This is a genomic window from Pseudomonas sp. B16120 (assembly GCF_044218845.1).
In the GTDB taxonomy this organism is placed as follows: domain Bacteria; phylum Pseudomonadota; class Gammaproteobacteria; order Pseudomonadales; family Pseudomonadaceae; genus Aquipseudomonas; species Aquipseudomonas paracarnis.
The window spans coordinates 1,597,100-1,653,598 of record NZ_CP162588.1; the positions used below are offsets into that span (position 1 = coordinate 1,597,100).

At 59.7% G+C, this 56,499-nt stretch carries 52 protein-coding genes and 3 pseudogenes (2 of these 55 only partly in view); 31 read left to right on the plus strand and 24 right to left on the minus strand.

Features of this window, described 5'->3' with window-relative positions:
- From AB4P90_RS07575 to AB4P90_RS07595, 5 genes are all read right to left on the minus strand, one after another.
- Positions 1–337, minus strand: partial view of an ABC transporter ATP-binding protein gene (locus AB4P90_RS07575; protein ID WP_003193540.1) — the beginning only. The gene continues 365 nt to the left of window position 1, outside the view; the window shows 337 of its 702 coding nt (coding positions 1–337); the start codon lies at positions 335–337; its stop codon lies off the left edge, out of view.
- Position 338: 1 nt separating this feature from the next.
- A complete protein-coding gene (livG, locus tag AB4P90_RS07580; RefSeq protein WP_003193538.1) occupies positions 339–1,106 on the minus strand; it encodes a high-affinity branched-chain amino acid ABC transporter ATP-binding protein LivG in 768 nt (255 codons plus the stop codon).
- Entirely contained in the window at positions 1,103–2,356 is a 1,254-nt protein-coding gene (locus AB4P90_RS07585; protein WP_014717278.1) for a high-affinity branched-chain amino acid ABC transporter permease LivM, read from the minus strand. Before AB4P90_RS07585 ends, livG begins: the two co-directional genes overlap by 4 nt.
- Entirely contained in the window at positions 2,353–3,276 is a 924-nt protein-coding gene (gene livH / locus AB4P90_RS07590; RefSeq protein WP_003193535.1) for a high-affinity branched-chain amino acid ABC transporter permease LivH, read from the minus strand. Before livH ends, AB4P90_RS07585 begins: the two co-directional genes overlap by 4 nt.
- 227 nt (positions 3,277–3,503) lie before the next feature.
- A complete protein-coding gene (locus AB4P90_RS07595; protein ID WP_073453860.1) occupies positions 3,504–4,631 on the minus strand; it encodes a branched-chain amino acid ABC transporter substrate-binding protein in 1,128 nt (375 codons plus the stop codon).
- A 341-nt stretch (positions 4,632–4,972) separates the two neighbouring features.
- Between AB4P90_RS07595 and AB4P90_RS07600 the strand changes: the two genes are divergently transcribed.
- Positions 4,973–5,275, plus strand: a complete 303-nt coding sequence (locus tag AB4P90_RS07600; protein WP_014717281.1) for a DUF2288 domain-containing protein — start codon at positions 4,973–4,975, stop codon at positions 5,273–5,275.
- A 228-nt stretch (positions 5,276–5,503) separates the two neighbouring features.
- Here AB4P90_RS07600 and AB4P90_RS07605 read toward each other — a convergent pair whose 3' ends face one another.
- Both AB4P90_RS07605 and AB4P90_RS07610 read right to left on the minus strand, forming a co-directional pair.
- Positions 5,504–7,765 carry a putative bifunctional diguanylate cyclase/phosphodiesterase gene (locus tag AB4P90_RS07605; RefSeq protein WP_395605776.1) on the minus strand — a complete coding sequence of 754 codons (2,262 nt, stop codon included), beginning with the start codon at positions 7,763–7,765 and terminating at the stop codon, positions 5,504–5,506.
- Positions 7,766–7,904: 139 nt separating this feature from the next.
- Positions 7,905–8,273, minus strand: coding sequence for a YkgJ family cysteine cluster protein (locus AB4P90_RS07610; protein ID WP_014717283.1), 369 nt, complete (start codon positions 8,271–8,273; stop codon positions 7,905–7,907).
- A 253-nt stretch (positions 8,274–8,526) separates the two neighbouring features.
- Between AB4P90_RS07610 and AB4P90_RS07615 the strand changes: the two genes are divergently transcribed.
- Entirely contained in the window at positions 8,527–9,873 is a 1,347-nt protein-coding gene (locus AB4P90_RS07615) for an MFS transporter (protein WP_038449346.1), read from the plus strand.
- Positions 9,874–10,039: 166 nt separating this feature from the next.
- On the opposite strand, the gene rapA is transcribed toward AB4P90_RS07615, so the two are convergent.
- The gene (gene rapA, locus AB4P90_RS07620; protein ID WP_073453862.1) at positions 10,040–12,886 is read right to left on the minus strand and encodes an RNA polymerase-associated protein RapA; all 2,847 of its coding nucleotides are present in this window, start codon (positions 12,884–12,886) and stop codon (positions 10,040–10,042) included.
- A 219-nt stretch (positions 12,887–13,105) separates the two neighbouring features.
- On the opposite strand from rapA, the gene AB4P90_RS07625 reads away from it, so the two are divergent.
- Positions 13,106–13,447 carry a hypothetical protein gene (locus AB4P90_RS07625; RefSeq protein ID WP_014717286.1) on the plus strand — a complete coding sequence of 114 codons (342 nt, stop codon included), beginning with the start codon at positions 13,106–13,108 and terminating at the stop codon, positions 13,445–13,447.
- Here the strand turns inward: AB4P90_RS07625 and AB4P90_RS07630 are convergent.
- The 3 genes from AB4P90_RS07630 to AB4P90_RS07640 all read right to left on the minus strand — a co-directional run bounded on the left by AB4P90_RS07630 (position 13,444) and on the right by AB4P90_RS07640 (position 16,056).
- A complete protein-coding gene (locus AB4P90_RS07630) occupies positions 13,444–14,625 on the minus strand; it encodes an aminotransferase class V-fold PLP-dependent enzyme (protein WP_200599211.1) in 1,182 nt (393 codons plus the stop codon). The two genes, AB4P90_RS07625 and AB4P90_RS07630, sit on opposite strands and share 4 nt — an antisense overlap.
- Positions 14,622–15,092, minus strand: a complete 471-nt coding sequence (locus tag AB4P90_RS07635) for a RidA family protein (protein ID WP_038449351.1) — start codon at positions 15,090–15,092, stop codon at positions 14,622–14,624. The genes AB4P90_RS07630 and AB4P90_RS07635 overlap by 4 nt, the downstream gene beginning before the upstream one ends.
- A 91-nt stretch (positions 15,093–15,183) precedes the next feature.
- Positions 15,184–16,056, minus strand: a complete 873-nt coding sequence (locus AB4P90_RS07640; protein WP_058410208.1) for a LysR substrate-binding domain-containing protein — start codon at positions 16,054–16,056, stop codon at positions 15,184–15,186.
- A 133-nt stretch (positions 16,057–16,189) separates the two neighbouring features.
- Here AB4P90_RS07640 and AB4P90_RS07645 point away from each other — a divergent pair, with 133 nt between their 5' ends.
- Together AB4P90_RS07645 and ccoM are read left to right on the plus strand one after the other, a co-directional pair.
- Complete coding sequence (locus AB4P90_RS07645; RefSeq protein ID WP_005785860.1) at positions 16,190–16,351, plus strand: hypothetical protein; 162 nt, start codon at positions 16,190–16,192, stop codon at positions 16,349–16,351.
- A gap of 143 nt (positions 16,352–16,494) precedes the next feature.
- Positions 16,495–16,611, plus strand: coding sequence for a cytochrome c oxidase subunit CcoM (gene ccoM, locus AB4P90_RS07650; RefSeq protein ID WP_019817835.1), 117 nt, complete (start codon positions 16,495–16,497; stop codon positions 16,609–16,611).
- A 208-nt stretch (positions 16,612–16,819) separates the two neighbouring features.
- On the opposite strand, the gene AB4P90_RS07655 is transcribed toward ccoM, so the two are convergent.
- Positions 16,820–18,295, minus strand: coding sequence for an inorganic phosphate transporter (locus tag AB4P90_RS07655; RefSeq protein WP_003189291.1), 1,476 nt, complete (start codon positions 18,293–18,295; stop codon positions 16,820–16,822).
- Positions 18,296–18,627: 332 nt separating this feature from the next.
- Positions 18,628–18,828, minus strand: a complete 201-nt coding sequence (locus AB4P90_RS07660; protein WP_003189295.1) for a hypothetical protein — start codon at positions 18,826–18,828, stop codon at positions 18,628–18,630.
- A 541-nt stretch (positions 18,829–19,369) separates the two neighbouring features.
- Between AB4P90_RS07660 and pcaR the strand changes: the two genes are divergently transcribed.
- The 11 genes from pcaR (at position 19,370) to pcaC (ending at position 30,175) form a co-directional block, all read left to right on the plus strand.
- Positions 19,370–20,212 carry a pca regulon transcriptional regulator PcaR gene (pcaR, locus tag AB4P90_RS07665; RefSeq protein WP_014717290.1) on the plus strand — a complete coding sequence of 281 codons (843 nt, stop codon included), beginning with the start codon at positions 19,370–19,372 and terminating at the stop codon, positions 20,210–20,212.
- 145 nt (positions 20,213–20,357) lie between these two features.
- On the plus strand, positions 20,358–21,698 hold the full coding sequence (locus AB4P90_RS07670; protein ID WP_032903228.1) for an MFS transporter: 1,341 nt from the start codon (positions 20,358–20,360) through the stop codon (positions 21,696–21,698).
- Between the two features lie 248 nt (positions 21,699–21,946).
- Positions 21,947–22,804, plus strand: a complete 858-nt coding sequence (locus AB4P90_RS07675; RefSeq protein ID WP_014717292.1) for a CoA transferase subunit A — start codon at positions 21,947–21,949, stop codon at positions 22,802–22,804.
- On the plus strand, positions 22,804–23,583 hold the full coding sequence (locus tag AB4P90_RS07680; protein WP_003189301.1) for a CoA-transferase subunit beta: 780 nt from the start codon (positions 22,804–22,806) through the stop codon (positions 23,581–23,583). Before AB4P90_RS07675 ends, AB4P90_RS07680 begins: the two co-directional genes overlap by 1 nt.
- Entirely contained in the window at positions 23,580–24,782 is a 1,203-nt protein-coding gene (gene pcaF, locus AB4P90_RS07685) for a 3-oxoadipyl-CoA thiolase (protein WP_175563003.1), read from the plus strand. The genes AB4P90_RS07680 and pcaF overlap by 4 nt, the downstream gene beginning before the upstream one ends.
- A 21-nt stretch (positions 24,783–24,803) precedes the next feature.
- Positions 24,804–25,508, plus strand: a complete 705-nt coding sequence (gene pcaH / locus AB4P90_RS07690) for a protocatechuate 3,4-dioxygenase subunit beta (protein ID WP_019817832.1) — start codon at positions 24,804–24,806, stop codon at positions 25,506–25,508.
- 1 nt (position 25,509) lies between these two features.
- Positions 25,510–26,076 carry a protocatechuate 3,4-dioxygenase subunit alpha gene (gene pcaG, locus AB4P90_RS07695; protein ID WP_014717295.1) on the plus strand — a complete coding sequence of 189 codons (567 nt, stop codon included), beginning with the start codon at positions 25,510–25,512 and terminating at the stop codon, positions 26,074–26,076.
- Between the two features lie 217 nt (positions 26,077–26,293).
- On the plus strand, positions 26,294–27,589 hold the full coding sequence (locus AB4P90_RS07700) for an MFS family transporter (protein WP_014717296.1): 1,296 nt from the start codon (positions 26,294–26,296) through the stop codon (positions 27,587–27,589).
- A gap of 10 nt (positions 27,590–27,599) precedes the next feature.
- On the plus strand, positions 27,600–28,964 hold the full coding sequence (locus AB4P90_RS07705) for a 3-carboxy-cis,cis-muconate cycloisomerase (RefSeq protein WP_395605777.1): 1,365 nt from the start codon (positions 27,600–27,602) through the stop codon (positions 28,962–28,964).
- A 10-nt stretch (positions 28,965–28,974) separates the two neighbouring features.
- Positions 28,975–29,766: a 3-oxoadipate enol-lactonase gene (pcaD, locus tag AB4P90_RS07710; protein ID WP_103452347.1), complete on the plus strand. Its 792-nt coding sequence runs from the start codon at positions 28,975–28,977 to the stop codon at positions 29,764–29,766.
- A gap of 10 nt (positions 29,767–29,776) precedes the next feature.
- Positions 29,777–30,175, plus strand: a complete 399-nt coding sequence (pcaC, locus tag AB4P90_RS07715; protein WP_003189316.1) for a 4-carboxymuconolactone decarboxylase — start codon at positions 29,777–29,779, stop codon at positions 30,173–30,175.
- Positions 30,176–30,303: 128 nt separating this feature from the next.
- Here the strand turns inward: pcaC and AB4P90_RS07720 are convergent, their stop codons facing one another.
- From AB4P90_RS07720 to AB4P90_RS07740, 5 genes are all read right to left on the minus strand, one after another.
- Positions 30,304–31,203, minus strand: coding sequence for a polysaccharide deacetylase family protein (locus AB4P90_RS07720; RefSeq protein WP_395605778.1), 900 nt, complete (start codon positions 31,201–31,203; stop codon positions 30,304–30,306).
- A gap of 82 nt (positions 31,204–31,285) precedes the next feature.
- Entirely contained in the window at positions 31,286–32,536 is a 1,251-nt protein-coding gene (locus tag AB4P90_RS07725) for an OprD family porin (protein WP_019817827.1), read from the minus strand.
- Positions 32,537–32,716: 180 nt separating this feature from the next.
- Entirely contained in the window at positions 32,717–34,174 is a 1,458-nt protein-coding gene (adeC, locus tag AB4P90_RS07730) for an AdeC/AdeK/OprM family multidrug efflux complex outer membrane factor (RefSeq protein ID WP_003189337.1), read from the minus strand.
- Entirely contained in the window at positions 34,171–37,332 is a 3,162-nt protein-coding gene (locus AB4P90_RS07735; RefSeq protein ID WP_014717302.1) for an efflux RND transporter permease subunit, read from the minus strand. Before AB4P90_RS07735 ends, adeC begins: the two co-directional genes overlap by 4 nt.
- Before the next feature lie 3 nt (positions 37,333–37,335).
- Positions 37,336–38,484 carry an efflux RND transporter periplasmic adaptor subunit gene (locus tag AB4P90_RS07740; protein WP_014717303.1) on the minus strand — a complete coding sequence of 383 codons (1,149 nt, stop codon included), beginning with the start codon at positions 38,482–38,484 and terminating at the stop codon, positions 37,336–37,338.
- A gap of 265 nt (positions 38,485–38,749) precedes the next feature.
- On the opposite strand from AB4P90_RS07740, the gene AB4P90_RS07745 reads away from it, so the two are divergent.
- The 8 genes and pseudogenes from AB4P90_RS07745 to AB4P90_RS07780 all read left to right on the plus strand — a co-directional run.
- Complete coding sequence (locus AB4P90_RS07745; RefSeq protein WP_020300997.1) at positions 38,750–39,382, plus strand: TetR family transcriptional regulator; 633 nt, start codon at positions 38,750–38,752, stop codon at positions 39,380–39,382.
- Between the two features lie 424 nt (positions 39,383–39,806).
- A pseudogene (locus AB4P90_RS07750) lies at positions 39,807–41,155 on the plus strand (phenylacetate--CoA ligase family protein).
- 13 nt (positions 41,156–41,168) lie between these two features.
- On the plus strand, positions 41,169–41,723 hold the full coding sequence (locus AB4P90_RS07755; RefSeq protein ID WP_395605779.1) for an acetyltransferase: 555 nt from the start codon (positions 41,169–41,171) through the stop codon (positions 41,721–41,723).
- Positions 41,716–42,402 carry an iron-containing redox enzyme family protein gene (locus AB4P90_RS07760; protein WP_014717307.1) on the plus strand — a complete coding sequence of 229 codons (687 nt, stop codon included), beginning with the start codon at positions 41,716–41,718 and terminating at the stop codon, positions 42,400–42,402. Before AB4P90_RS07755 ends, AB4P90_RS07760 begins: the two co-directional genes overlap by 8 nt.
- 4 nt (positions 42,403–42,406) lie before the next feature.
- Entirely contained in the window at positions 42,407–43,018 is a 612-nt protein-coding gene (locus tag AB4P90_RS07765; RefSeq protein WP_339232845.1) for a flavodoxin family protein, read from the plus strand.
- Positions 43,019–43,025: 7 nt separating this feature from the next.
- Complete coding sequence (locus AB4P90_RS07770; protein ID WP_014717309.1) at positions 43,026–43,910, plus strand: DMT family transporter; 885 nt, start codon at positions 43,026–43,028, stop codon at positions 43,908–43,910.
- Positions 43,911–43,972: 62 nt separating this feature from the next.
- On the plus strand, positions 43,973–44,839 hold the full coding sequence (locus tag AB4P90_RS07775; RefSeq protein WP_175570648.1) for an alpha/beta fold hydrolase: 867 nt from the start codon (positions 43,973–43,975) through the stop codon (positions 44,837–44,839).
- Between the two features lie 520 nt (positions 44,840–45,359).
- A pseudogene (locus tag AB4P90_RS07780) lies at positions 45,360–45,551 on the plus strand (anthranilate synthase component I family protein); the annotation flags it as partial.
- Here AB4P90_RS07780 and AB4P90_RS07785 read toward each other — a convergent pair.
- On the minus strand, positions 45,552–46,514 hold the full coding sequence (locus tag AB4P90_RS07785) for an IS30-like element ISPpu17 family transposase (RefSeq protein ID WP_004577240.1): 963 nt from the start codon (positions 46,512–46,514) through the stop codon (positions 45,552–45,554).
- Between the two features lie 97 nt (positions 46,515–46,611).
- Between AB4P90_RS07785 and AB4P90_RS07790 the strand changes: the two are divergent.
- The 3 genes and pseudogenes from AB4P90_RS07790 to AB4P90_RS07800 form a co-directional block, all read left to right on the plus strand.
- A pseudogene (locus AB4P90_RS07790) lies at positions 46,612–47,904 on the plus strand (anthranilate synthase component I family protein); the annotation flags it as partial.
- A complete protein-coding gene (locus tag AB4P90_RS07795; protein ID WP_014717312.1) occupies positions 47,901–48,494 on the plus strand; it encodes an aminodeoxychorismate/anthranilate synthase component II in 594 nt (197 codons plus the stop codon). The pseudogene AB4P90_RS07790 and the gene AB4P90_RS07795, both read left to right, overlap by 4 nt.
- Positions 48,495–48,581: 87 nt before the next feature.
- Positions 48,582–49,349 (plus strand): autoinducer binding domain-containing protein, encoded by a 768-nt coding sequence (locus AB4P90_RS07800; RefSeq protein ID WP_019817822.1) that lies wholly within the window; start codon positions 48,582–48,584, stop codon positions 49,347–49,349.
- A 105-nt stretch (positions 49,350–49,454) separates the two neighbouring features.
- Here the strand turns inward: AB4P90_RS07800 and AB4P90_RS07805 are convergent, their stop codons facing one another.
- The 3 genes from AB4P90_RS07805 to AB4P90_RS07815 are packed head-to-tail and all read right to left on the minus strand — an operon-like array spanning position 49,455 to position 52,034.
- Positions 49,455–50,510, minus strand: a complete 1,056-nt coding sequence (locus tag AB4P90_RS07805; protein WP_014717314.1) for an alkene reductase — start codon at positions 50,508–50,510, stop codon at positions 49,455–49,457.
- A 28-nt stretch (positions 50,511–50,538) separates the two neighbouring features.
- The gene (locus AB4P90_RS07810; RefSeq protein ID WP_014717315.1) at positions 50,539–51,705 is read right to left on the minus strand and encodes an MFS transporter; all 1,167 of its coding nucleotides are present in this window, start codon (positions 51,703–51,705) and stop codon (positions 50,539–50,541) included.
- A 17-nt stretch (positions 51,706–51,722) separates the two neighbouring features.
- Positions 51,723–52,034 (minus strand): ArsR/SmtB family transcription factor, encoded by a 312-nt coding sequence (locus AB4P90_RS07815; RefSeq protein WP_395605780.1) that lies wholly within the window; start codon positions 52,032–52,034, stop codon positions 51,723–51,725.
- A gap of 155 nt (positions 52,035–52,189) precedes the next feature.
- On the opposite strand from AB4P90_RS07815, the gene AB4P90_RS07820 reads away from it, so the two are divergent.
- Positions 52,190–52,768: an ACP phosphodiesterase gene (locus tag AB4P90_RS07820; protein ID WP_014717316.1), complete on the plus strand. Its 579-nt coding sequence runs from the start codon at positions 52,190–52,192 to the stop codon at positions 52,766–52,768.
- Positions 52,769–52,826: 58 nt separating this feature from the next.
- Here AB4P90_RS07820 and AB4P90_RS07825 read toward each other — a convergent pair whose 3' ends face one another.
- Together AB4P90_RS07825 and olsB are read right to left on the minus strand one after the other, a co-directional pair.
- Complete coding sequence (locus AB4P90_RS07825; RefSeq protein WP_014717317.1) at positions 52,827–53,618, minus strand: 1-acyl-sn-glycerol-3-phosphate acyltransferase; 792 nt, start codon at positions 53,616–53,618, stop codon at positions 52,827–52,829.
- A complete protein-coding gene (gene olsB / locus AB4P90_RS07830) occupies positions 53,618–54,373 on the minus strand; it encodes an L-ornithine N(alpha)-acyltransferase (RefSeq protein WP_019817819.1) in 756 nt (251 codons plus the stop codon). The genes AB4P90_RS07825 and olsB overlap by 1 nt, the downstream gene beginning before the upstream one ends.
- Positions 54,374–54,557: 184 nt before the next feature.
- Between olsB and AB4P90_RS07835 the strand changes: the two genes are divergently transcribed.
- From AB4P90_RS07835 to AB4P90_RS07845, 3 genes are all read left to right on the plus strand, one after another.
- Positions 54,558–55,631, plus strand: a complete 1,074-nt coding sequence (locus AB4P90_RS07835; RefSeq protein ID WP_395605781.1) for a serine hydrolase domain-containing protein — start codon at positions 54,558–54,560, stop codon at positions 55,629–55,631.
- Complete coding sequence (locus tag AB4P90_RS07840) at positions 55,628–55,942, plus strand: hypothetical protein (RefSeq protein ID WP_014717319.1); 315 nt, start codon at positions 55,628–55,630, stop codon at positions 55,940–55,942. Before AB4P90_RS07835 ends, AB4P90_RS07840 begins: the two co-directional genes overlap by 4 nt.
- Positions 55,943–56,200: 258 nt before the next feature.
- Positions 56,201–56,499: the 5' portion of a M20 aminoacylase family protein gene (locus AB4P90_RS07845; RefSeq protein ID WP_020301004.1), read on the plus strand. Its footprint extends 877 nt past the window's final position; the window shows 299 of its 1,176 coding nt (coding positions 1–299); its start codon is at positions 56,201–56,203; the stop codon falls past the right edge of the window.

Genomic DNA, 56,499 nt, shown 5'->3' on the forward strand with positions numbered 1-56,499 from the left:
TCTGCTCCTGGTAATCGCCCTTGTCGGTAAAGAACCCACCCATGGCCAGGTTCTCTTCCACGGTCAGGCGCGAAAACACCCGACGGCCCTCCGGCACCACCGCAATGCTCTTGCGCATGATCTCGGCGGAGTGCTTGCCCACCAGTTCTTCACCCATGTAGCGGATGCTGCCACTGTAGGCTTGCGGCGAACCGCACAAGGTCATCAGCAAGGTCGATTTGCCAGCCCCGTTGGCGCCGATCAGGGTCACGATCTCACCCTGGCGTACTTCGACGTTGACGCTGTGCAGGGCCTGGATCTTGCCGTAGAAAGTGGAAACGTTTTCGAATTGCAGCATTTTACGCTTCCCCCAAGTAGGCTTTGATCACTTCAGGATTGTCGCGGATCTGCTCCGGCGTCCCATTGGCCAGCGGCGTGCCCTGGTTGATCACCACGATGTGGTCGGAGATGCTCATGACCAGTTTCATGTCGTGTTCGATCAACAGCACCGTGGCATTGTTTTCCTCACGCAGCACACTGATCAGCGCCTTGAGGTCTTCGGTTTCCTTGGGGTTCAGGCCCGCGGCAGGTTCGTCGAGCATCAGGATGCGCGGGCGGGTCATCATGCAGCGGGCGATTTCCAGGCGACGTTGCTGGCCGTAGGCGAGGGTGCCTGCCGGGCGGTTGGCGAACTCGGTCAGGTTGACCTTGTCCAGCCAGTACGCCGCGTATTCCATGGCCTCGCGCTCGCTCTTGCGGAACGCCGGGGTCTTGAACAGACCTGCGAAGAAGTTGGTGTTCAAGTGACGGTGCTGGGCGATCAACAGGTTCTCAACCGCCGTCATGTCCTTGAACAACCGCACGTTCTGGAAGGTGCGCACCACGCCTTTTCGGGCGATTTCGTGGCCGGCCAGGCCCTGTATGGGTTGGCCGTCCAGCAGGATGCTGCCACCGCTCGGCTTGTAGAAACCGGTGAGGCAGTTGAACACCGTGGTCTTGCCGGCGCCGTTGGGGCCGATCAGCGCTACCACTTGTTTCTCTTTGACGGTCAGGGCCACGCCATTGACCGCCAGCAAACCGCCGAAGCGCATGCTCAGGTTTTCGACTTTCAGGATCTCGCGGCTCATTTGCGCAGCTCCATGTGTGGACGTTGCATGGGCAGCAGGCCTTGAGGGCGCCAGATCATCATCAGCACCATCATGGCGCCGAACATCAACATGCGGTATTCGCTGAACTCACGCATCATTTCCGGCAGCAGGATCATCACGATGGCCGCCAGGATCACGCCCAGTTGCGAGCCCATGCCACCCAATACCACGATGGCGAGAATGATCGCCGACTCGATAAAGGTGAACGATTCCGGCGTCACCAGGCCTTGGCGAGCGGCAAAGAAGCTGCCGGCAAAGCCTGCGAACGCAGCGCCCAGGGTGAACGCGGATAGCTTGATGATGGTCGGGTTCAGGCCCAGGGCGCGGCAGGCGATTTCATCTTCGCGCAACGCTTCCCAGGCGCGCCCGATGGGCATGCGCAGCAGGCGGTTGATCACGAACAGAGCCGCCAATGCCAGCAACAGCGCGACCAGGTACAGGAACACCACTTTGCTCACCGGGTTGTAGGCAATCCCGAAGTACTCGTGGAAGGTCTGCATGCCTTCGGCGGCGGTGCGGTCGAACGACAGCCCGAAGAACGTCGGTTTGGGAATGCTGCTGATACCGTTGGGGCCACCGGTGATATCGGTGAGGTTACGCAAGAACAGGCGAATGATTTCCCCGAAGCCCAGGGTCACGATGGCCAGGTAGTCACCGCGCAGGCGCAGCACCGGGAAGCCCAGCAGGAAGCCGAACGTAGCCGCTGCCATACCGGCCAGTGGCAGGCAGATCCAGAAGCTCCAGCCCAGGTAGTGCGAGAGCAGCGCGTAGGTGTAGGCACCCACGGCGTAGAAGCCCACATAACCCAGGTCGAGCAGGCCGGCCAGGCCCACTACGATGTTCAGGCCCAGGCCCAGCAACACATAGATCAGGATCAGGGTGGCAATGTCGACCGCGCCGCGCGAGCCGAAGAACGGCCAGATCAGCGCCGCGATGATCAACCCGATGATGATGTAGCGCTGGGTGCGCGGCAGGGTCAGAAATTGGCTGACCTTGGGCGACACCAATGGGCCACGGTTGCCCTTGAACAAGGCACCGACCTGCTGCGTGAACAGTACACGCAGGAACATCAGCACCGAACACAGGGCGATGATGGTCAGGGTCACTGGCCCGGTGCCGTGCACCTCCAGGTTGATGCCGACAATGCTCAGCTTGAGGCCGAGTACCGGAAAGGCCACGGCCCATACCAGCAAGGCGCTGAAAAACGCCGATTTAAGATATCTGCTCATACTTTCTCAACCTCCGGACGGCCCAGGATGCCGGTCGGACGGAACAACAACACCAGAACCAAAAGGCCGAACGCGACGACGTCCTTGTACTGGTCACCGAAGATATCGGCGCCAAAGGCTTCGGCCACACCCAGCACCAGCCCGCCGAGCATGGCGCCCGGAATGCTGCCGATGCCGCCCAATACCGCTGCGGTAAAGGCCTTGAGGCCCACCAGGAAGCCGGCGTTGGGGTTGATCACGCCGTATTGCATGCTCAGCAACACGGCCGCCACGGCCGCCAGCGCAGCACCAATGACGAAGGTCAGGGCGATGATGTTGTTGGTGTTGATGCCCAGCAGGTTGGCCATCTTGATGTCTTCGGCGCAGGCCCGGCAGGCGCGGCCCAGACGGGAGCGAGAGATGAACAGCGTCAGGCCCAGCATGGCCACCAGGGTGACCACGAAAACCAGAATCTGCATGTACGAAATCAGCACTTCTTGTGCGCCACCCGGGCCGAAGGAGATGCTCCCCGGAATCAGGTTGGGAATGGACTTGTCCTTGGAGTCCTGGGACAGCAATACGGTGTTCTGCAGGAAAATCGACATGCCGATGGCAGAAATCAGCGGGATCAAACGGTTGCTGCCACGCAAGGGACGGTAGGCAACCCGCTCGATGCTGTAGCCATAGGCACTGGTCACGATGATCGACGCCAGGAACGCAGCGGTCATCAACAGCGGCAGGGAGTGGATCCCCATCATGGCCAGCCCGGCAAGGGCGATAAAGGCCACGTAGGAACCAATCATGTACACCTCGCCATGGGCGAAGTTGATCATTCCAATGATGCCGTAAACCATTGTGTAGCCAATGGCTATCAAGGCATAGGTGCTGCCAATGGTCAGGCCATTAACCAGCTGTTGGAAAAAATGATAGATCTCAGGCATTACAGCGCTCCTAAAAACCCGATACGCATTTCACTGGTGGAGTCATTTCCGGCTCGGTGCCCTGTTCTGTGACCAGGTTGCACAAAGCGTTTGCCAGCGAACCGCTGGTGACGGTTTTAAGATTTTCAGGTGAGCCAGCGCCCGGATCGCGGGTGACATGGCCCATAAACCTCGTAAAACAAAGCCCACTGCTTGCACAGTGGGCTTGTTGACCAGTAACGCCTGGCTTACTGAGGGGAAACTTCGGTTTTTGGTTTACCGAAGTGCCATTCGTAGACCACGAACTTGAAGTCCTTCAGGTCGCCCTTGGCGTCGAAGCTCAGGTCGCCCGTAGGGGTCTTGAAGGTACCGGCATGGATGGCCTCGGCCACTTTGGCGGTGTCTTCGCTCTTGGCGGCCTTGATACCGCCGGCAATGACCTCAACCGCCGAGTAGGCCGGGAACACGAACGGACCGGTTGGGTCCTGCTTGTTCTTGGCGAACTCTTCAACGATGGCTTTGTTGGCAGGGTCGGTGTCGAAGGATTTCGGCAGGGTCACCAGCAGGCCTTCGGAAGCGCCCTGGGCGATTTGCGAGATAGAGTCGTTACCCACGCCCTCTGGGCCCATGAACTTGGCGTTCAGGCCTTTTTCCTTGGCTTGGCGCAGGATCAGGCCCAGCTCAGGGTGGTAACCGCCGTAGTAGACGAAGTCGACGTTGGCTTGCTTGAGTTTCTGGATGATCGAGGAGAAGTCTTTATCGCCAGCGTTCAGGCCTTCGAAGACGGCAACCTTGGTGCCTTTCTTCTCGAGGGTCTGTTTAACGGCGGTGGCGATGCCTTCACCGTACTGCTGCTTGTCGTGCAGTACGGCAACGATCTTCGGTTTCACGTGGTCGGCGATGTAGTTGCCGGCTGCCGGGCCTTGGGCGCTGTCCAGGCCGATGGTGCGGAAGATCAGCTTGTAGCCACGGGCGGTGATTTCCGGGCTGGTGGCAGCCGGGGTAATCATGATCACGCCTTCGTCTTCATAGATGTCGGAGGCGGGTTGAGTGGAGCTGGAGCAGAGGTGACCAACCACGAACTTGACGCCATCATTGACCACTTTGTTGGCAACGGCCACGGCTTGCTTTGGATCGCAAGCGTCGTCGTATTCCTCGGCCTCAAGCATCTTGCCGTCTACGCCGCCCTTGGCGTTGATGTCTTTGATGGCTTGCTTGGCACCCATGAATTGCATGTCGCCGTATTGCGTCACCGGACCGGTCTTGGGGCCGGCGATGCCGATCTTGATGGTGTCGGCTGCGAACGAATGGCCGGCAACCCCAGCCAGGACCATAGCGGCAAACAGTTTGGAAATCTGCTTAGTAGCCTTATTCATAGTGCTCCACTCTTACTGTTGTATTTTTTATAGTTCTAGCGGCCTTGTGAGCTGCAGAACCGGATCAGATATCGCGGATATCCCCCCGGCATTGCCCTGGCAACTGTACCGGTACAGTGTAGAGCGCCGGTTGATCGCTTGAAAAGCTGGCAGCTGGGGGCAAAACCTGGGTGTGTCGCTTAAGTGAAAGAAAAAGACAGAATTGCGCCGGGTTGCTGATAGCTTTCAAGGCATTCCGTGGCTTTCCTGGCAGTTTCAATCGCTACTTCATTTGCTACTGGGTTTTTCTGCCTGAGCGACGGGGCTATGATTGCGCCGATTTTTTACTCAGGTGAATTCCCATGACGCAAGAACCAAGCACCCTCTATGCCAAGCTGCTCGGTGAAACCGCCGAAATTTCCTGGAAGGAGCTTGAACCGTTCTTTGCCAAGGGTGCCCTATTGTGGGTCGATGCCGGCCTGGATTTGATCGAGGCCGCCGAAGGAATGGCCGAAGACAACCGTGACAAAGTCGCCGCCTGGCTGGCTGCAGGCACCCTTGGCGAGGTGTCTGCGACGCGGGCATTGGACCTGGTGGAACGGGATCCAAGCTTATGGGCGGTAGTGGTCTCGCCGTGGATCCTGATCCAGGAAAGGGCGCGGTAATAATGGCGCGCACGAAAAAGGTGCGTATTTTTCACGGAGTGAAGTGTGTAGCCGAGTAACCGCTCAACGCGTGATGGCACCTTGCCGTAGAGAAAGGTCACAGCCGAGGGTGACGTAAGCGTCACGGGAACAGTTGAGGGCAGAAGGAATGAGTGGCGCAATTGTTTCCGGGTATGACGCGGCGTGAAGAGAAGCAACGATCACACCACCACTCCCCGTGCCCGGGTCTCAGCGAATCGGCCTGACAATAGAAGGCGAGCCGATACGCCCTGGCGCCGGGTCTTTTGGCTGCGCAGCGTCGTTGCCTTCCACGCTTGGCAGATATAACGGATTGCGCATGGCAATGCCCTGCATCACGCCGATGATGTCATCGAAAGGCACCGCCGGGCTGAGCAGGTAGCCCTGGATGTAGTCGCAGCCATGCTTGAGCAGCAGCTCGAACTGCGCCTGGGTTTCCACGCCCTCGGTGACCACCTGCAAGTGCAGGGTGTGGGCCATGCCAATAATCGCCTGGACAATTTCACTGTCTGCGGTGGACTTGGGGATGTCCTGGATAAACGAGCGGTCGATCTTCAAAGTGTTGAGCGGCAAGCGCTTGAGGTAAGCCAGCGACGAATAGCCGGTGCCGAAGTCATCAATGGCCAGCGACACACCCAGGGCGCGGATCTGCCGCAACAGCGCCAAGGTACTGCTGATGTTGCCCATCAACGCGTTTTCAGTGACTTCCAGTTCCAGGCGGTTGGTGCCTATGCCGGCGAAGCGCAGGGCGTCTTCGATTTCATCGGCCAGTTCGTCACGCGCCAGGTTCAGCGCCGAGCAATTCACGGCCATGATCAGCTCGGTGTAGCCCCGGTCAGACAACAGGCTCAGGTCGTGACAGGCCTGACGCAATACCCAGTGGTCCAGCTCGGCGATCAGTCCGTTGTTCTCGGCGATGCCGATAAAGCGGTCCGGGGCCAGTAGCCCGTGTTGGGGGTGCTGCCAGCGCACCAGGGCTTCCAGGCGTGTGACCTTGCCCAGTTTCATGTCAAAGATCGGTTGATAAAACAGCACCAGCTGGCTGCGCGTACGCAAGGCGGCGCGCAGTTCTTCTTCCAGTTGCAGCTCAAGAAAGGCACGGGTTTTAAGGTTGGAACTGAAGAAGTTCAAACAATTGCGCCCCGCATCCTTGGATTGGTACAGCGCCAGGTCGGCGGTTTTCAGCAGCTCTTCGCAGGTGTGGCCGTCCTCGGGGAACAGGCTGATACCGATACTGGTGGTCATCACCATGCGTCGGCCGGCCAGTTCAATGGGCTCTTTCATCTTCTGCATGATGCGCTGGGCCATGTGCCGGGCTTCGTCGCGGTGATGAATATTGACCAGGATGCAGAACTCATCGCCGCCAAAGCGTGCCACTACATCTTCATGGCTGCGTATCGAGACCTTGATATGCCCGGCGAGCACTGTGAGCAACTGGTCGCCCGCGTCATGGCCCAGGCTGTCGTTGATACGCTTGAAATGGTCGATATCAAGGAAGATCACCGCCAGCATGCCTTGGCTGCGGGTTTTTTCCGCGACTTTTTCCGCAAAGATCTGATTGAAACCACGGCGGTTAAGCAGGCTGGTCAGTGCGTCGAAGTGGGCCACTTGTTGCAGCGAAGCGCGGGCCTGGTCGAGTTCGCTGAGCAGCGCGTTGACCCGACGCAGGTCACGCTCCTTGTGTTGCAACTTCTTGTCGGCCAGGGCTGCGCTGATGCTGCTGCCGATTACCAGCAAGGTGATCATGGCGACCGACAGGCCCAGTTGAATCGGGTTGTTATCCGCCGGTAACGAAAGATCCGCGCCACTGGGCACCAGCATTTGCATAGCCGCCATGCCGGTGAAGTGCATGCTCAGAATCCCGGCGCCCAGCACCAGGCTGGCGGCGTATTTGAGCAGTTGGTGAAACACGCCGGCACCGTTGCGCAGGTAACTGGACAGCAACAATGCGGCCAGGCTGGCGCCCATGGCAATCGCCACCGAGGCCAAAAACAGCCGTGTTTCGAAGTACACCTGGGCCTGGGAGCGCATGGCTGACATGCCCACGTAGTGCATCAACGCGATACCCAGCCCCATCCACACCGAAGCCACCAGGTACTGATGAAAGCGCAGGTGGGTATGACTGAGGGTCTGCATGGCAAGCAACGAGGCGATCAGGGCGATCAGCAGCGAGGCGAACGTCATGATCAGTTCGTAGTGAATGGCGATGGGGGCCTGGAAGGCCAGCATGCTGATGAAGTGGGTCGACCAGATGCCGCCTGCCAGGCAACCGGCACCCAGCCAGCGCCAATGGCGGCGGGCGGTGGGGTCTTCGACATGGCCCACACGTTCGGCCATGTCCAGGGTACCGAAACCCGCCGCGCAGGCGACCAGGTACGCCAGCAGCACCAGAAACGGGTTATGACTGCAGTTGAGCAATAAATGCCCGCTGTCTGGAAGGTCGGTAAAAAAATGCTGCCCCAGCCATTCCATAGCTTATCCCGTCACAGAGCCATGTCACTGCCAGCGGCGATGACCTATGAGGTCGAGTATAGAAGTCTCTCGAGATTTGCCATGAGTAATGGCGTTTTGATCTCAAATTATTTTGATATGCCGTCCATAGCGTTTGGTGCTAAGCGCTGATGGGCAGGTCGAGTTCGAAGTGCGGGGCCTCCAACGGGGCCAGGCCGAATGCGGCACGGGCAGCGTCGCAATCGACATTTTGCACGCCCTGGCTCCAGGACGCCTCGAACTCGCGACACACGCTGGAGCGCTGCTCATAAATTGAGCAGCTGGTGGCCTGTCCGACTTCACCTTCAAGGCTGCAACACCGTGCCGGTTTGCGGTCGGTGCCGATCATCGCCACGCGGCTGGGGTTGATCTGCACCACCAGGTCATCGGGCACCGTGCCCCCGGACGAGGCGCACTCACCCCAAAAGAAGGACACGCGAAAGTGTGAACAGCAGGCACCGCAATTCAGACACGGACTGGCTTCGGACATGGGCGTCATCAATAAGAAAGTAGGTTGGGGGTGTTACAGGAAGGCTCGCCATTCTATCCGTGCCATGGCCGTTGGGAAGGGGGGGCACGCACTTATATTTTCGTGGGACAAATCCCCGTGTTGTCGGGTGAAATCATGCCCTATCAGCTTTACGAATCATTACAGACAACCCCGCCTTACCTGACTATGTTGCAGGTACCGGGCAGGATGCATCGGGCATCACAGCTCTCATAACAATAAAAGAGACGGACCCATGCAGAACTCGACCCAAGCGGCGAATGCCTGGCGCATTCTGTTCCTGCTGTTCCTGGCCAACCTGTTCAACTTCTTCGATCGCACCATCCCCGCGATTATCATCGAGCCGATCCGCATGGAATGGCACTTGAGCGACTTTCAGCTCGGTATCATCGGCACCGCCTTTACCATCGTCTACGCCATTGCCGGGCTACCGCTCGGGCGCCTGGCCGACACCGGCTCACGCAGCAAGTTGATGGGCTGGGGCTTGTTCGCCTGGAGCGGGCTGACGGCGGTTAACGGCATGGTCGGCAGTTTCTGGACCTTCCTGCTGGTGCGCATGGGCATTGGCATCGGCGAAGCCAGCTATGCACCCGCGGCCAATTCGCTGATTGGCGACCTCTTTCCCGCCCACCGCCGTGCCCGAGCCATGGGGATTTTCATGCTTGGCCTGCCGTTGGGCCTGTTGCTGGCGTTCTTTACCATCGGCGCGATGGTCAAGGCGTTCGACAGCTGGCGCGCGCCCTTCTTTATCGCGGCGGTGCCGGGGCTGATCCTGGCGGTGTTTATGTTCTACATAAAAGAACCCAAGCGCGGCGCGGCTGAAACCGTGCAGGTCTCCCAGGCGCGCGTCGACCGCCCGATCCGCCGCGTGCTGGCCGTGCCGACCTTCCTGTGGCTGGTGCTGGCCGGGCTGTGCTTTAACTTTGCCACCTATGCGTGCAACTCATTCCTGGTGCCGATGCTGCAACGCTATTTCCTCATGCCGTTGCAGGACGCGGCCGTCGCGACGGGCGTCATTGTCGGCCTGACCGGCTTGGTGGGCCTGACGCTGGGCGGCTGGATTGCCGACAAAATTCATCAGCGGGTCGCCAATGGTCGATTGTTGTTTGCCGCCTTCAGCTTGATCATCTCCACGGGCACCACCGCCTGGGCATTGCATGCCGGGCGCGTCGAAATCGGAGTGTTTGTCGCGCTGTTCAGTGTGGGCTGGTTGTTTGCCTACAACTTCTATACCTGCGTGTATACCGCGATCCAGGACGTGGTCGAACCGCGTTTGCGCGCGACGGCGATGGCGCTGTTCTTTGCTGGGCTGTATTTGCTCGGCGGTGGCATGGGGCCGGTGGTGGTCGGGGCGCTGTCCGATCACTTTGCTCATTCAGCGATGTATGCGGCCGGGGCGCAGCAGATGACCGAGGCTTATAAAGCGGTGGGCTTGCATGACGCCATGTACCTGATTCCGGTAGCGCTGTTCTTGACCATGCTTTTTCTGTTCCAGGCCTCGCGCAGTTTTGTGCGTGATGCCAAGCGGATGAAGGAAGGGTTGAGTGCGGTTGAGGTGCCGGCAACTGCGGTAACGGCGTGAGACCGAGTGATCGTTCCCATGCTCTGCGTGGGAACGCCGCTCTGGACGCTCTGCGTCCGCTTTAAAGTCGTGACGCAGAGCGTCACATGATGCATTCCCACGCAGAGCGTGGGAACGATCTCTAAAAAGGCCCGCACTAAGCGGGCCTTTTACGTTCAGCGGTTTATCAACCTGCCACCAGCACCCGAATCGCTTCCAGTCGCAGTGCCGCTTTATCGAGCATGGCCAGGCCTTGCTCGCGCTGGTTGCGCAAGGCGACCAGCTCGCTGTCACGCACGGTCGGGTTGACCGCTTGCAACGCGGTCAGGCGCGCCAGCTCTTCGTCAGTGTCTGCCGCGAGGCGACGCTTGGCTTCGGCGACACGCTCGGCGTGACGCGGGGCGATCTTCTCTTCACCGGCGTTGATGCGCGGGGTGAGTTGGTCGCGCTGCGCCTGCACGAATTTGTTCGCGCTGGCCCGTGGCACGCTTTCCAGCTGGTCATTCAAGGTCACGAACGACACGCGGCCCGACAAATCGTTGCCGTTGGCATCCAGCAGGCAGCGCAAGGCGGCCGGTGGCAGGTAGCGGCCCAGTTGCAGGGAGCGCGGGGCGACCACTTCGCTGACATACAGCAGTTCAAGCAATACGGTGCCTGGCTTGAGCGCCTTGTTCTTGATCAGCGCCACGGCGGTGTTGCCCATGGAACCGGACAGCACCAGGTCCATGCCGCCCTGCACCATCGGGTGTTCCCAGGTGATGAACTGCATGTCTTCGCGCGACAGCGCCTGGTTACGGTCGTAGGTAATGGTCACACCTTCGTCGTCGCCCAGGGGGAAGCTGGCGTCGAGCATTTTTTCGCTGGGCTTGAGGATCAGCGCGTTTTCCGAATGGTCTTCGCTGTCGATGCCGAACGCGTCGAACAGGGTTTCCATGTAGATCGGCAGGGCGAACTGGTCGTCTTGTTCGAGGATGTCCTCGACCAGGGCATCGCCTTCGCCGGCGCCGCCGGAATTGAGCTCCAGCAAACGGTCCCGACCGGTGTGCAGCTCCTGCTCCAGGCGCTCGCGCTCGGCACGGGCTTCGTCGATCAGGGCTTGCCACTCGCCGTCATCGGCGGCTTCCAGCAAGGGCAGCAGGCGCGGGCCGAACTGATGCTGCAAGGCGTTACCGGTCGGGCAGGTGTTGAGGAAGGCATTGAGCGCTTCGTGGTACCACTGGAACAGGCGTTCTTGCGGGCTGGTTTCCAGGTACGGCACGTGCAGTTCGATCACGTGTTTCTGGCCGATCCGGTCCAGGCGCCCGATGCGCTGTTCCAGCAGGTCGGGGTGGGACGGCAGGTCGAACAGCACCAGGTGATGGGAAAACTGGAAGTTGCGGCCTTCACTGCCGATTTCCGAGCAGATCAGCACCTGGGCACCGAACTCTTCATCGGCAAAATAGGCAGCGGCGCGGTCACGCTCCAGGATGTTCATGCCCTCGTGGAACACCGTGGCCGGGATGCCGGAGCGCACACGCAGGGCGTCTTCCAGGTCCATGGCGGTTTCGGCGTGGGCGCAGATCACCAGGACCTTGGTGCGCTTGAGCATTTTCAACTGGTCGATCAGCCACTCGACCCGAGGGTCGAAACGCCACCAGCGGTTCTCTTCCTCGATGTCCGGTTGCGCCTGGAAGCTGACTTCCGGGTACAGCTCGGCGTGTTCGCCCAGGGGCAGTTCGAGGTATTCGTCCGGGTTGGGCAGCGGGTAGGCGTGCAGCTTGCGCTCGGGGAAGCCTTGCACCGCGGCACGGGTGTTGCGAAACAGCACGCGGCCGGTGCCGTGGCGGTCCAGCAGTTCACGCACCAGGCGGGCACTGGCTTCGCTGTCGCCATCGTTGACGGCGGTGAGCAGGGCTTCACCTTCGTCACCGAGGAAGCCTTGAATGGTCTTGTGCGCGGTTGGCGACAGGCGGCCCTTGTCCAGCAGCTCCTGCACGGCTTCGGCCACCGGGCGATAGTTTTCGCTCTCGGCGCGGAAGGCTTGCAGATCGTGGAAGCGGTTCGGGTCCAGCAGGCGCAGGCGCGCAAAATGGCTGTCCTGGCCCAGTTGTTCCGGGGTGGCGGTCAGCAGCAGCACGCCTGGAATTACTTCGGCCAGTTGTTCGACCAGCGAGTATTCGGCGCTGGCCTTGTCTTCGTGCCATACCAGGTGGTGGGCTTCGTCGACCACCAGCAAGTCCCAGCCAGCGGCGAACAGCGCGTCCTGGGCCTTCTCGTCGTCCACCAGCCATTCCAGCGCAACGAGTGCAAGCTGGGTGTCTTCGAACGGGTTGGTGGCATCGCTTTCGATAAAGCGCTCTTCATCGAACAGCGCAACCTGCAGGTTGAAGCGGCGGCGCATTTCCACCAGCCATTGGTGCTGCAGGTTTTCCGGAACCAGGATCAGTACGCGGCTGGCACGGCCCGAAAGCAGTTGGCGATGGATCACCAGGCCCGCTTCGATGGTCTTGCCCAGGCCCACTTCGTCCGCCAGCAACACGCGTGGCGCGATACGGTCAGCGACTTCGCGGGCGATGTGCAGTTGGTGGGCAATCGGTTGGGCGCGTACGCCACCCAGGCCCCACAGCGAGGACTGCAACTGGCGGCTGGTGTGTTCCAGGGTGTGGTAGCGCAGCGAGAACCACGCCAGCGGGTCAATCTGCCCGGCGAACAGACGGTCACTGGCAAGGCGGAACTGGATGAAGTTGGACAGTTGGGTTTCCGGCAGGGTGACCTGCTCGTTCTGCCCATTGAGGCCGTGGTAGACCAGCAGGCCATCGACGTCGTCGACTTCCTGTACGGTCATTTTCCAGCCTTCGAAATGGGTGATGGTGTCACCCGGCGAAAACCTCACGCGAGTGAGGGGCGCATTCCGTAGCGCATACTGGCGAGTGTCGCCAGTGGCCGGATAGAGCACGGTCAACAAGCGGCCGTCCTGTGCCAGAACGGTGCCTAACCCCAGCTCTGCTTCGCTGTCACTAATCCAGCGTTGCCCCGGTTGATACTGCTGCGCCATGCTGCCTGACTCCCGCCGTGAAAAAGCCGACTATGTTAACGGAACACGGCCCGGCGCCCAAGAACTCTGACAAAAACTACGCTGTTTGTATGGGCCGGCGGAAATTGAATCGACGGATGGCGGGCACTTGAGAGTGTCGACTGAGTCACAGCTTGGCACGCGGGTGCTCAAGTCGCCCTGCCACCCGCCGACAGCCTGTTGATCAGGAGAATAATTATCATGCTGCCACCCATGCTGCCCGTCAGTGTTGTGCCGGTCACGTCGCAACTCGACCCGGCACGCCAGAAGCCGGATATTCCGCCGGTGGTGCCCGTTCAACCGGGCTCCAACGAGAGCACGATCGACCTGAAAAAAGGCGATGCCGAGCAATCGACCTTTCTGCTGCGCGAAGAGCAGCGTCGCCAGCAGGAGCAGCAGAAACGCCGGCGCGAAGCCGACGACGACGCGGAGCAGCATTTGCCGATTCCCGGCGACTTGCTCAACGCTGACAACACCGTGCCCGTGGCGCCGCTAATCGAAGACGCGCCGCGCCAGGGCCTGTGGGTGGATATCGAGGTCTAACCGTTCAGTTCGCGCAGGGCCTTCACCAGCAGCTCAATATCGTCATCGGTGTTGAGCGGGCTGACGGAGATGCGCGCAACGCTGCTCAACCCACGTGCTTGCATGTCCAGCGGGGTGTAGGCCACGCCATTGGCGCCGATGTTGATGCGCTTTAACCCCAGGCGTTGTTTGAGTTCAAAACTATCCCAGCCGGCCAGGTTGAACGCGATCAAGCCTGAATGCGTGCTGCCCAAGTCGTGCAAGCTGATCCCCGGTATCTGACGCAGTGCTTCGCGGATTCGCGCGCTGGTCTGCAAGACTCTTTGCCATACCCGCTCAATCCCCAGTTGATTGATCTCGTGCAACGCATTGCCCAGGCCGGCCAGCAGGGCGAAAGAGACTTCGCTGGTTTCAAAGCGCCGGGCGTCGTTGCGCAGGTCGAAGCCTTCGGCGGTCCAGGGCGCTGAAAACACGTCGCGTTGGGCCGGGTTCAGATGCGGCAGAAAATCCGGCCTGATATACAGCAGCGCGGTACCGCGAGGCCCGCGCAGGTGTTTGCGGCCGGCAGACTTGAGCACATCGCACTGCAACGCTTGCACATCCACCGGCAGTTGGCCGACGGCTTGGCCCGCGTCGATGAAGTAGGGGATGGCATGCCGCCTGGCCACATCGCCGATGGCCTGGGCCGGGTTGATCAAGCCACCGTTGGCCGGCAGCCAGGTGAGGTCGATCAGCTTCACCTTGGCATCCAGCATCGCCTCCAACGCCACCGGGCAGGCCGCGCCGCTGGCATCGCACGGGATGACCTCCACCCGCGCCCCGGCTTGAATGGCCAGTTCCATGCTCGCCAGATTACCGCCCCATTCGTGGCGCCCCACCAGAATTCGATCACCCGGCTGCCAGGGCCCCAGCGCCTGGAAGGCCATGCTCCAGGCCGTCGAGCCACTGCTGGCGAAGGCAATCGCTGAGGCGGGCGCATTGAGCAACTGCCCAGCGGCGCGGCGGGCCTTTTCCACTAAGATGGCACCCTGTTCTCCGGCCTCCATCGGGCCGTCGCGGGCTTCGCGTTGCAGCTGTTCGATGATGGCGTCGAGCGTCGCCTGGCTGGGCAAGGAGGCTCCAGCATGATTGAAGTGCACGAGGCCGGACTGGCAACCGGGCGTGGCTTCTCGCAAGTGCTGGATTTGCAGCGGGCTCATGGCTGCAGCTCGAAAATGGCGTCCACTTCCACGGCGACACCAGCCGGCAGACTGCAAACACCTACGGCGGTGCGCACGTGCCGGCCCTTGTCGCCGAGGGCGTTGACCAGCAGGTTCGAAGCGCCATTGGCGACCAGGCTTTGGCGCTGGAAGTCGGCGCTGCTGGCAATGAACACGCCCAGGCGAAGGATGCGCACCACCCGCGACAGGTCATCGCCCAGCGCATCGCTTAATTGCCCCAGCAGGCCCAGCGCTGCCAATTCCGCCGCTTGGGCGCCATCTTCATCGCTGAGAGAATCGCCCAGCCGGCCAATGTAGGCGGGTTTGCCATCGATCATGGGAATTTGTCCCGAGATGAACAGCTGGTGTTGGCTGATCACATGATTGATGTAGTTGGCTGCGGGTTGGCTGTGCGTAGGCAGTGTCAGGCCGAGGGCGTGTACGCGCTGGCGGATGGAGTCAGTCATGGTGAAATCCTCTGGTGTCAGAAGGTTCCAGCATGTTGGTGGTGGCGAGGGGCGACAAACGGATAGATCTCAACCGACGTATCTAAAAAACTCACGCGTCGGCACACGCTTGCTTCAACCACTGACTGAAGCATTCAGCCGCCTCACTGAGCGGACCTTGGGGGGCGATCAGCCAATAGCCGATGTCGCTGTGATAGGGCGGCCAGTCAAAGGCCTCCACCAGGCTGCCGTCGTGGAGCCTGCGTTCAATCAGGCGATGGCGGCCCATGGCGATACCCTGGCCGGCCACGCTCGCTTCGACCACGATGTTGTAGTCATGCAACATCACGCGGGGGTGATGATCGAGGTTGATCTGGTAATGGGCGGACCAATCGGTCCACTCGAAAGGGCGGTGCGAGGTCGCCATCAACAACGGGCCTGTGGCGACCTGCCTGGCCTTGAACGCCGGGCTGCATACCGGTGACAGGGTTTCGGTCATCAGGCGTGTGGCGAGCACGTCGGGCCAGTCGCCCTTGCCGTAGCGGATGGCCAGGTCAACTTCGGCCGTGGCGACGTTGGCCAATTGAATCGCGGGCAGCAATTCCACCTGGATATGCGGGTGGCGCTGTAGAAACTCGGCCAGGCGCGGCGCCAGCCACAGCGTGGCAAAGGACGCCAGCAAGCCGATACGCAATACACTGGCGCACGGCGCTCCCCGCTGGCTGCGTGTTGCAGCGGCGATGGCGTCCAGGGCAGGGCGTATTTGCGCGTAGTAATCTTGCCCGGCCAACGTCAGGTCGATCGCACGGGTTCGCCGGATAAACAGCGGCTTGCCCAAGTGGTGCTCGAGCTTATGTACCTGGTGGCTCAGCGCACTTTGGGTCACCGACAACTCGTCAGCCGCCTTGATAAAACTCAAGTGCCGTGCCACGGCCTCGAAGGCGCGCAGGGCCAGCAGCGGTGGAAGGTCGTTGTGCAAGGCCACCTGGATGCACCTCCTGGGCAGGGTAGAAAGTGCCGATTTTGGTCGATGGCCTGCATTTTGTCGCCCGCTTAATTGCCGTCGGGCGGGGCAGGCCGCATTATTGAGGCATTCTCGCCACGACGTAAGCCAAGCCATGAGTGATGACGACAAGCTGATCGACCTGAACGCCGAACGTGCCAAGCGCGTTCACGACCTTAATGACAAGCGCCTGAATGAAGTGCGCCAAGCCTTTGAGCAAGCCATGCCCTTGGGCAAGCCCAAGAAGAAGTCGAAGAACAAGCCGAAAAAACGTTGAAACGTCCTGCCTCTATTGATGCAGGTCAGTTATTCCCCTTCTTTACGCCCCGTTGTGGGCGACATTGATCCTGGTCAATTTCCCACTGTGCCTTCTCTATTAACTTAGCCCTATCGCAACAGGGCAAGTGCAGGAGGCCGGTCATGTTTTTCGATAATGTGGTTTTTGCCGGAGTGCTGACTGTTAGCCTCATGGTGCTGTTTTTTGTAGGGTTTGGATTTTTTATCTGGAAAGACGCGAACAAGCGTAAAAAACCTTAAGTCTTTCCGGGTTACATGAGCACGCAAGGCATTTTGGGCGACTTCGGTCGCCCTTTTTTTTGGCTGTGACGCTCCGCGTCACCCGTGCGCCAGTGGGACGCGGAGCGTCCGTGGCGGCATTCCCACGCAGAGCGTGGGAACGATCATAACGATCATAAAAAAAGGTGCGACCCTCGCGGATCGCACCTTTTTTATTGCCGGCCGGCTATCAGTTGCCCAAAGCCTTGGACGCCAACCAGAACAGCCCGGCCGAGAGGCCTACGGTCGCTGGCAAGGTCAATACCCAGGCCATCAGGATGGTCTTGACGGTGCCACCTTGCAGGCCGCTTTTGTTCGCAACCATGGTGCCTGCCACGCCAGAAGACAGGACGTGGGTGGTGGACACTGGCAGGGCGAAGATGTTGGCGAAGCCGATCATGGTGGCCGTGGTGATTTGCGCCGACATGCCCTGGGCATAGGTCATGCCTTGCTTGCCGATCTTTTCACCGATGGTCAGCACCACGCGCTTCCAGCCCACCATGGTGCCCAGGCCCAGGGCCAGTGCGACCGCGAGGATCACCCAGAACGGGGCGTACTCGGTGGTGGCGGTCAGGTCTTTGCGCAGCTTGTCGAGGTCGGACTTCTCACGGGAGTCCAGGCCTGGCAGCTTGCCGACCTTTTTCGCGGTGTCATCCAGGCAAAGCAGGTAGCGACGTACCTCGATGCGGTGGTCGGCCGTCAGCGAGTGGTAGTCCGAGACGCCCTTGAGGGTGCCCAGCAGCGCGTTGATCGTCGGTTCGGTCTGCTGCGGGTTGCAGCGGAACTTGCCCGGCAGGTCATCCTTCACGCTTTTGCCCAGGGCCAGGAATTCACCGAGGGTCTCGTGGTTGCGCTGGTAGAACTGGTTCAGGTGCAGGGTGGCGTCGCGGGTACGTTCGATCTGGTAAGTGGTGCTGCCCAGGTCCAATACGAACTGCGCCGGCACGATACCGATGAGCACCAGCATGATCAGGCCGATGCCCTTCTGGCCATCGTTGGAGCCGTGCACGAAGCTCACCGCCATGGCCGAAATCACCAGGACGAGGCGGTTCCAGAATGGCGGGTGCTTTTTGTCGTCAAGCTTGCGGCGCTGGTCCGGGGTCTTGTGCATCTTCGACAGCGGACGCCACCACTTCAGACCGATCAGTACCAGAGCGGCGACCAGAAAGCCCGCCATCGGCGAGAATACCAGGGACGCGCCGATATCCACGGCCTTCTGCCAGTTCACACCGTCAGCCAGGGGGATGTCGTTGATCAACGCGTTGGCCAGGCCGACACCAAGGATCGAACCGATCAGGGTGTGGGAGCTGGAGGCGGGGATACCGAAGTACCAGGTGCCCAGGTTCCAGGTGATCGCTGCTGCCAACAATGAGAAGACCATTGCCAAGCCATGGCCGGTGTTCACATTGATCAGCAACTCCACCGGCAGCAAGTGCACGATGGCGTAGGCGACACCGACACCACCGAGCAATACGCCGAGGAAATTGAACACCCCGGAGAAGAACACGGCCAGGTGTGGCGGCATGGCTTTGGTATAGATGACTGTGGCCACCGCGTTAGCGGTGTCATGAAAGCCATTGATGAACTCGAAGGCGAGGACAAAGGCCAAGGCGAGCAACAGGCTCACTAGAACCCAAGCATCCAGTCCGCTGAATAAATCGATCATGAAGGTTTTCTGACCCGGTCGTAAGGGGGCGCGATTATGCCAGAAAACATCAGTAATCGATGCATTAGCTGCTCATCGGTAACAATCTTCCTGGAAAAAAACGCGGCAGGACGCACGCATCCCAGGGTTTTCGGGGCTTTGGCAAGTCTTTGATTTATAAAGCGCAGGCCGCAGAAGGCGGGCTTTAGTCATGAAAATGCCATGCCTGAAACATTTGTATGAAATTTCGTAGGTGGCTGTAGGTTACTGACCAGTGGACGCTAAAGCGGGTGCCCTCTGCCAGTACTTCACCGGCAGAGACAGCACGACCCTTAAGGCTCGAACCGAAGCGCTTATGGCTCCTCGGTCTTGAGCTCCTGCTCGATCTTTTGGATTTCCTGGGCAAATGCCTGGTCTAGCAGGCTGGCGCGTTTACGCCATGGCTTGCGTTCCGGCTCGGGTTGCGCGGCGTAGGTGGTGACTTCCCCGCCGTAGACATCCTTGTAACGTTGCTCCTGGCGCTCAAGTTCCGCGCGCAGTTCATCTTTCGTCACAGTATTACCTAATTGAGTTGAGTTTATTGATTGCGCAGCGTCATGCCTGAAAGTCGTGCTCGGGCGATTCCAAATAGAACAATAAAACGTTCAAATGGGTAAATAGGCCTGAGGGCAGTACTTTTAAGCGAGTACTTGTGTCCGGCCCTGCATACAACCCGCAACGCCCGGTGAGCTCCACTCCCGATACATACCGGGCTGACCTCTGCACAGGTTGCATTATAGCGGCGCATTTGAATAACACTATCATCGTGAAGTTAAAAAGCGTCAACGATGTGTCAGAGGTTTGTTACATGTTGGCGTGGGTATTTGTGAACACCGTCATCATCCTGGCAGGGTAAATGCGCCTGCTTTATAGATGCATCAGGCAAATCTGAAACCAGGGCCGCGAGGTGTGCGCCAGCGCCGGCCAAATTGCGATAATCGCATGGTCGTTCGATAATCGCCCAATGTTGCCGACGCTGACTTGTGCAGGGCGACCGGCACGGCTTGTAATAGCCGCCAACCCTCCCGTGGTGATAACAAGAGAAGGCCCCTTGAAATGAACGATCAATTGCGCAACTCCTTTGCATCAGTGGCGCCGCCGATCGTGGCTTCACCGGCCAAGCGCATCCAGGCATTCACCGGTGATCCGGATTTCATGACGTCCTTGGCCCGTGGCCTGGCCGTGGTGCAGGCATTCCAGGAGCGTAAGCGTCACCTGACCATCGCCCAGATCAGCCATCGCACGGAAATTCCCCGCGCCGCCGTGCGCCGTTGCCTGCACACCTTGATCAAGCTCGGCTACGCCACCACGGATGGGCGCACCTACTCGCTGTTGCCCAAGGTACTGACCCTCGGTCATGCCTATCTGTCGTCCACACCGCTGGCTGTTTCGGCCCAGCCTTACCTGGACCGCATGAGCGAGCAACTGCATGAAGCCTGCAACATGGCCACCCTGGAAGGCGATGACATTCTTTATATCGCCCGTTCCGCCACCACCCAGCGTCTGATCTCGGTTGACCTGTCGGTGGGTGGGCGCTTGCCTGCATATTGCACATCCATGGGCCGCATTCTGCTGGCCGCCCTCGACGACGCTTCGCTGCAGGATTATCTCGACCATGCCGACCTGCAAACCAAGACCAGCCGCACCCTGACCACGCCGCAAGCGTTATTGGAATGCCTGCAACAGGTGCGTCAGCAGGGCTGGTGCATTGTCGACCAGGAACTGGAGCAGGGCCTGCGTTCCATCGCGGTGCCGGTGTATGACGCGTCCGGCCAGGTGTTGGCCGCGCTTAATGTCAGCACCCATGCCGGGCGGGTCAGCCGCAGCGAGTTGGAGCAGCGCTTTTTGCCGAGCATGCTCAGCGCCAGCCGTGAGCTGAGTGCGCAGCTGTTTGCCTAAGCTGTTCGGTGACCGCACAGATCCCGGCTGGCTCGATTGACGGTGTTTCCCTTGGCTTATTAATGTGCGGCAGCGCTCTGAGGAGCTGCCCAATAAGAATGATGACCCCAGGTCGTCAGCCCGCCATCGGTGTGGAATAAAAATAATGAATCAGCCTTCTGTCGGTACCACCCTGGACGTACAGTCCTTTATCAACACCCAGCCACTCTCGCGCTATCAGTGGCGCGTGGTGATCCTGTGTTTCCTGATTGTCTTTCTCGACGGCCTCGACACCGCCGCGATGGGCTTTATCGCGCCCGCGCTGTCCCAGGACTGGGGCATCGACCGCGCCAGCCTCGGCCCGGTGATGAGCGCCGCGTTGATCGGCATGGTGTTTGGCGCACTCGGTTCCGGCCCCCTGGCCGACCGCTTTGGCCGCAAAGTCGTGCTGGTCGGCGCGGTGTTGGTGTTTGGTGCGTTCAGCCTGGCGTCGGCCTACAGCACCACTGTCGACCAGTTGCTGGTGCTGCGCTTTCTCACCGGCCTGGGCCTGGGCGCCGGCATGCCGAATGCCACCACCTTGTTGTCTGAATACACCCCCGAGCGGCATAAATCCTTGTTGGTGACCAGCATGTTCTGTGGCTTCAACCTCGGCATGGCCGGTGGTGGGTTTATTTCGGCCAAGCTGATCCCGGCCTTCGGCTGGCACAGCCTGTTGCTGATCGGCGGCATCCTGCCGTTGATCCTGGCTGGGGTGCTGCTGGTATGGCTACCGGAATCGGCGCGTTACCTGGTGGTGCGCAATCGCGGCACCGACAAGGTGCGCAAGACCCTGGCCCCTATCGAGCCAAACATCGTTGCCCAGGCCTCTCACTTCAGCGTACCGGAGCAAAAAACCGTCAAGGCCCGCAATGTGTTCGCGGTGATCTTCTCGGGCACCTACAGCGCTGGCACCTTGCTGTTGTGGCTCACGTACTTCATGGGCCTGGTGATCGTTTACCTGCTGACCAGTTGGCTCCCCACCTTGATGCGCGACAGTGGCGCGAGCATGGAGCAAGCCGCGTTCATCGGCGCGCTGTTCCAGTTTGGTGGGGTATTGAGCGCGGTGGGCGTGGGCTGGGCGATGGACCGGTTCAACCCGCACAAAGTGATCGGCACGTTCTACCTGCTGGCCGGGGTGTTTGCCTACGCGGTGGGGCAGAGCCTGGGCAACATCACGTTGTTGGCCACCCTGGTGCTGGTCGCCGGGATGTGCGTCAACGGTGCGCAATCGGCGATGCCGTCGCTGGCGGCGCGTTTCTACCCCACCCAAGGCCGTGCCACCGGTGTGTCGTGGATGCTCGGCATCGGCCGCTTCGGCGCGATCCTGGGGGCGTGGATGGGCGCAACCTTGCTGGGCCTGGGCTGGAACTTCGAGCAGGTGCTCACCGCATTGGTGATACCGGCGGCCTTGGCCACGGCAGCGGTAATGATTAAGGGCATGGTCAGCCATGCCGATGCGACCTGAAACCGATCACTACCCCTGTGGGAGCTGGCTTGCCTGCGATAGCGGTGCTGAATCCACTCGCGCCATCGCAGGCAAGCCAGCTCCCACATTGACCCTGTTCCTTGCGATGGTTAGTTAAGCAACAATCGGTTCGATAATCGAACGCTCAGTCGATTATCGGATTGTTTGGCCTATTTCCCCGGCTTAATCTTCTAGCACTTCGGCGCCACCTCAGCGCCTTTTTCGATCAACACCGGGAGCCCAACCCCATGGCTGAAATCCTCACCCTGCGTGATGCGGTCAAGCGCTTCGTGAACGACGGCGATACCGTCGCCCTCGAAGGCTTCACCCACCTGATCCCTACGGCCGCAGGCCATGAAATCATTCGTCAGGGCAAGAAAGACCTGACGCTGGTGCGCATGACGCCTGACCTGATCTACGACCAGTTGATCGGTGCCGGCTGTGCGCGCAAGTTGATTTTCTCCTGGGGCGGCAACCCGGGCGTGGGTTCCCTGCATCGGCTGCGCGACGCGGTAGAGAAACAATGGCCGCAAGCGCTGGAGATCGAAGAGCACAGCCACGCCGACCTGGCCAATGCCTACGTCGCCGGTGCCTCCGGCCTGCCGTTCGCGGTGTTGCGGGCCTATGCCGGTTCCGACTTGCCCAAGGTCAATCCGCTGATCAAGACCGTCACCTGCCCCTTCACCGGCGAAGTGCTGGCGGCGGTGCCATCGGTGCGTCCGGACATCACCGTGATTCACGCGCAGAAAGCCGATCGCAAAGGCAACGTGCTGCTCTGGGGCATTCTGGGGGTGCAAAAGGAAGCGGCGCTGGCGGCCAAGCGCTGCATCGTCACCGTCGAGGAAATCGTCGACGACCTGAATGCGCCGATGAACAGCTGCGTGCTGCCGACCTGGGCGCTGACGGCGGTGTGTCACGTACCCGGTGGTGCCCATCCTTCCTACGCGCACGGCTACAACGAGCGGGATAACCGCTTCTACCAGGCGTGGGACCCGATTGCCCGCGACCGCGGGACCTTTACCGCCTGGATCGACGAATACATCCACGGCACTGCCGACTTCAGTGAATTCCAGGCCAAGCTGGCCGCCGCGCAGGAGGCTAAGTAATGGCTTATTCCACCAATGAAATGATGACCGTCGCCGCCGCACGCCGCCTCAAGAACGGCTCGGTGTGCTTCGTCGGCATCGGCCTGCCATCCAAGGCGGCCAACCTGGCGCGCCTGACGTCCTCGCCGGATGTGGTGCTGATCTACGAGTCCGGCCCGATTGGGGCCAAGCCCAGCGTGTTGCCGCTGTCCATCGGCGATGGCGAGCTGGCGGAGACCGCCGACACCGTGGTGCCCACCGGTGAGATCTTTCGCTACTGGCTGCAGGGCGGGCGCATTGATGTCGGTTTTCTCGGCGCGGCCCAGGTCGACCGTTTCGGCAATATCAACACCACCGTGGTCGGTGATTATCACCAGCCCAAAGTGCGTTTGCCGGGTGCCGGTGGCGCGCCGGAAATCGCCGGTTCGGCCAAGAGCGTGTTGATCATCCTTAAGCAATCGTCCCGTTCGTTTGTGGACAAACTGGACTTCATCACCTCCGTCGGTCACGGCGAAGGTGGCGACTCACGCAAGCGTCTGGGCCTGCCCGGCGCCGGCCCGGTGGGCATCATTACCGACCTGTGCATCATGGAGCCGGAGGAGGGCAGCCATGAGTTCGTGGTCACTGCACTGCATCCCGGCGTGACCCGCGAGCAAGTGGTCGCCGCCACCGGCTGGGCGATTCGCTTTGCCGACCAGGTGAGCACCACCGCTGAACCCACCGAGACCGAACTGACCGCCCTGCGTGACCTCGAAGCACGCACCGCCGCCGCCCATGGCCAAGCACCGGGAGAAGCCTGATGCGCGAGGTTTATATCTGTGATGCCATTCGCACGCCCATCGGCCGTTTCGGTGGTGGCCTGTCCACGGTGCGCGCCGATGACCTGGCGGCACTGCCGATCAAGGCGTTGATCGAGCGTAACCCGTCGGTGGACTGGAGCGCCGTAGACGAAGTCTTCCTCGGCTGCGCCAACCAGGCAGGTGAAGACAACCGCAATGTGGCACGCATGGCGTTGCTGCTGGCGGGGCTGCCGGAAAGTATTCCCGGCGTGACCCTCAACCGCCTCTGTGCCTCGGGCATGGATGCCATCGGCACCGCCTTTCGTGCGATTGCCAGCGGTGAAATGGAGTTGGCGATTGCCGGTGGCGTCGAATCGATGTCCCGCGCTCCGTTTGTGATGGGCAAGGCCGACGCGGCGTTCTCGCGCAACATGAAGTTGGAAGACACCACCATTGGCTGGCGCTTTATCAACCCGCTGATGAAGGCCCAGTACGGTGTGGATGCCATGCCGCAGACCGCCGATAACGTGGCCGATGACTATCAGGTTTCCCGCGCCGACCAGGACGCTTTCGCCCTGCGCAGCCAGCAACGCACCGCCGCTGCCCAGGCCGCCGGGTTCTTTGCCGAGGAAATCGTTCCGGTGCGAATCGCCCATAAAAAAGGCGAAACCCTGGTGGAACGCGATGAACACCCACGGGACACCACGTTGGAAGCCCTGGCCAAGCTCAAGCCGGTCAACGGCGCGGACAAGACCGTCACTGCCGGCAATGCCTCGGGCGTCAACGACGGCGCCGCCGCGCTGATCCTCGCCAGCGCCGAGGCCGTCAAGCAACACGGCCTCACCGCCCGCGCCCGTGTGCTGGGCATGGCCAGTGCCGGAGTCGCCCCGCGGGTGATGGGCATCGGCCCGGTGCCGGCGGTGCGCAAACTGGTGGAGCGCCTGGGGTTGGCGGTCACCGACTTTGATGTGATCGAACTCAACGAAGCCTTCGCCAGCCAAGGCCTGGCGGTGCTGCGCGAGCTGGGTATCGCTGACGATGCGCCCCAGGTCAACCCCAACGGCGGCGCCATTGCCCTCGGTCACCCCTTGGGGATGAGTGGTGCGCGGTTGGTGATGACGGCCCTGCACCAATTGGAAAAAACCGGCGGCCGCAAAGGCCTGGCGACCATGTGCGTGGGCGTCGGCCAAGGCCTGGCCCTGGCGATTGAACGCGTCTGATAACTAAAAGAGGATTGCTCCATGAGTGACAAGCCCGGTTACCGGCGCCCGCAAGCGGGCACTCAACCTGATTACCTGCACCCGGCCTACCAGTCGACGAACCTGCGTTCGCCTTCACAGCCTTTGGTGTTCCTGCCCCATTCCTTGTCGGAAATCACTGGCCCGACCATCGGCGCCGAACGTATCAATGAGAAGGACAACGACCTGACAGCCCAGCATGAGGGCGAGCCGCAAGGCGAGCGCATCATCATTCATGGCCGTGTGCTGGACGAAAACGGCCTGCCAGTGCCGGGCATCCTTGTGGAGATCTGGCAGGCCAATGCCGCCGGCCGCTACAACCACAAGCGCGACCTGCACGATGCACCCCTGGACCCGAATTTCACCGGCACCGGGCGCACCGTCACCGACGCCGACGGCTGGTACCAGTTCCAAACCATCAAGCCCGGCGCCTACCCGTGGGGCAACCACCACAACGCCTGGCGCCCGGCGCATATCCACTTTTCGCTGTTCGGCCCCAGCGTGCTGACGCGCCTGGTGACGCAAATGTATTTCCCGGGCGACCCGTTGCTGGAATACGACCCGATCTACAACTGCGTGCCGGACACCAGCGCCAAGCAACGCTTGATCGCCAGTTTCGACCTGGAAAAAACCATTCCTTCCTATGCCCTCGGCTACCGCTGGGACATCGTCCTGCGCGGCCGCGACGCCACGCCGATGGAGAAATGAGATGACACTCAACGCGACCACGTCCCACACCGTCGGGCCGTATTACCACATTGGCCTGACCTGGCTGAACCGTGAAGACCTGACCGTCACTGCCACCCTCGGTGAACGTGTGGCAATCAGCGGCCAAGTGGTGGACGGCAACGGTGATGTCGTCAACGATGCCATGCTGGAAGTCTGGCAGGCCAATGCCGCCGGCAAATATGCTCACCCCGAAGACGAGCAGGACAAAGCGCTCGATCCGAACTTCGAAGGCTTTGGCCGCGTGCCGGTGGATGCCGAAGGGCGTTTCCGCTTTACCACCGTCAAGCCGGGCAGTGTGCCGGGGCTGAAGGGCACCACCCAGGCGCCGCATTTGGTGGTGCTGGTGTTTGCCCGTGGGTTGGTGAAGCACTTGCTGACGCGGATTTATTTTGACGGTGAGGCCTTGAACGGCGATGACCCGTTGCTGGCGTGTGTGCCGGCAGAACGTCGGGGCACCTTGATTGCCCAGGCGGATGCGGCAGGGGTTTATCAGTGGAATGTGATTTTGCAGGGCACAGATAAGGAAACGGTGTTCTTCGACTATTGAGTTGGCTGTAACGATCGTTCCCACGCTCTGCGTGGTAATGCATCCCGTGACGCTGCGCGTCACCCGCGAACGGCAGGACGCGGAGCGTCCCATGCGGCATTCCCACGCAGAGCGTGGGAACGATCATCCAGGCTCCACCTATCCAAAAGTCTGCTTGCGGAACAGGGTTGTTGCAAAGTATGTCTAGGCTATAACCGTTCCCACTGAGTAAAAAAACATGACAACAAAAACCAGCCACTACACCGGAGAAGAACGCAGCAAAAGGATCTTTGCGATTGTCGGTGCGTCCTCCGGCAACCTGGTCGAATGGTTCGACTTCTACGTCTATGCCTTCTGCGCGATTTATTTTGCTCCGGCGTTTTTCCCCTCGGACGACCCCACGGTGCAGTTGCTCAACACCGCCGGGGTGTTTGCCGCCGGGTTCCTGATGCGACCGATCGGTGGCTGGTTGTTTGGCCGGGTGGCCGACAAGCACGGGCGCAAGAACTCGATGATGATCTCGGTGCTGATGATGTGCGGCGGCTCCCTGGTCATCGCCTTTCTGCCGACCTACAACGCCATCGGTGCCTGGGCGCCAGCGTTGCTGTTGGTGGCGCGGCTGTTCCAGGGCTTGTCGGTGGGCGGCGAATACGGCACCACGGCCACTTACATGAGTGAAGTCGCGCTCAAGGGCCAGCGTGGCTTCTTTGCTTCGTTCCAGTACGTGACCCTGATCGGCGGCCAGTTGCTGGCGGTGCTGGTGGTGGTGATCCTGCAACAGATCCTCACCGAAGAAGAACTGCGCGCCTGGGGCTGGCGCATCCCGTTTGTGATCGGCGCCATAGCCGCCGTGATCTCCCTGCTGCTGCGTCGCACCCTGAAAGAAACCACCAGCAAGGAAATGCGTGAAGACAAGGACGCCGGCAGTATCGTCGCGCTGTTTCGCGACCACGGCAAAGCCTTCATTACGGTGCTGGGCTACACCGCCGGCGGCTCGCTGATTTTCTATACCTTCACCACCTACATGCAGAAGTACCTGGTGAATACCGTGGGCATGCACGCCAAGACGTCGAGCTACATCATGACCGGCGCGCTGTTTCTGTACATGTGCATGCAGCCGTTGTTCGGCATGTTGGCCGACAAGATTGGCCGGCGTAATTCCATGCTCTGGTTTGCCGGCCTTGGCACGCTGTTTACCGTGCCGATCCTGCTGACCTTGAAAACCGTGACCAGCCCGTTTTTGGCGTTTGTGCTGATCACCCTGGCCTTGGCGATTGTCAGCTTCTACACCTCCATCAGCGGCCTGGTCAAAGCGGAGATGTTCCCGCCCCAGGTGCGTGCATTGGGCGTGGGCCTGGCGTATGCGGTGGCTAACGCGGTGTTTGGCGGTTCGGCAGAAGTGGTTGCGCTGAGCCTCAAATCCATCGGCATGGAAAACACCTTTTATTGGTACGTCACCGCGATGATGGCGGTGGCCTTCCTGTTCAGCTTGCGCCTGCCGAAACAGGCGGCGTACCTGCATCACGATCTGTAAGGGATGAGTTATGACGCTGCGCACGAGCAATCAACTGTTCGACGCTTATTTCACCGCTGACAGCATGGCCGAAGTGTTCTGTGACCAGGGGCGTTTGCAGGGCATGCTGGATTTCGAGGCCGCACTGGCCCGGGCGCAGGCCCGGGTCGGGTTGATTCCCCAGGCCGCTGTCGCACCGATTGCCCAGGCATGCCTGGCGTCGCTGTATGACGTGGACGCCCTTGGCAGCGCGATTGCCATGGCGGGCAACTCTGCGATTCCATTGGTGAAGGCGTTGGGCAAGTTGATCGCCAGTGAGGACGCCGACGCCGAGCGTTATGTACACCTGGGCGCAACCAGCCAGGATGTGATGGACACCGGCCTGGTGCTGCAACTGCGCCGTGGGGTGGAATTGATCGAAGCCGACCTGGCTCGCCTGGGGGAGGTGTTGGCCGCCCAGGCCCAGCGTTATGCCACCGTGCCGTTGGCCGGGCGCACCTGGTTGCAGCACGCGACGCCGGTCACCCTGGGAATGAAAATCGCCGGTTGGCTGGGCGCGGTGACGCGCAGTCGCCAGCGCCTGGCTGAATTGAAACCGCGCCTGCTGGTCCTGCAATTTGGCGGCGCCTCGGGCACCTTGGCAGCGCTGGGCGAACACGCCATGCCCGTGGCCGAAGCCTTGGCCGCCGAGTTGCAACTGGGCTTACCGGAACAACCCTGGCACACCCAGCGTGACCGCCTGGTGGAGTTTGCCAGCCTGCTTGGCCTGATCGCCGGTAGCCTCGGCAAGTTGGGCCGCGATATCAGCCTGTTGATGCAGACCGAAGCGGCCGAGGTGTTCGAGCCTTCGGCGCCGGGCAAGGGCGGTTCGTCCACCATGCCGCACAAGCGTAACCCGGTGGGCGCCGCAGTGCTGATCAGCGCGGCCACCCGCGTACCGGGCCTGGTGGCAACGATGTTCAGCGCCATGCCTCAAGAGCACGAACGCAGCCTGGGCTTGTGGCACGCCGAATGGGAAACCTTGCCAGAGATTTGCCGCTTGGTGTCCGGTGCCTTGCACCAGGCAATTCTGGTCAGTGAAGGGCTTGAGGTGAATGCCGAACGTATGGCACACAACCTCGACCTGACTCAGGGCCTGGTACTGGCCGAAGCGGTGAGTATCGTGCTCGCCCAACGCTTGGGCCGCGACACTGCGCACCATCTGCTGGAGCAGTGCTGCAAACGTGCGGTCGCCGAGCAGCGCCATTTGCGCGCGGTACTGGCGGATGAGCCGCACGTCACCGCCGAGCTGTCGGCGGCTGAATTGGACCGCCTGCTCGACCCGGCCCATTACCTGGGCCAGGCGTCTACCTGGGTCACGCGTGCGGTGACCGAACATTTTGCTTTGACTGCCTGAGGAGACCGCTGTGGCTTTTGTACAACTCGCCGAGGGCGAACTGCATTACCAACTCGAGGGGCCCGCCGACGCACCGGTACTGGTGCTGTCCAATTCCCTGGGTACCGACCTGCATATGTGGGATATCCAGATTCCGGCCTTTACCGAGCATTTTCGTGTGCTGCGTTTCGACACCCGTGGCCACGGCCAATCCCTGGTGACCGAGGGGCCTTACAGCATCGAGCAACTGGGGGCAGACGTGCTCGCACTGCTGGATGCGCTGGATATCCAGAAGGCGCATTTTTGCGGATTGTCCATGGGCGGCTTGATCGGCCAATGGCTGGGCATTCATGCCGGCGAGCGCCTGCAACGCCTGGTGGTGTGTAATACCGCGGCCAAGATCGGCACGCCCGAGGTGTGGAACCCGCGTATCGAAATGGTCCTGCGTGATGGCGCCGCCGCGATGGTGGCGCTGCGCGATGCGTCCATTGCGCGCTGGTTCACCGCAGATTTCGCCGCTGCCAACCCGCACCAGGCCAAGCAGATCACCGATATGCTCGCGGCCACTTCGCCCAAGGGGTATGCCGCCAACTGCGGCGCCGTGCGCGATGCGGATTTTCGTGAGCAATTGTCCTCGATCAAGGTGCCGACCCTGGTGATTGCCGGCACCGAAGACGCGGTGACGCCGCCAGCTGGCGGCCACTTTATCCAGAGCCATGTGCAGGGCGCCGAGTACGCCGAGTTCTATGCAGCGCACCTGTCCAACGTTCAGGCCGGTGCTGCGTTCAGCGACCGGGTGATCGAATTTCTGCTGGCCCGCTGAGGAGCTATTTGTGGACGAGAAACAACGTTACGCCGAGGGCCTGCAGGTGCGCCGCGAAGTACTGGGCGATGCCCATGTCGACCGCAGCCTCAATGCCCTGACCGAGTTCAACAGCGAGTTCCAGGAAATGATCACCCGCCACGCCTGGGGTGACATCTGGACCCGTCCCGGCCTGCCTCGGCATACCCGCAGCCTGATCACCATCGCGATGCTGATCGGCATGAACCGCAGTGAAGAACTGAAGCTGCACCTGCGTGCCGCCGCCAGCAACGGCGTAACCCGCGCCGAGATCAAGGAAGTGCTGATGCAGAGTGCGATCTACTGCGGGATTCCGGCAGCGAATGCGACGTTTCATTTGGCTGAGTCAGTGTGGGATGAGTTGGGTGTGGAGTCTCGCCAACAAGACTGAATGTGAAAGGCGATCACCTGTGGGAGCTGGCTTGCCTGCGATTGCAGCGACGAGGTCTGACTGGGGACCGTGTTGTCTGCATCGCAGGCAAGCCAGCTCCCACAGGGGATCGTCACAGGTTTAAGGTATTAGTGGGAATCAGCATCCCACAGCCAATTCCACACCCCAGGCAGATGCACCGGCTCGTTCACAGCCTTGACCGTACGGGCCAGCGCTGCGCGTTCCAGCGCGGCGTAGTCGGTATAGAACGGCTCGGCCGCGGTCTTCAAACCGTTGACCCGTGCGCTGTCCATCAGAATCTGCAAGTACTCCTGCATATGCCGCGCGGTGTAGCGGTTGATGTCATGGAAGGTCACCACTACCGGGATCACACCCTCCACTGTCGGTAGTTCACCCAAGGCGATGCGTTCGCGTACCACCGACAGTTGCCGATACAGGTTGGCCCGCCGACGCGGGCTGGCGTTGAAGCCCCAGATCTTGCCGTCATTGGCACTCAAATCCGTCAACAGTACCTGCATGCCGTGGCGTTGGTAGGCGGCGAAGGTGCGCTTGTCGTAGTTCCAGAAGGGGGGGCGTACCAGCACGGGGGGCGCGCCCGTGATGGCGGCAATGTCTGCGGCGCCTTCGGTAAGGGTGTGTTCCAGGGTGGCGTCGTTCAGCCAGCGATGATTGGTGTGAAACGCGGTGGCCGTGTGGAAGGCCAGGATATGGCCAGCGGCGAATTCTCGTTCCATGGTCTTGCGGCCTCGGGAACTGCCGCCTGCGCGAGCGGCTTCGGTCTGCAGGAAGAACACCGCCTTGATCCCCGGCAGCACCGGGTTGTTGGCCAGGTCCGCCACTACCGAACGGCTCGGGTTGTTGTAGCCCGAGGCGCTTGGGCCATCGTCGAAGGTCAGCAAAAAGCGGATCGGCGCCTGGGCCAGCAGGCGTTGTTCGGTCTGTGGTGTCAGGGCGATGGGTGCGCTGATACAGCCCCCCAGGCTCAAGACCAGGGCAAACAAAGCGATTGCTGTAGCGAAGGATTTCATGCCGTGCAGGGCCCGAGTAAAGGCCGCTGCTGGGGGGATCAGCAGCGGCAGGCGCGCACCATACAGTAAGTGCTATGCCGGTTTACAGCAGACTGATCGGATAGCTGACGATCAACCGGTTCTCATCGAACTCGTTGTTGCTGTAGTCCCTGCGCATGCTCGAATTGCGCCAGCGCACGTTGAGGTTTTTCAGCGTGCCGCTTTGCACCGTATAGCCTACTTCGGTCTCGCGGCCCCACTCCTTGCCGTCGGTGATGGTGCCGGTGTGCACGTTGCTGCCGCTGATATAGCGGTTCATCAGGGTCAGGCCTGGTACACCGAGGGCGGCGAAGTTGTAGTCGTGGCGAACCTGCCAGGATTTTTCCTGTGCGTTGTCATAGCTGGAGTTGTAGCTGTCGTTGGCCAGGGTGCCGCCGCTGGTGCCGTTGACGCGCATCCAGGCACTGTCGCCGGTGAGTTTTTGCAGGCCGACGTAGAAGGTGTTGCCACCGTACCTGGCCGAGAACAAACCGGACCAGGTTTTGTTGTCCAGGTCGCCGGCGCGGGCGCTGCCGTCGTCCTTACCGTAAAAGAAGCCCAGGTTGGCGCCCAGGGTCCAGTCGCCCACAGGCTGGCTGTGGATCAGATTGACGAACTGCTGGCTGTAGATGTCCTTGAGCTGGGCATTCCACACGCCGACTTGGGTGCGTTTGTCGTTGAACGCGTATTCGGCGCCCTGGAAGTTGAAACGGTCGGAGGTGAAGGCGGTTTTGCCGAACATCGACATGTCGCTCATGCTGCCGTCGTCCCGCGGGCTATTGGCGCGGAATTGGCCGCCATAGAGGGTCAGGCCGTCGATTTCCTTCGAGGTGATCTGCCCGCCACGCAGGGTCTGTGGCAGGGAGCGGCCATCGTCGGAACGCAGGATCGGCAGCACCGGCATCCATTCGCCCACCTTCAGCTCGGTCTTGGAAAAGCGCGCCTTGAATGCCACGCCCAGCCGGCCAAACTCATCGGCTGGCCGGCCGTCATGGTCCAGCGGCAGCAACTGCGTGCCGCCTGTGCCACGCCCGCCATCGAGCTTGAGCGAGTACAAGCCCAGCACATCCACACCAAAACCGACTGTGCCTTGGGTGAACCCGGACTTGGCGTCGAGAATGAAACTTTGCGTCCACTCCTGCGCGCCACCCTGAGCCTTGGTCGGGTTGGTGTAGTTGCGGTTGAAGAAGAAATTACGCAGGTTGAGGTTGGCGCTGGCGTCTTCGAGAAAGCCATGATCCTGGGCGAGAACGGGCAGGGCAGAACTGGCGACAGCAGCCGCCAGCAACAGCTGGCGCGGTTGGAAAGTGCTCATGGTGTGAACCTGTTGTTATTGGGTTTATGCAGGTGGCGGCCATGGTGCGCGGCGGTGCGGGGGCGATGAAAGTAGGGGAAGGTGGGTTGTGGGCGATGATCGAACGCAAGTTGTAAGGGCAACAATGCAGGCATAAAAAAACCGCTTCCGGTGAGGGAAGCGGTTTTCACACCCGCGCTATCAGAACAACTTCAACGGCGGTGCTTGTTCTTTCAACGGCTCGTTCTTCGCAGTCTGCTCGTTCCAGCCACCGCCGAGGGCCTTGTACAGGTTGACCTCGCTGGTGAGCTGCGCCAGGCGGTCGGTGATCAGCGATTGCTGGGCACTGAACAGTTGGCGCTGGGCGTCGAGGAAGGTCAGGTTGCTGTCGACACCAATGCGGTAGCGACGCTCGGCCAGGCGGTAGTAATCCTGGTTAGCCTCGACGAAGCCGCGCTGGGCATCCAGTTGCTGCTTGTAGGTCGCACGCGCGGCCAGGCCGTCGGAGACTTCCTGGAAGCCGGTCTGGATGGCCTTCTCGTAGTTGGCCACGTTGATCTCTTTCTGGATCTTCGAGTAGTCCAGGCTTGCGCGCAGGCTACCGGCGTTGAAGATCGGGATGTTGATCTGCGGGGCAAACGCCCAGGTTCCCGAACCGCCTTTGAACAGGCCACCCAGGGTAGGGCTGGCAGTACCGGCGCTGGCGGTCAGGCTGATGCTCGGGAAGAACGCCGCACGGGCCGCGCCGATGTTGGCGTTGGCGGCCTTGAGGTTGTACTCGGCTTGCACAATGTCGGGACGACGTTGCAGCAGGTCCGATGGCAACCCGGCCGGCACTTCGCTGAGCAGGTCATCGGACAGCGGCTTGCTGGCGATATTCGCCGGCAGGCCGGTGCCCAGCAGCAGGGTCAGGCTGTTTTCGTCCTGGGCCACCTGGCGGGTGTAACGCGCCAGTTGCACACGGGCGTTTTCCACCGAGGTGCGTGCCTGGCTGAGGTCGAGGGCCGAGGCCACGCCGACTTCATTGCTGCGCGAGGTGAGCTTGTAGCTTTGCTCGAACGCGGCCAGGGTGTCCTGGGTCAGCTTGAGCAGCTCCTTGTCGGCCTGCCAGGTCAGGTAGGCATTCGCCACGCTGGCCACCAGGCTGATTTGGGTGCTGCGACGTGCTTCTTCAGTGGCGAAGTACTTCTGCAGCGCTTCTTCACTGAGGCTGCGCACGCGACCGAACAGGTCCAGCTCATAAGAGCTGATCCCAAGGCCCGCCGAGTACTGGCTGGCGATGGTCGATTCGCCGGTCTGCGACAGCTTGGCCGGGGTGCGCGAACGGCTGCCGTTACCGGTGGCCGACACGGCCGGGAACAGGTCGGCACGTTGGATCTGATATTGCGCCGCATAGGCGTCGATGTTCAGCGCCGCGACACGCAGGTCACGGTTGTTCACCAACGCGGTCTGGATCAGCTGTTGCAGGGCAGGGTCATGGAAAAACTGCTTCCAGCCTTGCTCGGCAGCGGCCTGGCTCGGCGCCTGGGCCGACGAATACGCCGGCCCCTGCGGGAACTGCGCGGCCACCGGCGCTTCGGGGCGCTGATAGTCAGGTATCAGCGAGCAGCCACTGAGCACGAATGCGGTGACGGCTAGGGAAAGTAGCGACTTGCTCATTGGCCAGCCTCTTTAGGAGTTTCAGTAGTGTCTTTCTTTTTGCGTTCGCCAGCGGCGGACACGGTTGCGTAGAACAGCGGCACCCAGAAGATCGCCAGCACAGTGGCCGTGATCATACCGCCGATAACACCGGTACCGATTGCGTGCTGGCTGCCTGAGCCGGCGCCGGTGGAGATTGCCAGCGGTAGTACGCCGAGCATGAACGCCAACGAGGTCATGATGATCGGGCGCAGACGCATACGGGACGCTTCGATAGCCGCCTCGACGATGCCTTTGCCTTGCTCGTGCAGTTCCTTGGCGAATTCCACGATGAGGATGGCGTTTTTCGCCGCCAGGCCCACCGTCACCAACAGGCCCACCTGGAAGAACACGTCGTTGGACAAGCCGCGCATGCTGGTGGCGATCAGTGCACCGATCACACCCAGTGGCACAACCAGAATCACCGCAATCGGAATCGACCAGCTTTCGTACAGTGCTGCCAGGCACAGGAACACGACCAAAAGCGACAGTGCGTACAGGGCTGGCGCCTGGGAACCGGAAAGGCGTTCTTCGTACGACAGGCCTGTCCAGGCATAACCGACACCGGCCGGCAGTTCTTTGGCAATGCGTTCGACTTCGGCCATCGCATCACCGGTACTGTAGCCCGGTGCCGGGGTACCGAGGATTTCCATCGCCGCTACACCGTTGTATCGCGAAAGTTTGGGCGAACCGTAGATCCACTGGCCCGACGAGATAGCCGACAGCGGCACCATTTTCCCGTCGTTGCTGCGCACGTACCATTTGTCCAGATCTTCGGGCGACATACGGCTGGCGGCGTCACCTTGTACATACACCTTCTTCACGCGACCACGGTCGATGAAGTCGTTGATGTAGCTACCACCCAAGGCAATGGCCAGGGTCTGCTGGATATCGGCGAGGCTGATGCCTTGGGCACTGGCCTTCTCGTCGTCAACGGTCAGCTCGTACTGCGGCTCATCGTTCACGCCGTTAGGGCGTACGCCGGCCAGCACCTTGCTTTGTGCCGCAGCGCCCAGGAACTGGTTACGTGCAGCCATCAGCTTGTCGTGGCCGACGCCACCCTGGTCTTGCAGGAACACGTCAAAACCGGTGGCGTTACCCAGCTCCAGCACCGAAGGCGGCACGATGGCAAATACCATGGCGTCCTTGAAGGCCCCGAAGAAGTAACCCTGGGCACGCTTAGCCACTTCGAACACCGACTGGCTCGAATCCCGCTCGTCCCACGGCTTGAGCATCACGAACGCAAGACCCGAGCTCTGGCCACGGCCAGCAAAGTTGAAGCCGTTCACGGTAAACACCGATTTCACTGCCTTGCCTTCGCCTGGCTCGCCTTCCTTGTCGTTCAGCAGGAAGGCGCGCATGTCGTCGACGACTTTTTGCGTGCGCTCAGCCGAAGCACCGACCGGTGTCTGCACCTGGGCGAAGATCACACCCTGGTCTTCCTCAGGCAGGAACGCGCTTGGAATACGGGTGAACATCCAGATCATGCCGGCCAGGATCAGCGCGTACACCAGGAATGCCGGGATCTTGTGCTTGATCATGCCGCCCACGCCGCGCTCGTACTTGAGTACGCCACGGTCGAAGGTGCGGTTGAACCAGCCGAAGAAGCCGCGCTTGGGCTGGCCGTGTTTTTCCGGATCAATCGGCTTGAGCATGGTGGCGCACAACGCCGGGGTGAAGATCAGGGCAACCAGCACCGACAACGCCATCGCCGAAACGATGGTGATGGAGAACTGCCGGTAGATCACACCGGTAGAACCACCGAAGAACGCCATCGGCAGCAGTACCGCCGACAGTACCAGGGCAATACCCACCAGGGCGCCCTGGATCTGGCCCATGGACTTGATCGTTGCTTCCTTGGGCGACAGGTGCTCCTCAGCCATTACCCGTTCGACGTTTTCCACTACCACGATGGCATCGTCCACCAGCAAGCCGATGGCCAGGATCATGCCGAACATGGTCAAGGTGTTGATGGTGAAGCCGCACGCCGCCAGGATCCCGAAGGTACCCAGCAATACCACCGGTACGGTCATGGTGGTGATGATGGTGGCACGGAAGTTCTGCAGGAACAGGAACATCACCAGAAACACCAACACGATCGCTTCGACCAGGGTGTGAACCACACCGGAGATCGATTCGGTCACGACCGGCGTGGTGTCATACGGCACCACCGCCTTCATGCCTGGCGGGAAGAACGGCTCCAGGGACTTGACTGTTTCGCGGATGGCCTTGCCAGTGTCCAGTGCGTTGGCACCGGCCGCCAGCTTGATCGCCATACCCGAAGCCGGCTTGCCGTTGAACTGTGCACTGATGCTGTAGTTCTGGCCGCCCAGTTCGATGCGCGCGACGTCACCCAGGCGAACCTGGGAGCCGTCGGTGTTCACCTTCATCAGGATCTTGGCGAATTCCTCGGTGCTTTGCAGGCGCGTCTTGCCGATGATCGTGGCGTTCAGCTGGGTGCCGGGCAGGGCAGGCAGGCCGCCCAGTTGGCCGGTGGCCACCTGCACGTTCTGGGCCTTGATGGCATTGCTGACGTCCACTGGCGTGAGCTGGTAGTTGTTGAGCTTGGCCGGGTCGAGCCAGATACGCATCGCGTACTGCGAACCGAACACCTGGAAGTCACCCACCCCCGCGGTACGGGAGATCGGGTCCTGGATGTTGGACACGATGTAGTTGGAGAGGTCGTCCTTGGTCATGCTGCCGTCTTCCGACACTAGACCGATCACCATCAGGAAGTTCTTCACCGACTTGGTCACACGGATACCCTGTTGCTGCACTTCTTGCGGCAGCAGTGGGGTGGCCAGGTTCAGCTTGTTCTGTACCTGGACCTGAGCGATATCCGGGTTGGTACCCTGGTTGAACGTCACGGTGATGGTCATGCTGCCGTCGGAGTTACTGTCCGAGGAGACATAACGCAGGTTGTCGATACCGTTGAGCTGTTGCTCGATGACCTGCACCACGGTGTCCTGCACGGTTTGTGCGGACGCACCTGGGTAGGTCACCTGGATATCAATGGCCGTTGGCGCAATGGCCGGGTATTGGTTGATGGGCAACTTCAGGATCGAGAGTGCCCCGACCAGCATGATCACCAGGGCAATTACCCAGGCGAAAATGGGACGGTCGATAAAAAATTTCGACATGGATTACTCCCCTTGACCAGCAGCGGCAGCAGGCGCTGCGGCAGTACCGGCGGGTTTAGCGTTGGAGGCTTCCGTGACCTTCACCTCGGCGCCTGGCTTGACGTACTGCAAGCCTTCGGTGATGACGCGATCACCGGCATTGAGGCCTTTTTCCACCAGCCAGTAGGCACCGGCGGTACGGTTGGCAACCAGTTCACGTTGCTCGACCTTGTTGTCCTTGTTCACGATCAGCGCCGTCGGAATGCCGCGCAGGTCACGGGTCACGCCTTGTTGCGGAGCCAGGATGGCCTTGCTGTTCACACCGGCCAGCAACTGGGCGTGTACGAACATGCCCGGCAGCAGCACGTGGTCAGGGTTGGGGAACACGGCACGCAGGGTCACGGAACCGGTGGTCTGGTCGACCGACACTTCGGAGAACTCCAGCTTGCCGTCCTGGGCGTAAGCCGTGCCGTCTTCCAGGGTCAGCTTGACCTTGGCAGCGTTGTCGCCGGCTTTTTCCAGTTGGCCACTGGCCAGGTCGCGACGCAGCTTGAGCATTTCAGCTGAAGATTGCGTGACGTCGACGTAGATCGGGTCCAGTTGCTGGATCACCGCCATGGCGTCGGCCTGGCCATTGCTGACCAGTGCGCCTTCGGTGACCGAAGAACGGCCAATACGCCCGGAGATCGGCGCGTACACCTTGGTGTAGCGCACGTTGATCTGGGCGGTTTGAACGTTTGCCTCGGCAGTCATGCGGTTGGCAACGGCGGTGTCGTATTCCTGACGGCTGACGGCCTGCTCCTCGACCAATTGCTTGTAGCGATCGGTGATGGATTTGGTCTGGGTCAGGCTCGCCTGTGCGCTTTTGAGCGTGGCTTCATACACCGACGGGTCGATCTGGTAGAGCTGTTGCCCTTCCTTCACGTCGGCGCCTTCCTTGAACAGGCGCTTGAGAATGATGCCGTTGACCTGCGGCCGGACTTCCGCAATGCGGAAGGCCGTGGTGCGGCCTGGCAGCTCGGTGGTCAGGGTATAGGCTTGCGGTTGAATGGTGACCACGCCGACCTGAGGGGTTTGAGCGGGCGGTGCCGCTTCTTCCTTTTTACATCCGCTGAGCAGCGATGCCAGGGCGACGGCAGTGACCAGAGCGGTAACAGCTGGCTTAAGTTGCATGAAGATCCTCGGGTCAGGCGCGCAGAGTGCGCACAAGAAGTGTGGAAGGGTAAAAAACAAGCCGTGAGTGGATAAGTAGCTTGCTACGCAATATACTTACGTTCATGGTTGTTTGTAAACTCTTGACAGGCTTCGCGCAATGCTGACAAAGCACCGCTGCAAGCCTCGATTCTAGTACGTTCGGCGCCCATGACGGCGTCGTCCCACAATTATTCAGATGATGGTCAAGTACCATCCACAGTGTCCTGATTGAGGTTTTACTGCCATGGTTCGTCGCACCAAAGAGGAAGCTCAGGAAACGCGCAGCCAGATTCTCCAAGCCGCCGAGCAAGCCTTTTATGAGCGTGGCGTGGCGCGCACCACCCTGGCGGACATCGCCGCGCTGGCAGGGGTGACGCGCGGGGCTATCTATTGGCATTTCAGCAATAAGTCCGATTTGCTCCAGGCCCTGCTCGACACGCTGCACGAACCGCTGGACGAACTGGCCCGGGCGAGTGAAAGCGAGGATGAAGCCGACCCGCTCGGCTGTATGCGCAAGCTGCTGATTCATCTCTACCATGAAGTGGCCCTGGACCCGAAAACCCGGCGCATCAACGAGATTCTGTTTCATAAGTGCGAGTTCACCGATGAAATGTGCGACATGCGCCGCCAACGCCAGACCCACACCCTTGAGTGCAACCTGCGCATCGGCTTGACGTTGCGTAACGCGGTCCATCGCGGGCAACTTCCAGCCACGCTGGATACCACCCGTGGGGCCGTGTGTATTCATGCGTTTATCCACGGGTTGATCGGCCAGTGGCTGCTGGTGCCTGACAGTTTCCAATTGCATCAGGACGCCGAGCGCTGGGCGGATATAGGGCTGGACATGCTGCGCCTGAGCCCCAGCCTGCGCAATTGAAACAAAATGCGTAATTGCAACCCGTTGTGTCAACAGTAAAGCCTAAAGACAGTCAATCGTCCTTCTGCCTGATTTGTGGGGTGACTTTATATACGGCCTGGCGGGCGGTTGATAGGTAGCCGGCTAAGTATTTTGTAGCGATATTGTTGCAAGGCTGTGAAGGAATGTTACCTGCGGCCCATAAAAAGCCCTGGCTCTCGAAAGCCGGGGCTTTTTTATTTCAATTGAATGCCAGGGAGGGTGGTTAGGACTTGACAGCGCTGGGCGAGTGAAGGCGGTCAAGTGCGCGGCCGCCTAGCATAAAGGTTATCCGATAACAACTGCCTGAGTAGACAGGTGTGTGGTTTTTTGTGGCTCGTTAGTGTCTGCATCCAGAGCGGGCAGCCGCAGTGGCGAAAAACCTATGTCGATGAGGAAGCAGGTTATGGGTGCGGTAAAGGTGTTTGATGAGTTCACCGTAAAGTATGACGCTGTGCACCGGGCGTATTGGACTAATACGTTGAGTGAAGACGATTTGAAGCAATGGCATGAAGCCCAGCTTAGAACAGTCTTGCGCCACGTTAAAAACAAGTCCGCTTTCTATGCCGGGCATTTGAAGGACATCAATGTCGACGGTGTCACGCTGGCGAATCTTTCATCACTGCCACCAAGGACGATTTGCGCGAGTCCATGCTGGACATCCTGTCAGGCACATTGGAAGACAGTATCTATTACTACGAAACCACCGGTACCACCGGCCCAGCGACACCTTGTCCGAGGGATAAGAAGGAAAGTTATGCCAGCAACAAACAACTGGCCATGTCATATCAAGCGGTATTGGAGAAGCATTTCCCCACAGAGAAAACAGTTGTAGGCGTCATGGGACCGACCGAGGTGCATTCCTTCGGCGATACCTTGGGCGATGTCTGCCAACAACTGGGGGTCTGTAACGCCAAAATCTGGCCACATTCCCCCGTCATCGGGTACCCCAAGACGCTCCAGTTGATGAAGGATTTGCGTATTGGTGTTGTTGCGTCCGCACCTGGACTATTGCTGGCATTGGCCAAGGAAGCCGAGCGACTTGGCTTCAATCCTAGTCAGGACTTTCACTTGCGGGCGTTCATGATGAGCGGCGAATTGTGCACGCCAGCGCTGAAGAACAACTTGTATAGCCTCTGGGGCTGTGAAGCCTACAACAGCCTGTATGGCTCCCAGGAAACAATGATCATTGCCGCGGCCAACGCCAGCGATCAACTGATGCCTCACCGACTCAACTACATCATTGAAGTGCTGAATCCGCAAACGGGTGAAAGCCTGGGTGACAGTGGCGAAGGGGAGCTGTGCGTCACAATGTTGATCGATGGAGTGAAGCCGCTGATTCGCTACCGTACGGGCGACCTGGTTTGCATACAAAAAAATCCGAAGAACCCTATCGCCCATGCGCACGTCATGAAAGTGGTCGGGCGGGTCAAGGATGCGATGACGCTCAACGGTAAGGCTTTCACCGCTGGTCATATCGAGCAGGCGCTGCTTGAAGGTGTGGAGCAATGTCTGGGTTATCAGATCGTCATTAACTCCGTGAACGGCAGGGATACGGTGATCGCCAAGATGGAAATGTCCAGGTTCTATGAAGGCGACCGCAGCCAATTGACATTACTGATTCGTGAGCGTGTACGCGAACGCCTGGGCGTCGAGGCCACGATCATGGTCGTCGATGACCTGGATGATCACGTCAACCTGGGCAGTTGGTTCAGTTGGAAAGAAGCGCGAATCGTCGATCAGCGCAATCGCTAGGCTGGGTCTGCGCATGAGCATGTCCGTGAAAATCGTTTCTGCGAAAAGTGAACTGTTCCAGAAAGTCTGCGCATTAAGGTCTCGCTATATAGGTGACAACCCGGCCAACGAGGAAAGTTTTTCCGATGCCGAGGTAGTGCGCGATACCTGTTCGTACCACATGGCTTATTTCGACGGCGACGAGATAGTCGGCGCTATCCGGATAACGCCATTGGGGCATGGCATGAGCTTTGTCGAACGTGTAGTTGACGTAGGCCACTACTTTGCTCACCCCCTGGACTCATTTGATGCCAATCGGTTGGTGTTGGATGAAAAATACAGAGGGGGATTGCACTTGAGGTCATTTCTTCTGCAAACCGCCATCTGGTTGAAGGCTAATACGCACTTTCAGTACATCTCGGCTTTATGCCGTGGGCGTTTGGCTGCCCTGTATGTCGATATCGGCGGCCATGTTCTGGCTGACGATATTACCTGGACGAACCGCCAGTCATCACGGGATTACAGTTTGGTTTACCTGGAACTGGAAACCGTCTTTAACACCATCAAAGGAAAAATAGCTCATGGATAATTTTTTCAAAGAACTGGACGCGATTGTTGATAGCGGCTGGGCCAAAATCAAGAAAGGACGTTATTGGAATCACAGCCTTGAGCAGACGATGACGGTCGAGCTTTATCAGCAGGTGATGCTCCAAGTTTATCACTACACCCGTTTCAACTCGATTAATCAGGCGGCCTGTGCGTTCAGCGCGGACCCCAGTCAGACTACGTTACTTCGCTTTGTCTACAAGCATGCGCTTGAAGAATTGGGGCACGAAAAAATGGTGATTCGCGACTTGGAATCCATCGGCGCCTTGCCTGTATCACTGCCCGCGCCGCTCCCGCCTACTCAGGCGCTGATCGCTTATTTGAATGACGTCGCCATTCGTCTTGGGCCGGTCGCGCGACTGGGTTACAGCTATTGGGCGGAGGAGGTGTATGAGCATATCCAGCCGATCCTAAACAAGTTTCGCACCGACCTGGGGCTCAAGGACGAGCAGATGACATTCTTCGTCGCCCATTCGAGCATTGACGAAAAACACTCCGAAGAAGTTCGTCTTGCGATGCAACGCTCGGTGAGGACGGATGAAGAGCGGACGCTTATCAAGGAAGTCGCCCGGGTGACCCTGTACCTCACCGGTCAGTTGCTGGAAGAGTCGTTGCTCGAATACGAGCGTATCGCCGACGCGCCGCTGGCCAAGGCGTCCTGAACTGATGAAGCTGATCGTCATTGTCGGGTCAAACCGCTTGCACGGGGTCAGCAGCCAGGTGGTGTCGTTGATTCGACGCCACTTGGAGGGACGCGCCTCTGTCCAAGACCTTTGGCTGCGCGATTATCGTATCGACTATTGCGACGCTGATAACGCGTGCTCACATCGCGATTGTTTACTGCAGGACGATGTCGGCGCGATTGTCGATGAAATGGCCAGGGCCGACGCCATCCTGTATCTACCCGTCATGCATGCCTATGGTACCAACAGCCGGTTCCAGGCGTTCCTGGAACGGGTGGGTTACGGCTTTTTGCGCCCCAGGGAGCGGCCGTTGCGGGACAAGCTTGCCGCGGTGGCAGTGGTGGGGCGCCGGTACGGACATACGGCCGTGTTCAGTCAGGTGGTGCTGAACGTTCTGTTGAACAAGATGGTGCTCGTTGGCTCCGGCTTTCCAGCCACATTCAATACGCAACTGGTTCAGGACACTGAGGCGGAACAGGCTCTGCGGGAGACGCTGGATCGCCTCCTTGAACACTTTCAAAAATTGAATGCACACCCACGCCAAGGCGTGGAGCGCCTGCGTCTGCTCAAGCAAGTCCAATTTCAAACGGGATGATGAATTAATGCCTATTCGCGATTCGTTGATAGCTGTCCTGGTCGCTTTTTTATGGGGCGCCCAAGTGACAGCAGTTAAAGTTGGGGGGCAGGAACTTCCGCCAATTCTCATGGTTGCCATGCGCTTTGCCTTGATGGCGATTGTATTGGTGCCGTTTTGCGGGATTCCTAAACGCCGTGAGCTCCTTCCTGTGTTCTGGATCGCCTCGCTGGTGGGAGCTCTGCATTTCGGGCTTTTATACTGTGGCATCTCGCGGGTGGATGCCTCCACTTCTGCTGTTGCGTACCAACTGGCCACACCTTTCACGTTGCTGTTGGCTTTCGCCGTCTTGAAGGAGCGAATTGGTTTGCAGGTGGTAGTCGGGATTGTCATCGCATTGATTGGAGTGCTGACGGTGGTAGGGGGGGTTGGCCGCGGCGGTGCGTTGTCGGGGGTGTTGCTGGTGATTGTTGCGGCGTTTGTTTTTGCGGTGGGCACTGTCCTTACCAAGCGCTGGGGACCTTTCAATCCTGTGGCGATCAGCGCGTGGACAGCATTGATTGCCGCACCGGAGTTACTGATGGTCTCCGCCGCGGTGGAGGGGGATGCATGGGGTTCGGTGCTGACTGCCAGCCCGAAAGCATGGGCTGCCGTCCTGTATACCGCTGTCAGTGGCGGGCTGATTGGGTTTGGCCTGTGGTATTGGCTTTTGGGGCGGCACCCGGTTCAGCGCCTTACGCCGTTCCTTCTATTGGTGCCAGTATTTGCAGTGGCGGTCAGCCAGGTACTTCTGCAGGAAGGTGTTTCGCTGAGCTTGGTCGTCGGTGGTGTTGCGGTTTTGGCAGGCGTTGCACTGTGCCAGGTCCGGCTACCGGCACGGCAAGTCCGCGCCGGAGATGCTCCTGTCGAATGATTGGCGAACCCGTTGAGAGGTAATGTTCGATGAATTGGCCAGGTCAGTGGGTATTGCTCGCCATGCGTAAGCAAAACCGGTTCCGCTACAGGCTTAAGGTCCGGCGGTGGAAGGGGCAAGGTTATGAGGTCGCCTACTTGCAATCGAGCAGGGTCAAGACCGGCCCTACCTTGGTGTTCCTTCATGGCCTGGGAGCCAGCAAGGACCAGTGGGGCCCTAAGCTTTACTCGTTGGTTGAGACCTGTAACTGCGTTTTCCTTGATCTTCCTGGAGAAGGCGAGTCGTCTTTCGACGGCTTGCAAAGCTATGACCCTACGGCTCAGGTGGTCCGATTAAGGGCGTTTTTCGAGGCGCATGCCTTCCCGGAGCTGGTGTTGATAGGCAGCTCTATGGGCGGCTGCATTGCCTGTCTTTATGCTGCCACTTATCCGGCAGAAGTTTGCGGTGTAATCGCGCTGGCACCTGCGGGGTTATCTTCGACACGGCTCAGTGCGGCGATGAATCAGTTTCTGGAGTCGGGCAGACACCCTTTTGGCTATCGCTGCGTTGACGAAATGCAGGCCCTGTGGGAGATGATATTCACCCGGCCGCCGAGGGTACCAGCCTTTCTGGCGAGGGCGCTGGCCAACAAGGGGGCGCAGCGCTATGAGAAAATCGGAAAAATACTAAGGGACTTCAAGGACGCCGGACTGTACCCGCTTCAATCGCGATTGGCGGACGTTCAAGCCAAGACGTTGGTGGTGTGGGGGCGCAATGATCGGGTCTTTGATGTTTCGTGCCTGCATGAGGTCCACCGGCTTTTGCCACAGGCCAGTATTTGCGTTATCGAAGATGCGGGGCATGTACCCTACCTGGAGTGTGCCGAGCAAACCCTGCAGGCTATTCAGTGGTTTCTCGCAGGGACTCAAGCGTTGCCTGACTCAGTGTGAGAGCACCTGTAAACCGTGGGTAATTGAGGTTGACCCCTATTGAACCTATGAGTAGTATCCAACGGGTATTCAGGAATCACTCCTGCAATGCCCTCAAGACACAGGAAGTCTTAAATGTACTACCGACTATCAGTGCTGAAGAGCTCCCTCGGATCGTCCTCCGAGTCCAACACTGCCCATCTTTCGGTTTTCAAAAGCAATATCTGGCGTCGCTAATCCAGCAACCGCCGGTGTCTTGCTGCCTGTTTCAGTCAAACACCCCTAATTGGTAACTCATTAATAGCCGAGCGCTATTATTCGATTTTTCGTGGCTGGTCCCGGCAAAATCGTAATAGGCGAATGGTGCGCTGAAGTTCTGTCTCTTTTTTGAGTAGGTGCTTTTGCGGGCCCGAGTGCGCGTGTGGCTGATGAGTCCTTCACATCAATAATTAACTGGTTGAACTGCCAGGCAGTTTAAGTAATCGCTCTGTGCGTTCGATTCTGCTGTGTGAGCCTGTTATCAATAAAAAGGAGTTATGTCATGCGTGGGATAACCACACCCGTGAGCGTTAAACTACATACCGAAAGTTTGAAGTGCGACCCGCTTGTTGTCTATGAAGCGGCGGCAAAAGTACTCGGTGCCGACAAAGTCTTCATTCTCGAATCGCTGTCCGGCCCCAGCCGGGATCGCAAGGCAACAATTATCGGACTAGAACCTCTATTGGCCCTGAATTCAACACATAAGTGCAACGCTCACCCCTGTATGCACTTCGTACGGCGTCTTCCAGCCCAAGCGCTTGCGCGGGCGTAGATTGATCCTCGCTACTGTCCGATTGACGGCTTCGACGGTCAGCTTGCTGAAGTCGCTGCCCTTGGGGAAATACTGGCGGAGCAGACCGTTGGTGTTTTCATTGGTGCCACGTTGCCAGGATGAATAGGGGTCTGCAAAAAAGACCTGGCACTGGCTCCGTAGCGCGATGCGTTCATGCCCGGCAAACTCCCTTCCGTTATCCAGCGTCAGCGTGTGAGCGGCATGGCCCTGAAGCATCAGATTGATCGCCCGCGTTACCTGCCGGCGCGTTCTGCGCTTGACCGGATAGGCGCTCAGATAGCCGCTTTTGCGATCAACCAGGGTCACCAGGTTACCGCCCAGTCCATGTACCGTATCGCCCTCCCAGTCCCCCAGGCGCTCGCGGCTTTCGACCTCGGCTGGGCGTTCACTGATTGACACGCGATTACGCAGCTGCCCGCGCCGATCGTGGCTTCCATAGCGTTTCCGGTAGCGCTTTCGGCGATGTCGCAGATAGGTATAAAGCTCACCACCGGCGCGCTGTTCGGCGGCAATGAACCGATAAATCCACTCATGGCTGACCGCCCGGCTTGGCTGCTCCTGCTTCAACCGCTGGGCGATCTGCTCCGGACTCATGCCATGCTTGAGCCACACCGGGAGATGATGGCTGAGCCATGTCGCCGGCTTGCAAAACTTGCGCGCACCCGCTCGACGAGCATCACTTTCATGGGCCGCAGAAACAGCCTTGTAGATATTCTGGGTGCTGTTGCGGCGAACCTCGCGACTGATCGTCGAGGGATGCACGCCGACCCGCTTTGCAATGCTCGCCTGGCTCTCTGCGGCGCTCAAGCCAGCCTCAATCTGGTAACGTTGTCCCTGAGTCAGCTGCCGGTAATGCGTAGTCATCTGCGCTTGAATCCTTCGGTGTGAGAGCCTGGATTCTACCGGTGGCTGGCTCTCTGCCTCTCGTTTCAAGCGTTGCGCTTATTCTATGAATTCAGGGGCGGTAAAAATTTATGAGGGGTATGCAACACTCGAAGCCAATGAGCAACTGTTCAGTTATTTAAGAAGTGCATTGTCTGCTCAGGAAATAGTTCTGGATGACCATGGCCGTATAAACATTCGTTCGAACGATGCGGTATGGAATTTGCTGCGTGCGTTACAAACACCCTTTGAGGTTCAGCGTCAGACTCACCCCAGCCTCGCTTTTTTTGGCTACCTCTCTTATGACTGCGTTCGGTTTGTCGAGGAAATTCCCCACTTGACCGAGCAAACCAATGATTATCCGATTATTGCCTTGACCGTATTTCAGACGCTGGTTTACTTCCATTCCAATGGAACAGTGGACCTCATGGTCAACAACAGTTCCCTCTGGAAATCCCGTAGTACCGATGACTACGTTGCGCTACTGGCAGATGCCAAGGGTATCCCGGCTGATGACTCTCCGATTATTTACCCGTCGGTCACGGTCGCGCGCGATACGGTGCAAAAAGAGCAATTCCTTGGCTGGGTCGACAAGGCGCTGGAGCACATTCGCCAAGGTGATATTTATCAGATCCAATTGGGTCATGAGGTGCAGGTGGATACGCCGGTCAAACCTTTTGATGTGTACCGTGCGTTGCGCAAGAACAACCCGTCTCCTTACATGTATTTGGCCAACCTGGGGGGCGTTGACCTGATTGGCGCAAGCCCCGAGCTATTTGTTCGCATCAAGGACGATCTGATTGAGATGAGGCCCATCGCCGGCACCGTGGGCAAAACCCCTGGCATACCGTCGAGCGAGCTGATTTTAAGCATGACACGCTCTGAAAAAGAACGGGCTGAACATTTGATGCTGGTGGATTTGTGCAGGAATGACATCGGTCGTGTCTGCCAGCCAGGTTCACTTGAAGTCGATGAATTGATGTTGGTCGAAGAGTACTCGCACCTCTATCACATGGTCTCCAACGTGCGTGGCTTGTTGCGAAAAGGCTTCGATGCCTTCGACGTGATCAAGGCTTCTTTCCCCGCGGGAACCATGACCGGTGCGCCAAAAATACGTGCGATGCAGATTATCGAAAGCATGGAAAATAACCGTCGTGGAATATATGCCGGAGCAGTCGGTTTGATCGGATTCGACGGCAGCATCAATACGGCTTTATGCATTCGCTCAGCGGTTCATAAAGAAGGTACTTATTACCTGCGTGCGTCGGCAGGCGTGGTGGCCGACTCGGTTCCGGATAAAGAGTGGACCGAAACCTTCTACAAAATGGGTTCTGTCTATCGTGCGGTTACCGGCAAGGAGATGCTGCAATGAAAGTTTTCTTGATTGATGCATATGACAGTTTTGTTTTCATTATCAGCCAGTATCTTGAACAGCTTGGACTGGAAACCCATGTGGAGCGCAATGATGTTCCAAATTTGATCGAACGTATCGAAGCGTATGCGCCAGACTTTTGTGTCTTGGGCCCAGGGCCTGGGCACCCGCAGGACGCGGGGTACATTGAAGTCATCCAAAACTTTAAAGGGCGCCTGCCGATATTGGGCGTCTGTTTGGGGCATCAAGCCATCGGTCTGGCGTTTGGCGGGGCGGTCATCCGAGCCTCGCATGTCATGCATGGCAAGATCAGCGCCATCGATAACGATGGGCTAGGTGTCTACGCCCATACAGGGGGGCGTTCGATCAAGGCGACTCGTTACCACTCGCTGATTATTGATAACGAGGGGCTACCCGGTGAACTGGCAGTAACGTCCACCTCGACCGATGATGGATACATCATGGGCGTGCGGCACGCTGACTATCCGATAGAGGGAGTCCAGTTTCACCCCGAAAGTATATTGACGGAGGACGGCCTTGGAATATTCAAGAGCTTTATAGACCAACACTGTCTCCAAGCAGGATTGTAAGCGGCGCGCAACGGGTCGCTTGTTCAGCGGCCCGTTTTTTTAACCAAGTTGTATCAAAAAAGCTTCTATGAGTGGCAGGGATTCATCGTGGATGACTTATTTAGGTATAAAAAAGAAGACGTACTCCTGAGGGTTAATTTCAAAGAAGTATTGGATGACTTTTCCGTGCTGGCCACCGACTTGCACCGACGAGATTGGGAACGCCATCTGCGCAAGGTGCTGCGTCGTATTGGCTATCAAAGCTATTTGCTGAGCTTGGGCCCTTCAACCACCAGTGACCCCTTTAACAGGATCATGACGACTTATCCTTCTGACTGGCTCAGGCGATACAAGGAGGAGAACTTCATTCAGGTGGACCCGATAATCAGGCATTGCCGCCATCACTTCGCGCCTCTTTTCTGGGGGCTGGCACGCAGACAAGCACGAGGTCGGTCCCATCAGTTCTGGACGGAGCGCGAGGGGTATGGGCTTTTGCAGGGTGTCAGTATTCCCCTGCGTTTTAACGAAATGGCCGGATCGCTCAACGTCGCTCAATGCGTGAGCTTTACCGACGATCTTGGCGATGACCTGAATGGTCCGTTAGGCAAGCTATTCATGCTGATTCCCTTCCTTCTGGAGGGCTCCCAAAAACATTTGAACGCAGTGGGTGAGCAACTCTGCAATCTGACATTAAGGGAGTCAGAAGTGCTGAAATGGTCTGGTGTGGGCAAAACGACTTGGGAAATGAGCTGCATCTTGGGATGTTCAGAGAGAACCATCAATTTTCACATTGCAAATGCGAGTCGAAAGTTGGGCTCTTTCAGCCGGCGGCAAGCCGTCGGCGTGGCGTTGGCGCAGGGACTGATCTCTCTATAGAAAATGATTCAAGAAGAGGCCGGTCATTTCAAATCATGCCAAGCGTTTCTCGCCGTCCATAAAAAGCCCCGGCTGTCGCAAGCCGGGGTTTTTTGTTCCAGTCGATCAGAGTGCCAGCGTCGGGTAGTCGATATAACCCACCGGGCCTTTGCCATAGAAGGTCTCCGGATGCGGCTCGTTCAACGGCGCATCAGCCTTCAGTCGCGCCGGCAGGTCCGGGTTGGCGATGAAAGGAATACCGAAGGCCACTGCATCCGCCTTGCCCGCCGCCAGCCAGGCATTGGCGCTGTCTTTGGTGAAACGTTCGTTGGCGATGTACGCGCCGCCGAAGGCTTTTTTCAGCTGCGGGCCAAGGCTGTCTGCGCCTTCTTTTTCACGGGAGCAGATAAAGGCGATACCGCGCTTGCCCAGTTCGCTGGCGACGTAGGTGAAGGTCTCGGCGAGGTTGTCGTCGCCCATGTCATGCGCGTCAGCACGCGGTGCCAGGTGCACGCCCACGCGGCCGGCGCCCCAGACTTCGATGGCGGCGTCGGTGACTTCCAGCAACAGGCGCGCACGGTTTTCCAAAGAGCCGCCGTACTGGTCGGTGCGCTGGTTGGTGCTGCTTTGCAGGAACTGGTCGAGCAGGTAGCCGTTGGCGCCGTGGATTTCCACGCCGTCGAAGCCTGCGGCCTTGGCGTTCTCGGCGCCGGTGCGGTAAGCGTCGACGATGTCGGCGATTTCAGCGGTTTCCAGGGCGCGCGGGGTCGGGTAGTCGGCCAATGGGCGAACCAGGCTGACGTGGCCTTTAGCCTGAACCGCACTCGGAGCCACCGGGGTTTCGCCGTTCAGGTAGGACGCGTGGGAGATGCGGCCCACATGCCACAACTGCAAGAAGATCTTGCCGCCCGCGCCATGCACGGCCTTGGTGATGTTGGCCCAGCCGCGCACCTGATCGTTGGACCAGATGCCGGGGGTGTCCGGGTAGCCCACGCCCATCGGTGTCACGGAAGTGGCTTCGCTGAGGATCAGCCCGGCGGAGGCGCGTTGCACGTAGTACTCGGCCATCAGCGCATTGGGCACGCGGCCGGCATCCGCGCGGCAGCGGGTCAGCGGCGCCATGATGATGCGGTTCGACAGTTGCAGGTCGCCCAGTGTGATCGGATCGAAAATAGTCGTCATGGGAAAAACACCTTCTCTTTCAAGTTGATCAGTGGGTCGCGGGGGCCAGGTCGGCATTGGCGCCCTGACGGAAAGTGATCAGGGTCACCAGCAGCGCGAGGATGGCCAGCGCCGCGGCGGCCAGTGGCACGCGGGTCAGGCCGAAACCGTGGGCAATCACGCTGCCACCGACCCAGGCGCCGAGGGCGTTGCCAATGTTGAAGGCCCCGATGTTCAAGGTGGACACCAGGTTCGGCGCGGCCTTGCCGAAGGTCACCACGTTGATTTGCAGCGCCGGCACGGCGGCGAACGAAGCGGTGGCCCACAGGAACAGGGTGATTTCAGTCGGTATCACCGCAACGCTGGTCCAGCTCAGTACCGTGCAAACCACCGCCATGCTGATGAACACGCCGATCAAGGTGGCCGCCAGGCGCTTGTCCGCCAGTTTGCCGCCGATGATGTTGCCCACGGTGAGGCCCAGGCCGATCAGCAGCAGCGTCCAGGTCACGCCTTTGGGCGACACGCCAGTGACATCGCCCAGCAGCGGCGCGACGTAGGTAAAGAGGGTAAACATGGACGCGGCAAACAGCGCAGTCATGCTCAGTGACAACCAGATACCGGCGCCCTTGAGGGCGGCCAGTTCGGCACGCATGTCGAGTTTTTCTTCGTCACGCTTGGCGGGCAGGAAGCGAATAAGGCCGATCAAGGCGATCACGCCAATCACGGTCACGGCCCAGAAGGTCGAGCGCCAGCCGGCTTCCTGGCCCAGCGCCGTACCCAGGGGCACGCCCAGCACGTTGGCCAGGGTCAACCCGGTGAACATCAGCGCCACCGCCGACGCACGTTTGTTGGCCGGCACCAGGTTGGCCGCCACCACCGAACCAATTCCGAAGAAGGCTCCGTGGCACAACGCCGTGACCACACGGGCAAACATCAGCACGTTGTAGTCGCTTGCCAGGGCGCAGAGCAGGTTGCCGATAATGAAAATACCCATCAACGCTACCAGCGCCGCCTTGCGTGGCAGCCTGGCGGTGGCCAGTGCCATGAACGGTGCGCCGATGGCCACGCCCAAGGCGTACCCGGTGACCAGCCAGCCGGCGCCGGGAATTGACACACCCAGGTCTGCCGCCACATCGGGCAGCAAGCCCATGATGACGAACTCGGTGGTGCCGATGGCGAAGGCGCTCAGGGCCAGTATGAGTAGCGAGAGGGGCATGTACGTGTCCTTGGTGATTACGGTGCGCTGAGTTCGGTAATGAGCGCAGTGAGAAAGGCTTGGATCACTTCCTCATTGCGCTTGAAAAAGTGCCACTGTCCAGCCTTCTGGCTGCTGATCAGACCCGCACGTTGCAAGGTGGCCAGGTGGGCCGACACCGTCGACTGGGACAAGCCGCAGCGCTGGTCGATCTGCCCGGCGCAGATGCCGTATTCGTGGTTGTGCAATTGCTCGGGGAACTGCACTTTCGGGGCTTTGAGCCAGGTGAGGATGTCTCGTCGTACTGGGTGCGCCAGGGCTTTTATTATTTCGTCGAGGTCGATGGACATGGCAGGGTGCTCGGTGTCGTAAAGCGTTATATCGCGATAAGGCGAACTTTAGATCGTAATATCCCGATATACCAATATGATTTTGATCTGAGGCCAGGTCGAATCGGTATATCGGGTTATAACGATATATTGGTGGCAGTGGTAGACTGCGCGGCATGAATTATCTCGCACATCTGCACCTGGGCGGCCAACTTCCTGCGCAATTGCTGGGTAGCCTTTATGGTGACTTCGTCAAAGGCCGCCTGCAGGGCCAGTTCAGCCCGCAAATCGAAGCGGCGATCCAGCTGCATCGTTCCATCGACCGCTTTACCGATAGCCATCCGCTGGTGGGCGAGGCCTTGTCGCGCTTCAGTCTGACCCGCCGGCGCTATGCCGGGATCGTCCTCGATGTGTTTTTTGACCATTGCCTGGCGCGGGATTGGGCGCTGTATGCCGACCAGCCTCTGGAGCGTTTCACGTCCCAGGTGTATCAGGTGTTGGCGGCTGAACCCGCGTTGCCGGGGCGGCTGGCGCAGATTGCGCCGTATATGGCAGCGGATGATTGGTTGGGCTCGTACCGCGAGTTTGCGGTGATGGACCAGGTGCTGCGCGGGATTTCGCGGCGGCTGACGCAGCCTGAGGAGTTAGGATATGCGATGCAGGAGTTGCGGGTTTTGTATGAGCCCCTGAGTGAGGACTTTCGACTGTTCTACCCAGAGTTGCAGAAATTTGCACAATCTCAACTGACTACATGAGAGCTGAATGTGGGAGCTGGCTTGCCGGCTCCCACATTTGGATTGTGTTCACATTGCTTCAGGCTGCGAATGCAGGTCGAGCAGCCACTTGCTCTGCTTCCGGCACTGGCCCAAACAACGCCTTCTGCACCGCTTGCTGCGCCTGATACGCCAACGCCGCACGTTCCTGCCCAGTGCAGGCAATCGGCTTGAGCACATGAATCTCTACATCGCCCTGGTCATTGGAAAACAAGCGCATCAGGTGCGAGAGCAAATCATCATCGCCAATAAAGGGCGCCAGCGGGTCGACCTGGCCGTCGCGCAGATACCGAATCGCCACCGGCTGCAGCGACACATCCGCATCGATCGCGCTGGCCAGCAAGCGCCCGTGGAACGTGCGCAGGCCGCGACCGTCGGTGGTGGTGCCTTCGGGGAACATCAGCAAGGGGTGCTGTTGTTCCAGATGACGGGTCATCTGCTTGCGAATCAGTTGGCTGTCACCTGAACCGCGACGAATAAACAGGCTGCCAGCCTTGGCCGCCAGCCAGCCCGCCACCGGCCAGGTACGTACTTCGGCCTTGGACAAAAACGACATCGGCGCCACCATGCCCAGCAACGGGATATCCGTCCAGGACACATGATTGCTCACCCACAGCATCGGCGTTTGCGGCAACTCGCCATGCACCGTCACGCGAAAGGGCAGGGCGTTGGTCAGCCGTGCCATGAAGAAGCGCGACCAACGCTGGCGCCGCACCATCGAGTTAGCCACCCCCAGGCGCTCGAACAGGCCGAACACACTGGCCATGCTCAACCCCAGCCCCACCACCAACAGCACGCGGGCGATGCGCCCGTAAATGCGCAGGCGGTTCATCACATGGCCGCCTTGAAGTGGCGCGCGTAACGCGGGCACAACTCGTCGCGCTTGAGCAGGATAAACACGTCGGCTACCTGGAAGTCTTCATCCCAGCACGGCTCGCCGCAGATCTTCGCGCCCAGGCGCATGTAGGCCTTGAGCAGCGGCGGCATTTCGGCGATGACGTTGGACGGCAAGTCCAGGGCCGGCAGCGGTTTTTTCGGTTCGGCGCGCAGGTGTTCGTTGCACAGGTAGCGCTCGCGCAAGCGCTGCATGATCGCGTGGGCCTGGATGCCGCCATCGTGCATCGGGATGCTTGCGCAGCCCATCAGGTAGCTGTAGCCACCCTGGTTGAGTACCTCGGCCAACTCGCCCCACAACACCGCGATGGTGCCGCCATTGCGATAGGCCGGGTCGACGCAGGTGCGGCCAATCTCCAGAATCGGGCCCTGCAAGTGCAGCAGGCCATGCAGGCTGAATTCTTCTTCGCTGTAGAACCGTCCCAGGGTGTTGGCGGCCTGGTGGTCGAGCAGACGGGTGGTGGCGACGAGTCGACCGCTGTTCAAATCCCGCACGCCGATATGGCTGCAGTGAACATCATAGTCATCCATGTCCAGACCCAGTTCCGCGCCTTTCAGTTTGGCGTTGAACTCGCCGCTGAACACGTTGAACCGCAGGGCCTGGGCTTCCTGCAATGCCTGTGCGCCTACCAGGCGTTCGGCTTGCAGACGGCGTTCATTGCCTTTGTCGCTGATGCGGGCGATCTGAGTCATAGCGAGTCTCCGGGTGCCGGCCAGGTTGCGGCCAGTCGACTTTGTTGTCCAAAGTCAGGCTATGTAGCCTCGGTGTCAGCTCCATGAAGTTACGGTGACGGTTGGATGACAGCCCCCTTGTCGCAAATCTGTCACTGGCGTGAGCTAGGCTCGCGGGCTTGAATGCCCCCTTGAGTTTGCGTCCATGGTCCGAGGCCTGTTGTGCGTTGCCCTGTTGTTTGTCGCCGTGAATGCTCGCGCTGAAATCTGGCCTGAAAAGGAGTGGGCCGTGGGCACAGCCCTCACTGGTCCCGCTGTCGATGCCCTGAACGCCTACGCTTTCCCACCCCGTGACGATGCCACCCGCAACGGTATTCGCACCGACGCGTTGCTGGTCATTCGGGATGGCGAAATCATCTATGAACGCTACGCCGCACCCACCACTGCCAGCACACCGCACCTGACCTGGTCCGTCAGCAAAAGCCTGATGGCTACCGTGCTGGGCGTGGCCTATGGGCAAGGCCGCTTCAAACTCAGCGACCCCGCTGCACGTTTCTACCCGCCGATGAAGCAGCATCCCAAAGTGAGCATGGCCGACCTACTGCACTGGGCCTCGGGGTTGGATTGGCAGGAAGACTACGAATACGCCCCGTTGAAATCTTCGGTGGTGGCGATGCTCTACACCCGTGGCCACACCGACATGGCGCAATTCGCAGCGGATACCGATGCGGTCGCCGCCCCTGGCCAGGCTTTCCGTTATTCCAGTGGCGACAGCAATATCCTGTCCGCCGCGCTCAAGGGCATGCTCGGCCACAAGGCCTACATGACCTACCCGTGGGACGCGCTGTTCCAGCCCCTGGGCATTCGCGACGCAACCTGGGAAACCGATGCTGATGAGACGTTTGTCGCGTCGTCCTATGCCTACCTCACGGCCCGGGATCTGGCACGAGTAGGGCTACTGATGGCGCGGGATGGGCGCTGGGGCGAGCGGCAACTGCTGCCCAAGGACTGGGTCGCCTTCAACCGCCGGCCCTTCGATCGCTACAAAGCCGGCCAGGATGAAGCCGTGCCGGGCGGCCATTGGTGGCTCAACACCGGCGCCCCCCAACCCTGGCCCGACGCACCGGCCGCCACCTTTGCCGCGCTGGGGCACTGGGGCCAGGCGCTGTTTGTGCTGCCCGATGAACACCTGGTGATCGTGCGTTACGGCGATGATCGGGATGGTAGTTACCGGCATAACGAACTGCTCAAACGAGTGCTGGCGGCGGTGCGCTCATGATGCGTCGTCATCCGTTCATCAGCGTTTTACTGGTGTTGTTTATCGCACTCTTGGGCTGGGTTTGGCACGAGCGCGTCAACCTGCAAGCCTTCCCTGACATCATCGCGGCGTACACCGCCAAGGAGTATTGCTCGTGCCGGTATGTGGCCAACAACCCTGCGCAGTATTGCCTGGGGTATGTGAAGCAGTACGTGCCAACCAGTGCGTTCACTGACTCGCCGGAACGCAGTGAAGTCACGGCAAGCGGTTTAGGGCGTACGCAGACGGCGCGGTGGTTGGGCGACCGTCAAGGCTGCCGCCTCAACCCCTGACACATCCAAATTCCCCTGTGGGAGCTGGCTTGCCTGCGATAGCGCCAGGTCAGTCAACATCACGGGTGCCTGTGCCGCCGTCATCGCAGGCAAGCCAGCTCCCACATTTAGATTATCTGCGTGGGTTCTCGGAAAAAGAACCGGCCCTGAGGTTCCACAGAGTGGAACCACCTTTGATTGTCCTCACGCGCACATCGCGCTTAGCTGTCGATGTGTCGCCAACAAGAACGGGACCACCCGCCTGTGAGGAGAATCACCATGCGCCCGCACCAGCACATCCTGGATTGGCTCAGTGACGTTGCCAGCGACTTGCACGCTGTGCGTCACGATATCCACGCCCATCCTGAGCTTGGCTTTGAAGAGAACCGTACCTCTGCACTGGTCGCGCAGTCATTGCGGGAGTGGGGGTATGAGGTGCATACCGGCATCGGCAAGACCGGTGTGGTCGGCGTGCTGCGTAACGGCAACAGCTCGCGCACGTTGGGGATTCGCGCCGACATGGACGCCTTGCCCATCATCGAAAATACCGGCGCGGTCTATACCAGCCAGCATGCCGG

Excerpts from the sequence above, each read along its gene's own strand:
- AB4P90_RS07825 (WP_014717317.1), bottom strand. The coding sequence starts at position 53,618 with ATGAACCGCCTGCGCATTTACGGGCGCATCGCCCGCGTGCTGTTGGTG.
- AB4P90_RS07755 (WP_395605779.1), top strand. The coding sequence starts at position 41,169 with ATGAGCATGTCCGTGAAAATCGTTTCTGCGAAAAGTGAACTGTTCCAG.
- AB4P90_RS07735 (WP_014717302.1), bottom strand. The coding sequence starts at position 37,332 with ATGTCGAAATTTTTTATCGACCGTCCCATTTTCGCCTGGGTAATTGCC.
- pcaR (WP_014717290.1), top strand. The coding sequence starts at position 19,370 with ATGAACGATCAATTGCGCAACTCCTTTGCATCAGTGGCGCCGCCGATC.
- AB4P90_RS07795 (WP_014717312.1), top strand. The coding sequence starts at position 47,901 with ATGAAAGTTTTCTTGATTGATGCATATGACAGTTTTGTTTTCATTATC.
- AB4P90_RS07770 (WP_014717309.1), top strand. The coding sequence starts at position 43,026 with ATGCCTATTCGCGATTCGTTGATAGCTGTCCTGGTCGCTTTTTTATGG.
- AB4P90_RS07625 (WP_014717286.1), top strand. The coding sequence starts at position 13,106 with ATGCTGCCACCCATGCTGCCCGTCAGTGTTGTGCCGGTCACGTCGCAA.
- pcaG (WP_014717295.1), top strand. The coding sequence starts at position 25,510 with ATGACACTCAACGCGACCACGTCCCACACCGTCGGGCCGTATTACCAC.
- AB4P90_RS07785 (WP_004577240.1), bottom strand. The coding sequence starts at position 46,514 with ATGACTACGCATTACCGGCAGCTGACTCAGGGACAACGTTACCAGATT.
- AB4P90_RS07615 (WP_038449346.1), top strand. The coding sequence starts at position 8,527 with ATGCAGAACTCGACCCAAGCGGCGAATGCCTGGCGCATTCTGTTCCTG.
- AB4P90_RS07760 (WP_014717307.1), top strand. The coding sequence starts at position 41,716 with ATGGATAATTTTTTCAAAGAACTGGACGCGATTGTTGATAGCGGCTGG.
- AB4P90_RS07705 (WP_395605777.1), top strand. The coding sequence starts at position 27,600 with ATGACGCTGCGCACGAGCAATCAACTGTTCGACGCTTATTTCACCGCT.
- AB4P90_RS07585 (WP_014717278.1), bottom strand. The coding sequence starts at position 2,356 with ATGAGCAGATATCTTAAATCGGCGTTTTTCAGCGCCTTGCTGGTATGG.
- rapA (WP_073453862.1), bottom strand. The coding sequence starts at position 12,886 with ATGGCGCAGCAGTATCAACCGGGGCAACGCTGGATTAGTGACAGCGAA.
- AB4P90_RS07655 (WP_003189291.1), bottom strand. The coding sequence starts at position 18,295 with ATGATCGATTTATTCAGCGGACTGGATGCTTGGGTTCTAGTGAGCCTG.
- AB4P90_RS07840 (WP_014717319.1), top strand. The coding sequence starts at position 55,628 with ATGATGCGTCGTCATCCGTTCATCAGCGTTTTACTGGTGTTGTTTATC.
- AB4P90_RS07740 (WP_014717303.1), bottom strand. The coding sequence starts at position 38,484 with ATGCAACTTAAGCCAGCTGTTACCGCTCTGGTCACTGCCGTCGCCCTG.
- AB4P90_RS07595 (WP_073453860.1), bottom strand. The coding sequence starts at position 4,631 with ATGAATAAGGCTACTAAGCAGATTTCCAAACTGTTTGCCGCTATGGTC.
- AB4P90_RS07805 (WP_014717314.1), bottom strand. The coding sequence starts at position 50,510 with ATGACGACTATTTTCGATCCGATCACACTGGGCGACCTGCAACTGTCG.
- AB4P90_RS07745 (WP_020300997.1), top strand. The coding sequence starts at position 38,750 with ATGGTTCGTCGCACCAAAGAGGAAGCTCAGGAAACGCGCAGCCAGATT.
- AB4P90_RS07605 (WP_395605776.1), bottom strand. The coding sequence starts at position 7,765 with ATGGAATGGCTGGGGCAGCATTTTTTTACCGACCTTCCAGACAGCGGG.
- AB4P90_RS07725 (WP_019817827.1), bottom strand. The coding sequence starts at position 32,536 with ATGAGCACTTTCCAACCGCGCCAGCTGTTGCTGGCGGCTGCTGTCGCC.
- olsB (WP_019817819.1), bottom strand. The coding sequence starts at position 54,373 with ATGACTCAGATCGCCCGCATCAGCGACAAAGGCAATGAACGCCGTCTG.
- AB4P90_RS07675 (WP_014717292.1), top strand. The coding sequence starts at position 21,947 with ATGGCTGAAATCCTCACCCTGCGTGATGCGGTCAAGCGCTTCGTGAAC.
- AB4P90_RS07610 (WP_014717283.1), bottom strand. The coding sequence starts at position 8,273 with ATGTCCGAAGCCAGTCCGTGTCTGAATTGCGGTGCCTGCTGTTCACAC.
- AB4P90_RS07835 (WP_395605781.1), top strand. The coding sequence starts at position 54,558 with ATGGTCCGAGGCCTGTTGTGCGTTGCCCTGTTGTTTGTCGCCGTGAAT.
- ccoM (WP_019817835.1), top strand. The coding sequence starts at position 16,495 with ATGTTTTTCGATAATGTGGTTTTTGCCGGAGTGCTGACTGTTAGCCTC.
- AB4P90_RS07700 (WP_014717296.1), top strand. The coding sequence starts at position 26,294 with ATGACAACAAAAACCAGCCACTACACCGGAGAAGAACGCAGCAAAAGG.
- AB4P90_RS07810 (WP_014717315.1), bottom strand. The coding sequence starts at position 51,705 with ATGCCCCTCTCGCTACTCATACTGGCCCTGAGCGCCTTCGCCATCGGC.
- adeC (WP_003189337.1), bottom strand. The coding sequence starts at position 34,174 with ATGAGCAAGTCGCTACTTTCCCTAGCCGTCACCGCATTCGTGCTCAGT.
- AB4P90_RS07820 (WP_014717316.1), top strand. The coding sequence starts at position 52,190 with ATGAATTATCTCGCACATCTGCACCTGGGCGGCCAACTTCCTGCGCAA.
- AB4P90_RS07680 (WP_003189301.1), top strand. The coding sequence starts at position 22,804 with ATGGCTTATTCCACCAATGAAATGATGACCGTCGCCGCCGCACGCCGC.
- AB4P90_RS07815 (WP_395605780.1), bottom strand. The coding sequence starts at position 52,034 with ATGTCCATCGACCTCGACGAAATAATAAAAGCCCTGGCGCACCCAGTA.
- AB4P90_RS07645 (WP_005785860.1), top strand. The coding sequence starts at position 16,190 with ATGAGTGATGACGACAAGCTGATCGACCTGAACGCCGAACGTGCCAAG.
- AB4P90_RS07720 (WP_395605778.1), bottom strand. The coding sequence starts at position 31,203 with ATGAAATCCTTCGCTACAGCAATCGCTTTGTTTGCCCTGGTCTTGAGC.
- AB4P90_RS07670 (WP_032903228.1), top strand. The coding sequence starts at position 20,358 with ATGAATCAGCCTTCTGTCGGTACCACCCTGGACGTACAGTCCTTTATC.
- AB4P90_RS07600 (WP_014717281.1), top strand. The coding sequence starts at position 4,973 with ATGACGCAAGAACCAAGCACCCTCTATGCCAAGCTGCTCGGTGAAACC.
- livG (WP_003193538.1), bottom strand. The coding sequence starts at position 1,106 with ATGAGCCGCGAGATCCTGAAAGTCGAAAACCTGAGCATGCGCTTCGGC.
- pcaH (WP_019817832.1), top strand. The coding sequence starts at position 24,804 with ATGAGTGACAAGCCCGGTTACCGGCGCCCGCAAGCGGGCACTCAACCT.
- AB4P90_RS07630 (WP_200599211.1), bottom strand. The coding sequence starts at position 14,625 with ATGAGCCCGCTGCAAATCCAGCACTTGCGAGAAGCCACGCCCGGTTGC.
- AB4P90_RS07765 (WP_339232845.1), top strand. The coding sequence starts at position 42,407 with ATGAAGCTGATCGTCATTGTCGGGTCAAACCGCTTGCACGGGGTCAGC.
- livH (WP_003193535.1), bottom strand. The coding sequence starts at position 3,276 with ATGCCTGAGATCTATCATTTTTTCCAACAGCTGGTTAATGGCCTGACC.
- AB4P90_RS07635 (WP_038449351.1), bottom strand. The coding sequence starts at position 15,092 with ATGACTGACTCCATCCGCCAGCGCGTACACGCCCTCGGCCTGACACTG.
- AB4P90_RS07775 (WP_175570648.1), top strand. The coding sequence starts at position 43,973 with ATGCGTAAGCAAAACCGGTTCCGCTACAGGCTTAAGGTCCGGCGGTGG.